The organism is Streptomyces sp. AC512_CC834, assembly GCF_019049325.1.
Classification (GTDB): Bacteria; Actinomycetota; Actinomycetes; order Streptomycetales; family Streptomycetaceae; genus Streptomyces.
This window is the reverse complement of record NZ_JAGMUO010000120.1, coordinates 170,161-225,070: the sequence shown is the minus strand read 5'-3', so window position 1 is coordinate 225,070 and position 54,910 is coordinate 170,161. Positions and strand designations below refer to the sequence as shown.

53 protein-coding genes and 1 pseudogene (1 of these 54 cut by a window edge) are annotated in these 54,910 nt (G+C 72.8%); 25 read left to right on the top strand and 29 right to left on the bottom strand.

Features of this window, described 5'->3' with window-relative positions; genetic code table 11:
- The first annotated feature begins 113 nt into the window (after positions 1 to 113).
- A pseudogene (locus KUM40_RS37815) lies at positions 114 to 642 on the top strand (class I SAM-dependent methyltransferase).
- Between the two features lie 13 nt (positions 643 to 655).
- Here the strand turns inward: KUM40_RS37815 and KUM40_RS37810 are convergent.
- Together KUM40_RS37810 and KUM40_RS37805 are read right to left on the bottom strand one after the other, a co-directional pair.
- Positions 656 to 1,159: a DUF402 domain-containing protein gene (locus KUM40_RS37810; RefSeq protein ID WP_217170844.1), complete on the bottom strand. Its 504-nt coding sequence runs from the start codon at positions 1,157 to 1,159 to the stop codon at positions 656 to 658.
- Positions 1,140 to 2,066, bottom strand: coding sequence for a GNAT family N-acetyltransferase (locus tag KUM40_RS37805; RefSeq protein ID WP_217170843.1), 927 nt, complete (start codon positions 2,064 to 2,066; stop codon positions 1,140 to 1,142). Before KUM40_RS37805 ends, KUM40_RS37810 begins: the two co-directional genes overlap by 20 nt.
- 71 nt (positions 2,067 to 2,137) lie before the next feature.
- Between KUM40_RS37805 and KUM40_RS37800 the strand changes: the two genes are divergently transcribed.
- Entirely contained in the window at positions 2,138 to 2,506 is a 369-nt protein-coding gene (locus KUM40_RS37800) for a GntR family transcriptional regulator (RefSeq protein ID WP_217170842.1), read from the top strand.
- Positions 2,507 to 2,587: 81 nt separating this feature from the next.
- Here KUM40_RS37800 and KUM40_RS37795 read toward each other — a convergent pair whose 3' ends face one another.
- The 5 genes from KUM40_RS37795 to KUM40_RS37775 all read right to left on the bottom strand — a co-directional run bounded on the left by KUM40_RS37795 (position 2,588) and on the right by KUM40_RS37775 (position 7,253).
- A complete protein-coding gene (locus KUM40_RS37795; protein WP_217170841.1) occupies positions 2,588 to 3,358 on the bottom strand; it encodes a DUF72 domain-containing protein in 771 nt (256 codons plus the stop codon).
- A 20-nt stretch (positions 3,359 to 3,378) separates the two neighbouring features.
- The gene (locus KUM40_RS37790) at positions 3,379 to 4,473 is read right to left on the bottom strand and encodes a DUF5925 domain-containing protein (RefSeq protein WP_217170840.1); all 1,095 of its coding nucleotides are present in this window, start codon (positions 4,471 to 4,473) and stop codon (positions 3,379 to 3,381) included.
- 68 nt (positions 4,474 to 4,541) lie between these two features.
- Positions 4,542 to 5,384: a polysaccharide deacetylase family protein gene (locus tag KUM40_RS37785; RefSeq protein WP_217170839.1), complete on the bottom strand. Its 843-nt coding sequence runs from the start codon at positions 5,382 to 5,384 to the stop codon at positions 4,542 to 4,544.
- Positions 5,377 to 6,426 carry a glycosyltransferase family 2 protein gene (locus KUM40_RS37780; RefSeq protein ID WP_217170838.1) on the bottom strand — a complete coding sequence of 350 codons (1,050 nt, stop codon included), beginning with the start codon at positions 6,424 to 6,426 and terminating at the stop codon, positions 5,377 to 5,379. Before KUM40_RS37780 ends, KUM40_RS37785 begins: the two co-directional genes overlap by 8 nt.
- Positions 6,423 to 7,253, bottom strand: a complete 831-nt coding sequence (locus tag KUM40_RS37775; RefSeq protein ID WP_217170837.1) for a glycosyltransferase family 2 protein — start codon at positions 7,251 to 7,253, stop codon at positions 6,423 to 6,425. The genes KUM40_RS37780 and KUM40_RS37775 overlap by 4 nt, the downstream gene beginning before the upstream one ends.
- A gap of 535 nt (positions 7,254 to 7,788) precedes the next feature.
- Here KUM40_RS37775 and KUM40_RS37770 point away from each other — a divergent pair.
- A complete protein-coding gene (locus KUM40_RS37770; RefSeq protein WP_217170836.1) occupies positions 7,789 to 8,595 on the top strand; it encodes an SGNH/GDSL hydrolase family protein in 807 nt (268 codons plus the stop codon).
- Here KUM40_RS37770 and KUM40_RS37765 read toward each other — a convergent pair.
- The 4 genes from KUM40_RS37765 to KUM40_RS37750 form a co-directional block, all read right to left on the bottom strand.
- The gene (locus KUM40_RS37765; RefSeq protein ID WP_217170835.1) at positions 8,565 to 10,256 is read right to left on the bottom strand and encodes a serine/threonine-protein kinase; all 1,692 of its coding nucleotides are present in this window, start codon (positions 10,254 to 10,256) and stop codon (positions 8,565 to 8,567) included. The two genes, KUM40_RS37770 and KUM40_RS37765, sit on opposite strands and share 31 nt — an antisense overlap.
- Before the next feature lie 79 nt (positions 10,257 to 10,335).
- Positions 10,336 to 11,814 (bottom strand): sulfite exporter TauE/SafE family protein, encoded by a 1,479-nt coding sequence (locus tag KUM40_RS37760; protein ID WP_217170915.1) that lies wholly within the window; start codon positions 11,812 to 11,814, stop codon positions 10,336 to 10,338.
- Between the two features lie 23 nt (positions 11,815 to 11,837).
- Positions 11,838 to 13,244 carry a tetratricopeptide repeat protein gene (locus KUM40_RS37755; RefSeq protein ID WP_217170834.1) on the bottom strand — a complete coding sequence of 469 codons (1,407 nt, stop codon included), beginning with the start codon at positions 13,242 to 13,244 and terminating at the stop codon, positions 11,838 to 11,840.
- A 101-nt stretch (positions 13,245 to 13,345) separates the two neighbouring features.
- Positions 13,346 to 14,905: a DUF4331 domain-containing protein gene (locus KUM40_RS37750; protein ID WP_217170916.1), complete on the bottom strand. Its 1,560-nt coding sequence runs from the start codon at positions 14,903 to 14,905 to the stop codon at positions 13,346 to 13,348.
- A 181-nt stretch (positions 14,906 to 15,086) separates the two neighbouring features.
- Here KUM40_RS37750 and KUM40_RS37745 point away from each other — a divergent pair, with 181 nt between their 5' ends.
- The 3 genes from KUM40_RS37745 to KUM40_RS37735 all read left to right on the top strand — a co-directional run bounded on the left by KUM40_RS37745 (position 15,087) and on the right by KUM40_RS37735 (position 16,877).
- On the top strand, positions 15,087 to 15,683 hold the full coding sequence (locus tag KUM40_RS37745) for a sigma-70 family RNA polymerase sigma factor (RefSeq protein WP_308401323.1): 597 nt from the start codon (positions 15,087 to 15,089) through the stop codon (positions 15,681 to 15,683).
- Positions 15,680 to 16,492, top strand: a complete 813-nt coding sequence (locus KUM40_RS37740) for an anti-sigma factor domain-containing protein (protein ID WP_217170832.1) — start codon at positions 15,680 to 15,682, stop codon at positions 16,490 to 16,492. The genes KUM40_RS37745 and KUM40_RS37740 overlap by 4 nt, the downstream gene beginning before the upstream one ends.
- Positions 16,493 to 16,607: 115 nt before the next feature.
- On the top strand, positions 16,608 to 16,877 hold the full coding sequence (locus tag KUM40_RS37735; RefSeq protein WP_217170831.1) for a hypothetical protein: 270 nt from the start codon (positions 16,608 to 16,610) through the stop codon (positions 16,875 to 16,877).
- Positions 16,878 to 17,098: 221 nt separating this feature from the next.
- Here the strand turns inward: KUM40_RS37735 and KUM40_RS37730 are convergent, their stop codons facing one another.
- Positions 17,099 to 17,893 carry an ABC transporter permease gene (locus KUM40_RS37730; protein ID WP_217170830.1) on the bottom strand — a complete coding sequence of 265 codons (795 nt, stop codon included), beginning with the start codon at positions 17,891 to 17,893 and terminating at the stop codon, positions 17,099 to 17,101.
- On the bottom strand, positions 17,890 to 18,876 hold the full coding sequence (locus KUM40_RS37725; protein WP_217170829.1) for an ATP-binding cassette domain-containing protein: 987 nt from the start codon (positions 18,874 to 18,876) through the stop codon (positions 17,890 to 17,892). The genes KUM40_RS37730 and KUM40_RS37725 overlap by 4 nt, the downstream gene beginning before the upstream one ends.
- A 63-nt stretch (positions 18,877 to 18,939) precedes the next feature.
- Between KUM40_RS37725 and KUM40_RS37720 the strand changes: the two genes are divergently transcribed.
- Positions 18,940 to 19,644, top strand: coding sequence for a TetR/AcrR family transcriptional regulator C-terminal domain-containing protein (locus KUM40_RS37720; RefSeq protein ID WP_217170828.1), 705 nt, complete (start codon positions 18,940 to 18,942; stop codon positions 19,642 to 19,644).
- Between the two features lie 97 nt (positions 19,645 to 19,741).
- Here the strand turns inward: KUM40_RS37720 and KUM40_RS37715 are convergent, their stop codons facing one another.
- Genes KUM40_RS37715 through hmgA form a run of 3 tightly spaced genes read right to left on the bottom strand, consistent with a single transcriptional unit; the run spans position 19,742 to position 23,026 of the window.
- The gene (locus tag KUM40_RS37715) at positions 19,742 to 20,902 is read right to left on the bottom strand and encodes a type ISP restriction/modification enzyme (protein ID WP_217170827.1); all 1,161 of its coding nucleotides are present in this window, start codon (positions 20,900 to 20,902) and stop codon (positions 19,742 to 19,744) included.
- Between the two features lie 22 nt (positions 20,903 to 20,924).
- Positions 20,925 to 21,674, bottom strand: coding sequence for a GntR family transcriptional regulator (locus KUM40_RS37710; protein WP_217170826.1), 750 nt, complete (start codon positions 21,672 to 21,674; stop codon positions 20,925 to 20,927).
- Positions 21,675 to 21,700: 26 nt separating this feature from the next.
- On the bottom strand, positions 21,701 to 23,026 hold the full coding sequence (gene hmgA, locus KUM40_RS37705) for a homogentisate 1,2-dioxygenase (protein ID WP_217170825.1): 1,326 nt from the start codon (positions 23,024 to 23,026) through the stop codon (positions 21,701 to 21,703).
- Between the two features lie 202 nt (positions 23,027 to 23,228).
- On the opposite strand from hmgA, the gene KUM40_RS37700 reads away from it, so the two are divergent.
- The 10 genes from KUM40_RS37700 to KUM40_RS37655 all read left to right on the top strand — a co-directional run bounded on the left by KUM40_RS37700 (position 23,229) and on the right by KUM40_RS37655 (position 34,798).
- A complete protein-coding gene (locus tag KUM40_RS37700; RefSeq protein WP_217170824.1) occupies positions 23,229 to 23,798 on the top strand; it encodes a hypothetical protein in 570 nt (189 codons plus the stop codon).
- A 103-nt stretch (positions 23,799 to 23,901) separates the two neighbouring features.
- Positions 23,902 to 24,582, top strand: a complete 681-nt coding sequence (locus tag KUM40_RS37695; RefSeq protein WP_217170823.1) for a TetR/AcrR family transcriptional regulator — start codon at positions 23,902 to 23,904, stop codon at positions 24,580 to 24,582.
- Between the two features lie 138 nt (positions 24,583 to 24,720).
- Positions 24,721 to 26,991: a molybdopterin oxidoreductase family protein gene (locus KUM40_RS37690; RefSeq protein WP_217170822.1), complete on the top strand. Its 2,271-nt coding sequence runs from the start codon at positions 24,721 to 24,723 to the stop codon at positions 26,989 to 26,991.
- 123 nt (positions 26,992 to 27,114) lie between these two features.
- Entirely contained in the window at positions 27,115 to 28,530 is a 1,416-nt protein-coding gene (locus KUM40_RS37685; protein WP_217170821.1) for a CitMHS family transporter, read from the top strand.
- A 50-nt stretch (positions 28,531 to 28,580) separates the two neighbouring features.
- Positions 28,581 to 29,870 (top strand): MFS transporter, encoded by a 1,290-nt coding sequence (locus KUM40_RS37680; protein ID WP_217170820.1) that lies wholly within the window; start codon positions 28,581 to 28,583, stop codon positions 29,868 to 29,870.
- 2 nt (positions 29,871 to 29,872) lie between these two features.
- Positions 29,873 to 30,076, top strand: coding sequence for a hypothetical protein (locus KUM40_RS37675; protein ID WP_217170819.1), 204 nt, complete (start codon positions 29,873 to 29,875; stop codon positions 30,074 to 30,076).
- Positions 30,077 to 30,257: 181 nt separating this feature from the next.
- Positions 30,258 to 31,601 carry an ABC transporter ATP-binding protein gene (locus KUM40_RS37670; RefSeq protein ID WP_217170818.1) on the top strand — a complete coding sequence of 448 codons (1,344 nt, stop codon included), beginning with the start codon at positions 30,258 to 30,260 and terminating at the stop codon, positions 31,599 to 31,601.
- A 122-nt stretch (positions 31,602 to 31,723) separates the two neighbouring features.
- Positions 31,724 to 33,112, top strand: coding sequence for an aldehyde dehydrogenase family protein (locus KUM40_RS37665; protein ID WP_217170817.1), 1,389 nt, complete (start codon positions 31,724 to 31,726; stop codon positions 33,110 to 33,112).
- Between the two features lie 20 nt (positions 33,113 to 33,132).
- Positions 33,133 to 34,230 carry a Zn-dependent alcohol dehydrogenase gene (locus tag KUM40_RS37660; RefSeq protein ID WP_217170816.1) on the top strand — a complete coding sequence of 366 codons (1,098 nt, stop codon included), beginning with the start codon at positions 33,133 to 33,135 and terminating at the stop codon, positions 34,228 to 34,230.
- 97 nt (positions 34,231 to 34,327) lie between these two features.
- Positions 34,328 to 34,798, top strand: coding sequence for a pyridoxamine 5'-phosphate oxidase family protein (locus KUM40_RS37655; RefSeq protein ID WP_217170815.1), 471 nt, complete (start codon positions 34,328 to 34,330; stop codon positions 34,796 to 34,798).
- Here the strand turns inward: KUM40_RS37655 and KUM40_RS37650 are convergent.
- The 3 genes from KUM40_RS37650 to KUM40_RS37640 all read right to left on the bottom strand — a co-directional run bounded on the left by KUM40_RS37650 (position 34,795) and on the right by KUM40_RS37640 (position 37,329).
- Positions 34,795 to 35,805, bottom strand: a complete 1,011-nt coding sequence (locus KUM40_RS37650) for a DMT family transporter (RefSeq protein WP_254396245.1) — start codon at positions 35,803 to 35,805, stop codon at positions 34,795 to 34,797. The genes KUM40_RS37655 and KUM40_RS37650 overlap by 4 nt on opposite strands.
- A 102-nt stretch (positions 35,806 to 35,907) precedes the next feature.
- The gene (locus tag KUM40_RS37645) at positions 35,908 to 36,621 is read right to left on the bottom strand and encodes a helix-turn-helix transcriptional regulator (protein ID WP_217170814.1); all 714 of its coding nucleotides are present in this window, start codon (positions 36,619 to 36,621) and stop codon (positions 35,908 to 35,910) included.
- Positions 36,622 to 36,687: 66 nt separating this feature from the next.
- Positions 36,688 to 37,329, bottom strand: coding sequence for a TetR/AcrR family transcriptional regulator (locus KUM40_RS37640; RefSeq protein WP_217170813.1), 642 nt, complete (start codon positions 37,327 to 37,329; stop codon positions 36,688 to 36,690).
- 106 nt (positions 37,330 to 37,435) lie between these two features.
- Between KUM40_RS37640 and KUM40_RS37635 the strand changes: the two genes are divergently transcribed.
- From KUM40_RS37635 to KUM40_RS37625, 3 genes are all read left to right on the top strand, one after another.
- Positions 37,436 to 38,587, top strand: coding sequence for an acyl-CoA dehydrogenase family protein (locus KUM40_RS37635; RefSeq protein ID WP_217170812.1), 1,152 nt, complete (start codon positions 37,436 to 37,438; stop codon positions 38,585 to 38,587).
- Positions 38,588 to 38,648: 61 nt separating this feature from the next.
- Positions 38,649 to 38,963 (top strand): YiaA/YiaB family inner membrane protein, encoded by a 315-nt coding sequence (locus KUM40_RS37630; RefSeq protein WP_217170811.1) that lies wholly within the window; start codon positions 38,649 to 38,651, stop codon positions 38,961 to 38,963.
- A gap of 275 nt (positions 38,964 to 39,238) precedes the next feature.
- Positions 39,239 to 39,892, top strand: coding sequence for a TetR/AcrR family transcriptional regulator (locus KUM40_RS37625; protein ID WP_217170810.1), 654 nt, complete (start codon positions 39,239 to 39,241; stop codon positions 39,890 to 39,892).
- On the opposite strand, the gene KUM40_RS37620 is transcribed toward KUM40_RS37625, so the two are convergent.
- Positions 39,883 to 40,344: a MaoC family dehydratase gene (locus tag KUM40_RS37620; protein WP_217170809.1), complete on the bottom strand. Its 462-nt coding sequence runs from the start codon at positions 40,342 to 40,344 to the stop codon at positions 39,883 to 39,885. The genes KUM40_RS37625 and KUM40_RS37620 overlap by 10 nt on opposite strands.
- Before the next feature lie 112 nt (positions 40,345 to 40,456).
- Here KUM40_RS37620 and soxR point away from each other — a divergent pair, with 112 nt between their 5' ends.
- Positions 40,457 to 40,978 (top strand): redox-sensitive transcriptional activator SoxR, encoded by a 522-nt coding sequence (gene soxR / locus KUM40_RS37615; RefSeq protein WP_217170808.1) that lies wholly within the window; start codon positions 40,457 to 40,459, stop codon positions 40,976 to 40,978.
- A 353-nt stretch (positions 40,979 to 41,331) separates the two neighbouring features.
- Here the strand turns inward: soxR and KUM40_RS37610 are convergent, their stop codons facing one another.
- Positions 41,332 to 42,087 carry a 3-keto-5-aminohexanoate cleavage protein gene (locus tag KUM40_RS37610; protein ID WP_217170807.1) on the bottom strand — a complete coding sequence of 252 codons (756 nt, stop codon included), beginning with the start codon at positions 42,085 to 42,087 and terminating at the stop codon, positions 41,332 to 41,334.
- A gap of 60 nt (positions 42,088 to 42,147) precedes the next feature.
- Positions 42,148 to 42,750 (bottom strand): hypothetical protein, encoded by a 603-nt coding sequence (locus tag KUM40_RS37605; RefSeq protein ID WP_217170806.1) that lies wholly within the window; start codon positions 42,748 to 42,750, stop codon positions 42,148 to 42,150.
- Positions 42,751 to 42,971: 221 nt separating this feature from the next.
- Here KUM40_RS37605 and KUM40_RS37600 point away from each other — a divergent pair, with 221 nt between their 5' ends.
- Positions 42,972 to 45,791, top strand: coding sequence for a penicillin acylase family protein (locus KUM40_RS37600; RefSeq protein ID WP_217170805.1), 2,820 nt, complete (start codon positions 42,972 to 42,974; stop codon positions 45,789 to 45,791).
- Between the two features lie 16 nt (positions 45,792 to 45,807).
- On the opposite strand, the gene KUM40_RS37595 is transcribed toward KUM40_RS37600, so the two are convergent.
- On the bottom strand, positions 45,808 to 47,079 hold the full coding sequence (locus KUM40_RS37595) for an exo-beta-N-acetylmuramidase NamZ domain-containing protein (protein ID WP_217170804.1): 1,272 nt from the start codon (positions 47,077 to 47,079) through the stop codon (positions 45,808 to 45,810).
- A gap of 194 nt (positions 47,080 to 47,273) precedes the next feature.
- Here KUM40_RS37595 and KUM40_RS37590 point away from each other — a divergent pair, with 194 nt between their 5' ends.
- Genes KUM40_RS37590 through KUM40_RS37580 form a run of 3 tightly spaced genes read left to right on the top strand, consistent with a single transcriptional unit; the run spans position 47,274 to position 50,341 of the window.
- Positions 47,274 to 48,044 carry an SDR family oxidoreductase gene (locus tag KUM40_RS37590; protein WP_217170803.1) on the top strand — a complete coding sequence of 257 codons (771 nt, stop codon included), beginning with the start codon at positions 47,274 to 47,276 and terminating at the stop codon, positions 48,042 to 48,044.
- Complete coding sequence (locus KUM40_RS37585) at positions 48,041 to 49,714, top strand: class I adenylate-forming enzyme family protein (RefSeq protein WP_217170802.1); 1,674 nt, start codon at positions 48,041 to 48,043, stop codon at positions 49,712 to 49,714. Before KUM40_RS37590 ends, KUM40_RS37585 begins: the two co-directional genes overlap by 4 nt.
- A gap of 33 nt (positions 49,715 to 49,747) precedes the next feature.
- On the top strand, positions 49,748 to 50,341 hold the full coding sequence (locus KUM40_RS37580; protein WP_217170801.1) for a TetR/AcrR family transcriptional regulator: 594 nt from the start codon (positions 49,748 to 49,750) through the stop codon (positions 50,339 to 50,341).
- Between the two features lie 83 nt (positions 50,342 to 50,424).
- Here the strand turns inward: KUM40_RS37580 and KUM40_RS37575 are convergent, their stop codons facing one another.
- From KUM40_RS37575 to KUM40_RS37550, 6 genes are all read right to left on the bottom strand, one after another.
- Positions 50,425 to 51,639, bottom strand: a complete 1,215-nt coding sequence (locus tag KUM40_RS37575) for an acyl-CoA dehydrogenase family protein (RefSeq protein WP_217170800.1) — start codon at positions 51,637 to 51,639, stop codon at positions 50,425 to 50,427.
- A 6-nt stretch (positions 51,640 to 51,645) separates the two neighbouring features.
- Positions 51,646 to 52,671 (bottom strand): phosphotransferase family protein, encoded by a 1,026-nt coding sequence (locus tag KUM40_RS37570; RefSeq protein WP_217170799.1) that lies wholly within the window; start codon positions 52,669 to 52,671, stop codon positions 51,646 to 51,648.
- Positions 52,672 to 52,814: 143 nt separating this feature from the next.
- Entirely contained in the window at positions 52,815 to 53,147 is a 333-nt protein-coding gene (locus KUM40_RS37565; protein ID WP_217170798.1) for a DUF202 domain-containing protein, read from the bottom strand.
- A 2-nt stretch (positions 53,148 to 53,149) separates the two neighbouring features.
- A complete protein-coding gene (locus tag KUM40_RS37560) occupies positions 53,150 to 53,542 on the bottom strand; it encodes a DUF202 domain-containing protein (RefSeq protein WP_217170797.1) in 393 nt (130 codons plus the stop codon).
- 219 nt (positions 53,543 to 53,761) lie between these two features.
- On the bottom strand, positions 53,762 to 54,271 hold the full coding sequence (locus tag KUM40_RS37555) for an NUDIX hydrolase (RefSeq protein WP_217170796.1): 510 nt from the start codon (positions 54,269 to 54,271) through the stop codon (positions 53,762 to 53,764).
- A 26-nt stretch (positions 54,272 to 54,297) separates the two neighbouring features.
- A protein-coding gene (locus KUM40_RS37550; RefSeq protein WP_217170795.1) for a DMT family transporter crosses the window boundary here: on the bottom strand, positions 54,298 to 54,910 show its 3' portion. 281 nt of this gene lie beyond the right edge of the window; only the last 613 of its 894 coding nucleotides appear in the window; its start codon lies off the right edge, out of view; its stop codon occupies positions 54,298 to 54,300.

Below are 54,910 nucleotides of genomic sequence, written 5' to 3'. Positions count from 1 at the left end.
ACGGAGGTAGACCCTTTCCCCGAGAGTTGCCCATCGATGCATTCCTGTCAGTGGCGGTTGTCACGTTCCGGCGCCACGACTCCGTTGTCAGTGGCGGGTGTCACTCTTGGCGCATGAGCGAAGACAGTGATCGGACGACCGCACCGCGTGTCGACTGGGACGCGGAGGCCGCCGCCTTCGACGACGAGCCCGACCACGGCCTGCGCGACGCCGGCGTACGCCGGGCCTGGGCCGCCCGGTTGGGCTCCTGGCTGCCTGCCCGGCCCGGAGACGTCCTCGACCTGGGCTGCGGCACCGGCAGCCTGTCGCTCCTCGTGGCCGAGCGGGGACACCACGTCACCGGAGTCGACCTGTCCCCGGCCATGGTGGAGCTGGCCAGGACCAAACTCGCCGGTCGTGACGCGGTGTTCCTCACCGGTGACGCCGCGGCACCGCCCGTGGGCGAGCAGCGCTTCGACACCGTGCTGGTCCGGCACGTGCTGTGGACGCTGCCCGACCCCGGCCGGGCCCTGCGGCACTGGCGGGAGTTGCTGCGCCCCGCACGCCGGGCAGGTGCGCGTGGAACGGCTGTCCGACGACCCGGCGCTGTGGGGGAGGGAGGTGACCGACGAGCGGTACGCGGTGGTGGCGACGTACGGATGAGCCGGGCGGCGCGCTATCGCAGCAGGTCGGTGAAGGCGTCCCCGTGGGCGGCCAGTCGCTCCAGCTCGTCCAGTGCGGCCACGGCTGCGGCAGCGGCCTGCGGGTCCCGCTCCGCCAGCCCGCTCTCGGCGAACTCGTCCTCGTCCAGCCGCCGTACGTCGGCGCCGTCAGCGGAGCGCCACAGGTCCAGGTCGAGGTCCTCGACGACCAGTTGGGTGCCGGTCAGGACGGCGGGGCGGGTGATGTCGCAGTACCAGCCCTTCAGCACACCGGCGGCCGTGCGGACCTCCTTCACGGAGTACCAGCGGTCGCGCCAGTAGTACTCGGTGAAGACGTCGCCGGCCTCGAAGCGCACGAAGCCGAAGTCGCGGACGCCGTCACCGGCCCAGGGGGCGCGGACGGCAAGGCGGGTGCCGTCGTCGTGCAGCAGCTCGCTCGCGTACCGGATCTTCGTACGGCCCGCCTTGACAAGTGCGACGCTCACCTCGGCCGGCACCTCAGCCGAGTTCACGGACATGGCGCACCTCCGTCGCGCAGACCTCGTAGCCGAGCCACTTGTTGATGGCGAGCATCGGACCGTTGTCCGTGTCGTTGCCCGTGAACGCGTCCGTGTACCCCGCCGCGCGGGCCCGGTGCAGGGAGTCGGTCTTGGCGAGTTTGGCCAGGCCCCGGCCGCGCTGGGCGCGGACCGTGCCCGTCATGGCGGTCGAGTACCGGGTGCCGTCGGTGTAGGCGACGCTGAAGGCGGCCGGGCGGCCGTCGACGACCGCGACCGTGGTCAGTTCACGGTTCAGCAGCGGGTGCCGCCAGGTCTCCGCGAGCCAGGCCTCGTAGTCCGTGAACTCGACGTCGACGTCGCTCGGTTCGTCCGCCATCGTCTCCGCGTCCAGCTCGAACAGGGGTCGGGGGTCGTCCGCGTAGTCGGCCGCGGTGCGCAGTTCCACACCGGGAGGCGGGGACGCCCGCGGTGGCAGCGTGCCGTTCGCCAGGTCCAGCCGCAGGAAGTGGGCGGCGCGCCGCCGCTCGTAGCCGTGCCGCTCGGCGAAGGCCAGGTTGGCGGGCCCGTCCAGCACCCAGGAGTACAGCTTCGTCGCGCCCTCGCCGGCCAGGTACTCCTCGGACGTGCGCACCAGCAGCCCGCCGGCTCCGCGCCGCAGCCTGTCGGGGTGGACGTAGATGTTGAGGTACGCCTGGCCGGGCTCGGTGCTGTCGTGGGCCAGCCCGATCTGGGCGGTGCCGATCACCTCCCCGTCCTCCTCCGCGACGAGGGACCGGCTCCGGGCGTCCGGGTGGGTGTGGACGAGGCGGTGGACGACGGCCTCGGGCGTCCACAGGATGAACGGCACGGAGAGATGCCGGACATGGGCGAAGGCCGCGACGTCGGCCGGATCGTCGGAACGCAGGTCGCGTACAAGAACGGTCATGTGGGCGCACGCTACGGCGGGCGGGTGGTCGGATGCCTCTCATTTTCCTCGGGATACGGGACAATCGCCGCGTGACCTTGAAGATCCATATTGACGACGGCGCGCCGCCCTACGAGCAGGTGCGCGCGCAGATCTCCGAACAGGCGCGGTCGGGTGTCCTGCCGGTCGGCTACCGGCTGCCTACCGTGCGCGGACTGGCCGAGTCGCTGGGGCTCGCCGCGAACACGGTCGCCAAGGCGTACCGGGCGCTGGAGGGAGACGGGGTGATCGAGACGCGGGGGCGCAACGGAACGTTTGTCGCTGCCGCGGGCTCTGCGGCGGAGCGGGAGGTTGCGGCCGGGGCGCAGGAGTTCGCCTCGCGGGCGCGGCGGCTCGGGGTCGGCGAGGCCGATGCGCTGCGGGCCGTACGGGATGCCCTGCGGGCGGCTTACGGGGACTGAGCGCCGTTTTGGTTCGGGCCGCCGCTCGGCTGCGGGTGCGTCGTGGCTTGTCGCGCCCACGCGGCGGAGCCGCACAATGTCTCAGCCCCGCGCCCCTTCGGGGCGCGTTCGTGTCACCGTCAGATGTGCCCTTCGCGCCAGTCGGGCCAAAATCACCGCGTCGCCCACCGCTGCCCCGTTCGGGTCGTTGTTGAAGTAGGTGTAGACGTCGCTCGTGTTCGGCCAGGTGGTTGCGATGCGGTCGAGCCAGGTTGCCAAGGATCGGCGGCCGTAATGCGGCCCGGGGGTGGCTCGGCCCTCGTGGAAGCGGACGTAGCCCCAGTCGGTGGTGCGCCACAGGGGGGTGACCGGGCGGGCACGGACGTCTGCCCAGCAGAGGGCCGCGCCGCGGGCGGCAAGGACCTCGCGCACCTCGGGCGTCCACCAGGACTCGTGGCGGGGTTCCACTGCGACCCGGGTGCCCGGCGGGAAGCAGGCGAGGCAGGTGTCCAGGAGGGCCGGGTCGGCGCGCAGCGTCGGTGGCAGTTGCAGCAGGACCGGGCCGAGGCGGTCGCCGAGGCCCGCCGCGTGGGTCATCAGACGGTCGACCGGCTCCGCCGGGTCGCGGAGGCGTTTGATGTGCGTCAGGTAGCGGCTCGCCTTGACGGCGACCACGAAGTCCGGCGGCACCCGCTCGCGCCACGCCGCGAAGGTCTCCCGGGCGGGCAGGCGGTAGAAGGCGTTGTTGATCTCGACCGTCGCGAATGCGTCCGCGTACCGCTCCAGCCACAGCCGGACGGGCAGCCCGGGTGGGTAGAGGGCCTCCCGCCAGTCCCGGTACTGCCAGCCCGACGTGCCGACGAACAGGGTCATACTCCCATCAAAGCACCGGGCTACAGGTACAGCCCGGCCTCCGTGCCCGCCCGCGGCTCCGGCAGCGCGGTCGGTGAGGTACCCCGGCGCAGCGCGTACAGCTCCGCCAGCGAGGCGCCCTCGCGGCCCACGCCCTCCTCCGTGCCCAGCCAGTCCACCGCCTCCCGGCGGGTCAGCGTGCCGACCTCGATGCGGGCCAGGCAGCGGCCGGGGCGGACGACGGCGGGGTGGAGGCGTTCGAGGTCCTCGTTGGTCGTGACGCCCACCAGGACGTTGCGGCCCTGGCCGAGGAGTCCGTCCGTGAGGTTCAGCAGCCGGGAGAGCGCCTGCCCCGCCGTGTGCTTGGCCTCGCCGCGGATCAGTTCGTCGCAGTCCTCCAGCAACAGCAGCCGCCAGCGGCCCTTGCCCGCCGCGTCCTCCTCGCCGATGGCGATGTCCATCAGATAGCCGACGTCGGAGAAGAGCCGCTCCGGGTCCAGCACGCAGTCCACCTGGCACCAGTCCCGCCAGGACCGGGCCAGCGTCCGCAGCGCCGAGGTCTTGCCGGTGCCCGGCGGGCCGTGCAGGAGCAGCAGCCGGCCCGCGATGTCCTCGGGGGTCGTCTTCATCAGGCCGTCCATCGCGTCCGCGACCGGCGCCGTGTAGTTGCCCCGGACCTCGTCCCAGGTGCCCGCGGAGATCTGCCGGGTGGTGCGGTGCGGGCCGCGCCGCGGGGAGACGTACCAGAAGCCCATCGTCACGTTCTCCGGCTGCGGCTCGGGCTCGTCGGCCGCGCCGTCCGTCGCGTCGCCGAGCACCTTCTCGGCGAGGTCGGCGCTGGTCGCCGTCACCGTGACGTCGGCGCCCCGGTTCCAGCGCGAGATCAGCAGGGTCCAGCCGTCGCCCTCGGCCAGCGTCGCGCTGCGGTCGTCGTCGCGGGCGATCCGCAGCACGCGCGCGCCGGGCGGCAGCAGCGTGGCTCCGGACCGTACGCGGTCGATGTTCGCCGCGTGCGAGTACGGCTGCTCGCCCGTGGCGAAACGGCCGAGGAACAGCGCGTCGAGGACATCGGACGGGGAGTCGCTGTCGTCGACGTTGAGCCGGATCGGCAGGGCTTCGTGCGGGTTCACGGACATGCCGCCATGATCCGGCACCCGGCCGCCGCGTGCACCCGCTTTCCCGGGCACACGCGGCGGTCGGCGGTTCAGGCGCCGACCCCCGGCACCTGTCCCGGCACCTGTCCCCGTACCCGGCCTCGCGCCTGCCGGGCCCTGCGGAGTACGGCGTACCCCTTGGTGAGGGCCCGGTCCCGGGCGAAGGTGCGGGCGATCGCGCGGCCTTCCACCAGCCGGGCGAACTCGTCGAGCCCCGTACTCCGGCGCACTGTGACCCGCCGCAGGGCGTACGGGCCCTGGGCGCGGCGTGCCAGGCCGTTGCCGACGGCGAGCGCCTGCGTGTACCCCGTCTCGCGCACCGCCCGCCGCACCCGGCGGTCGGAGTATCCGTAGGGATACGCGAACGAGGCGGGTACGGCGCCCAGTTGGTCGGCGACGATCTCCTTGCAGTGGATCAGCTCGAACCGCAGCCGCTCCTCCCCGAGCCGGTCGAGCTGTGGATGGGTGTGACTGTGCCCGCCGATCTCCACGCCCGCGGCGGCCAGTTCGCGCACCTGGTCCCAGTCGAGCATGGTGTCCAGGGCGCCCCCGGTGTCGTACGGGCCGCGCAGCCAGCCGGTCGAGACGAACAGGGTGGCCGGGAAGCCGTGCTTGCTGAGGGCGGGCAGGGCGTGGCGGTGCACGCCCTCGTAGCCGTCGTCGAAGGTGACGAGGGCGGGCCGCCCGGGCAGCGGGCGGCCCGAGCGCCAGGCCGCGGCCAGTTCCGCCGTACCGATCGGGGTGTGGCCCAGGTCGGCGATCGCCGCCATCTGCCCGGCGAACGCCTCCGGGGTCACCGACAGGGCACGGGTCGCGTCGTTCGGGTCGGCGGCGACCGCGTGGTACATGAGGATCGGCACACGTGCGTCGGCCTCGTGGGCCTCCTCAGCCATGCGCCCCCTCCTCGACGGGTGCCCCGGAGACGGGCGTCGTCGAGACGGGCGCCACCGAGAACGTGGCCCCGCCGCGCCGCGCCCGTACGCTCCCCACCGCATAGCCGCCCGCCGCCGTGAGCACCCCGGCGACGATCGCACCCGCCCGGCCCGCGCCGCCCGGCCGGGCCAGCACGGCGTCGCGCAGCCCGCGCACCACACCGGACGGCAGCACGCGGGTGGCGTACCGGCGTTCGGACTCGAGCCCCTTCCCGGCGCCGACGCTGCGTGCCACCAGGGCTTTGGACAGGCCCTCGGCGTAGGCGCGGGTGCGGAAGTAGCCGAAGTGCTCGCGCGCCGCGGGCACCCGGTGGTGGATCACCGCGCGGTCGTCGATCAGCAGTACGGCGTCGGGCCGGGCGCGGGAGAGCCGGATGCACAGCTCGGTCTCCTCGCAGCCCAGCGGGCGCCTGTCGCCGTCGCGCCCGATGCCGGTGGCGAAGCCGCCCGCCGCGTCGAACGCCTCGCGCCGGAAGGAGGCGTTGCCGCCGAGTACGTTGCGCACCCGGACCCGGCCGGGCGGCAGGCCGCGGTACGTGCAGCCCACCACCCAGTCGAACTCCTCCGGGAACCAGCGGGGCCGGCGCCCCGACGCCCAGACGGGCACCGTGCGCCCGCCGACGGCGACGACCGCCGGATCGGCGTACCCCTCGGCGAAGTGCCGCAGCCAGTCGCGCTCGGCCACGGCGTCGTCGTCGAGGAAGGCGATCACGTCGCCGCGCGAGGCGGCGATGCCGGTGTTGCGGCCGGCGGACAGGCCGCGGGGGCCCGCGTTGGCGAGCACCCGCACGTACCGCCCGTCCCGGTTCTCCTTGTACTCCGTCAGCAGCCGTTCCCGCAGCGCGTCGTTGTGGTCGACGACCAGCAGCGTCTCCCGGGCCGGGTGGGACTGCGCCCGCACCGAGGAGACCGCCGCGAGGATGTCCTCCCAGCGGTCCTCGGTGTAGACGCAGATCACGACGGAGACCGTGAGCGCGGCGCCGGCAGCTTCGGCACCGCTCAAGACGCCGCCTTTCCCCGGGCCGAGCCGGCCGGGACCAGCGTCGGGGAGTGCGTACGGCTGCGCAGGGCACGCCGGTTGGAGCGCTCGTCGAGGATGACTCTGAGCACCCGCAGTCCGTCCCGTACGGCGCGCAGGTTGCTGACGCCGTGGATGCGCAGGTACTCGTGGCTGGGAATCTCCTGGACCTTCAGCCCGGCCTTCACGACCCGGATGTTCATCAGGGTCTCCACCTCGAAGCCGGTGCAGTCGAGGTCGATCTTGTCCAGGCAGTGCCGCCAGAACGCGTTGTAGCCGTAGCACAGGTCGGTGTAGCGGGCGCCGAACTTCCGGTTGACCACCGCGCACAGGGCGCGGTTGCCGAGCTTGCGGATGAAGGTCATGTCGTCGGTGCCGCCCCCGTTGGCGAAGCGGGAGCCCTTGGCGAAGTCCGCGCCCGAGACGAGGGCGGAGACGTACGACACGATCTCCTGGCCGTCCGCCGAGCCGTCGGCGTCCACCATCACGATGATGTCCCCGGTGCACGCCTCGAAGCCGGTGATCAGGGCGTCCCCCTTGCCCTTGCCGCGCTGCTCGACCACCTTGACGTCCGGCCACAGTGCCCGGGCGACCTCGACGGTGTCGTCGGTGGAGTCGCCGTCCACGAGAACGACCTCGTGGATCCAGTCGGGCAGCGTCTTGAAGACGTAGGGAAGGTTCTCCGCCTCGTTCATGGCGGGTATCACCACGCTCACCGGCGGTGCTATCGCCAGGTGAGAGGAGACGGGCCGGTATGTGCCGGTGGGTGACGGATCGTTGCCCGTCGACGCCGGCTGCAGGACTGAGCTCATGAGTTGGTCCCTCTCGTCCGGCGGACCGCCCGCCCCAGGGGCGGTCCGGCTCTGTATCCGGTTCGAAAGGGGGGTTCTCACCCACGGCATGACGCGACGAACCTCCGTGCGTGCCAGGTGAGCTGGCAAAGCCTGTCGACGCCGGAAAGAAACGGCAGCCGACCGCGCGGCACGGCCCGGTCACCGCATGCGGTCACCGAGCACGGCACCCCCCTACCGCGCGTCCCGCCCCGGTGCGCCGCGGCCTCGAGCCCTCCCCTGAGCCGCTTGCCGACGTACCAATGCGGGAGATGTATGACGGTATTGACGATTGAACCCGTATGGCAAGACCTGGAAGCAGGTCTCACCTTTTTGTGGGTTTGACCGGGCATCAATGTGGCGCAGCCCGCATCGGAGCGTCAAGGGCGCACTGACGTTCCCACTGACTTTCGTCCGAATTTGAACGAGTGTCAGCCATTCATTGGCATGGACACTTTCAGTCAACGCGCGTAGCTGCTACCAAGGTTGTGGCAGAGATCCTGCTAAAGGAGGTTCCATGAGACGTTTCAGACTTGTCGGCTTCCTGAGTTCAGTCCTCCTCGCCGCCGGCGCCGCCCTCACCGGGGCCGCGACCGCCCAGGCGGCCCAACCCGCCGCAGCCGACGGCTATGTGGCCCTCGGCGACTCCTACTCCTCCGGGGTCGGAGCGGGCAGCTACATCAGCTCGAGCGGCGACTGCAAGCGCAGCACGAAGTCCCACCCGTACCTGTGGGCGGCCGCCCATTCACCCTCCACGTTCGACTTCACCGCCTGCTCCGGCGCCCGTACGGGTGATGTTCTCGCCGGACAGCTCGGCCCGCTCGGCTCCGCCACCGGCCTCGTCTCCATCAGTATCGGCGGCAACGACGCGGGCTTCGCCGACGTCATGACGACCTGTGTGCTCCAGTCCGACAGCTCCTGCCTGTCGCGGATCGCCACCGCTGAGGCATACGTCGACTCGACGCTCCCCGGCAACCTCGACGGCGTCTACTCGTCGATCCGCAGCAAGGCCCCGAACGCCCACGTCGTCGTCATCGGCTACCCGCGCTTCTACAAGCTCGGCACCACCTGCATCGGCCTGTCCGAGACCAAGCGGAAGGCGATCAACAACGCCTCCGACCACCTCAACACCGTGATCGCCCAGCGCGCCGCCGCCCACGGCTTCACCTTCGGCGACGTGCGCACCACGTTCACCGGCCACGAGCTGTGCTCCGGCGACTCCTGGCTGCACAGCGTCAACTGGCTGAACATCGGCGAGTCGTACCACCCCACCGCGGCGGGCCAGTCCGGCGGCTACCTGCCGGTCCTCAACGGCGCCGCCTGACCCGAAGCGGAAGGAGAAGAGTAAGAAGAAGAGGAGTAAGAGGAAGAGGAGGGGGAGGCCCCGCCCGTCGGGGTCTCCGTCTCCGTTCCGGTCTCACAGGTCACCGAGAACGCCACCGCGTTCGACGTGGCCTCCACCGGAGCCCGCACCTCCACACGGACGGCGCTCTCGAACGCGCCACTGTCGTCGTGCGTCGTCACCACCACGCTGTCCTGGCGCGAGCGGTCACCGCCCGACGGGAAGGACAGCGTCCGCCACCCCGGGTCGGAGACCGATCCGTCCGCCGTCGCCCAGCGGTAGCCGACCTCCGCCGGCAGCCGCCCCACCGTGAACGTCGCCGTGAAGGCGGGTGCCTCGTCGTGCGGCGGGGGACAGGCCCCCGAGTAGTCGGTGTGCGAGCCCACCACGGACACCCGCACCGACTGCGGCCCAGGACTGCTCTGCCCGCTGTGGCTCCCGGACGGGGCCGACGGGCTCGACTCCGTCCCGCTTCCGGTCCGGCCCGGCGCCGTGGAACCGGCCCCCGGGTCCCGGCTCCCGCCCGACCCCGCCGTCCCGCCACCGCCGTCCGAGCGGTTCAGCAGCGCGTACGTCAGTCCTGCCAGCGCCAGTACGAGCACGGCCAGACCCAGGATCAGCACGGCACGCGCCCGCCGGTCCCGGCCCTCGGGCGCGCGGGACGCGGACGTGCCCGCGGTCGCCGGTACCGGCATCGGCGGCGTCGGTTCGGTGGCAGGGCCCGGGTGGCCCGCGACCGTCGGGTCGTACGCGCCGTACGCGCCGTACGCGCCCGACGGTGCCGCGTGCGTGGTCGGGTCTCCCGCGAAGAGGCTGCCCCCGGCGCCCACGAGCCGTAAATCCCGCTCCGCCTGCTCAGCCGGAGTCCGCTCGGCCGGGTCCTTGCGCAGCAGGCCCGCCACGACAGGAGTCAGCGCACCGGACCGGTACGGCGGTGGCAACTCCTCGTCGACGATCGCCCGCAGGGTGCTCAACGGCGTGTCCTGGCGAAACGGCGAGACGCCCTCGACCGCCGCGTACAGCAGCACGCCCAGCGACCACAGGTCAGACTCGGGACCGGGCGTACGGCCCAGCGCCCGCTCCGGAGCGAGGAACTCGGGCGAGCCGATCACCTCACCGGTCATGGTCAGCGCCTCGCTGCCCTCGACCCGGGCGATCCCGAAGTCGGTGAGCACCACCCGCCCGTCGTTCGCCAGCAGCACGTTGGCCGGCTTCACGTCCCGGTGCAGCACCCCCGCCGCGTGGGCCGCCCGCAGTGCCGCCAGCACCTCGACGCCGATCAGCGCGGCGCGCCTCGGCTCCAACGGGCCCTCCGCGTCCAGCAGATCGGCCAGGGACAGCCCGCGGACCAGCTCCATCACGATCCAGGGCCGGTCGCCGTCGGTGGCCACGTCGTACACCGTGACCACGTTGTGGTGGGAGATCCGGGCGGCGGCCCACGCCTCGCGCTCCAGGCGGGCGTACATCCGCCGGACGTCGGCCTGAGGCAGCCCGGCGGGGGCGCGCACCTCCTTGACGGCCACCTCGCGGTGCAGCACCTCGTCGTGGGCGCGCCACACGGTGCCCATGCCGCCCTCACCGAGCGGGGACAGCAGACGGTAACGGTCGGCGATCACGCGCGCACCGTCGGGTTCTCCGGACACCGGCGCCCCCTATGACGTCTCGCGCGGACATTCCACGGGAACGGGCCCGTATCGCTCCCGCATTCCTCCCAAAAGTAGCTCAGCCGAGTGCGGATGCGGCCCCCCTGAACACCAATCCGGCCCCGAGGACCACGACCGCGAACGCCGACCCGAGCGGAGTGGCGCGGCGCACCAGACCGGCCAGCGGGCCGGACGTCCACCGGGGGCGCCGCCGGAGCAGCCGGCTCACACCGCCGCCGAGCCGGACGACCGCGACGCCGGCGGCGGTGAGGGTGAGGGCGAGCCCGACGCCGTACGCGACCACGAGGAGCAGTCCGAACCAGGCCTGCCCGAGGGCCGCCGCGCCGACGAGCACCACGACGGCGGACGGACTGGGAACGAGCCCGCCGGCGAAGCCGAGGAGGATCGTGCCGCGGAGGGTGGGGGCGGTGGGGTGGGTGTGAGTGTGCGGGCCGTGGCTGTGGCTGTGGCTGTGATGATGGCCATGCTTGTGGTCGTGGTCGTGGTCGTGGTCGTGGGCGCGGCCCCGGTTGCGGAGTGCGCGGCGTACGAGGCTCGCGCCGGCCAGTGTCACGAGGATGCCGCTGGCGACGCCGAGCCAGGCGACGACCGAGGGCGCGGCCGCCGAACCCGCGGTGACCAGGAGGCCGAGGGCTACCACGCCCAGGGTGTGCGTGACCGTCACCGAGGCCGCCAGCGGCAGGACGTCCGTCAGCCCGGCCCTGCCGCCCCGGGCGGCCGCCGTCGCTGCCATCAGCGTCTTGCCGTGGCCCGGCGCGAGCGCGTGCATCGCGCCGAGGGCGACCGCGACGACGAGGGCCAGACCGGCGAAGCCGAGGGTGAGGTCGTGCCGGGCCACCAGGGAGTCCAGGGCACGCGTCCAGCGGTCCGCGCCGCGGGGCAGGACGGAGGCGGCGGGAGCCTCCTGCCGCTCCTGCCCCAGGGCGGGACCGCCGGGCCGCACCCGCAGGGCCGCGCTCGCCGTGTCGGCCGGGGAGGAGAGCAACTCCTCCGGGTAGCGGGTCAGTTCGCGCGAGGCCGATTCCGTCGGCACGTCCGAAGCGGTGAGCGTCGTACGGTCGCCGCGCGCGGTGATCTCCCGCCAGCCGGGACCGGACGAGGCACCGGCGGCCCGGAAACCGACCGTCGCTCGGCCCGACTCGGGCAGCGGCGCCCTGAGCCGGCACTCCAGGCGCAGGGTGTCGAGCCCCGCCTGCCCGGGCCGCACGCGCGCGTGTGCGCGCACCGCGGTGAGGGCGACCGTACGGCCGTCGACGGTGAGACTGCTCTCCCGCGCGGCCTTCTCGCAGCGCTGCCGGGCCCACCGCGCCATGCCCAGCCGTTCGACGTCGGGACCGGCCTGGGTCGCCGGGATCTCGGCGAGGTCCTCGACGTGGTCGACGCGCAGTTCGCCGGGGGCGGCGACCAGACCGTCGTAGCGGTTGACCGTGAAGTTGCCGAGCGGATGCGCGCTCGCGCCGGCCGAGGGCAGCAGGGCGAGGGCGCAGGCGGCCGTGAGGACGGCGGCGCCCCGCGCGAAGAGACGGCGCGGGCTCAGCGGACTCACCGGGCTCACCGGGCTCACCGGGACGCCTCCAGTTCCTTCAGCGCCGTACGGGCCTCGCGGGCGCCGACGGGGGAGAAGCCGGGGTTGAGGTCCAGCGCCGCCGAGAGGTGGCGGCGGGCGTCCGGGCCCCGTCCCACGGCCCGCTCGATCATGCCCAGGTGGTGGAGGAACACGGCGTCGCGGTACCCCGTGGCCGTGGCCCGGCGGGCGTACGGCAGGGCCTCCTCGTCGCGGCCGTTGACGTGCAGCGCCCAGGCGAGCGCGTCCGCGGTGTGCACCGTACGGCGACGGTTCCACTCGGCGCGGGCCGCACGCAGCGCCGCCTCCTTGTCGCCGTGGTCGGCGGCGGCGCGGGCGGTGTCCAGGTCGACGTTGACGCCGTCGGCCCGGGCGAGCGCCGTCCACGCGTCCACGAGGGCGTACTGCTCGCGGGCCTTCGCCTCCTCGCCCCCCGCCTCGTACAGCTCGCCGAGCGCGACGAGTGGGCCGGGCAGCGGGGCGCGGGCGACGACCTCCTCCAGGTCCCTGACCGCACCGCTCCGGTCGCCGCTCGCCGCCCTGGCCCGGCCGCGGCCCTCCAGGGCGGGCAGATACGCGTCGTCGGCGGCGAGGGCCCGGGCGTAGTGGCGCAGGGCGGCCGGGTAGTCCCCCTGGTTCCAGGCGAGCCGGCCGAGCTGGGTGGCGACGTACGCCACGTCGCCGGGGGAAGAGGCGCCGGCGAGCGCCTGCTCGAGCACCCGGCGCGCGGTGTCCACCTCGCCGCGCAGCTCCCGGACGTACGCGAACCGCGTGAAGACCGGAACGCCGGGACGCCGGCTGTCGGCGGTGTCGGCGGCCCGTGCCGCGTCGTCGTAGCGGCCGAGTTCGACGAGGGCGTCGACACGGGAGCACAGGGCGCGCTCGTTGTACGGGTTCACATCGAGGGCGCGGTCGGCGTACGTCAGGGCGTGCGCGAAGTCGTGCCGGGCGGCGGCGAGGGCGGCGCGGCCGGCGAGCGCCTGGTCGTTGCCGGGTTTCAGGTCGAGGGAGCGTTCCAGCGCGCGCTCGGCCCGCGGGTAGCGCGAGGGGTCGCCGTCGGTGCGGGCCTGTTCGACGTAGGCCAGTCCGAGGGTCGCCCAGCCGCCGAAGTCCCGGGGCTGGGCCTTGAGCCGGGCCTGCAATGCCGGTATCCCCGCGTCCGGACGGGCGCCGCCCGGCATGCCCGTCATCCCCGGACGGCCCTGCGGCGCATCCGCCACCGGGATGCCACCGCCCTCCCGCGCCCCGTCGACCGCGACGGCCCCCGCGCTGACGGCCACGGCCAGCAGTACGGCACATCCGACCACGTGCGGCCACCGCCGGCGCCCCGCGGCGGACGGTGGTGTTCCGGCCGGGGCGGGTGGCTCGTGCCGCGACCTGTTGTCGTTGCTGCGCGCGAACATGCCTCTCCTCAAACGGGTGTCGATCGGCGTACGGGAAACGTGCGCGCGGGCGGCGCGGCCCGCCGTGGGGGGCTGGTGGGGCTGGAGGGCTGGGGGGGCCGTCAGTACGCGCGGCCCCGCGCCCGCCGCCACCACGCGACCGCGCCGCCGATCAGCAGGATGCCGACCGCCCCGGCGCCGACGGAGGCGGCGACGAGCGTCGTGTCGTCGGAGCCCGCCGGGCGCAGCGCGTCGCCCAGTTGGTTGCGTACGTCGTTGTCGTCACCGGTGCCGTCGGCGAGCGGGCCGCGCGAGCCCTCCGTCGGGTTCGCCACGTACGGGAAGGCGTGCCCGAACTCCTTGTCGTTGGCGTCGACCGCGTCGCCCAGGTCGTTCGCGGCACCGACCAGTTCGCCCTCGACGACCTGGAGCGCGGCGTCGATCACGTCGTCGGTCAGCCTGCGCCCGTTGGGGAAGCCCGCGTTGTCGCCGTCGAGGACACCGAGGCGCTTGGGCTCGGCGGCCGGTTCGATCGAGGTGTTCAGGCGCAACTGTTCCGAGGGCGTCACATGGGGCGGCTGGTTGAGATCCTTGACGCCCTTGAGGAACACGTCGACCAGGTCGTCGCGCGGCTCGGCGGGCGCCTTGATCTTGTAGATCGCCTCGATGAGCTTCGGCAGCTCCGGGTTGGTGACGTTCTGCAGGAACTGCGCGTCGTCCGCCGGCTGCGACGCGTTGAACGTGTCTTTGTCCTTGAGCGGGTTGACGACCTCGTTCACCAGCGGGTTGCCGAGCCGCGACACCTGCGAGAACTCCCCCTGCGCGTTCTCGCGCTGCGTCGTCGACCAGATGCCGACGACCGGCTGCTCGGCCGACTCCACGATCATGTCGGTGGGGACCTGGAGGGCGATCGAGTTGACGTTGTAGCCCTTGAGGGTGTCGTTGCCGACCTCGGACAGGTTCCCGCCGTACAGCAGGTCGAAGACGCGCAGGTCCAGGAAGAACGGGTCGTCGGCCTGCCCGGCGAACGTCTGCGCCCCACCCTCCAGTTCGTGGACCGCCTGGTCGCGCAGCGCGCCGTAGTCGGGCATCGACGCCTTGCCGACGTTCGACGGCGCCACCGGCACGTCGTGGGCGATCGTCGTCCGGGACGACTCCTTGCCCTCGTGCAGCTCGATCTGCTCGAGGTCGTAGGTCTGGGTGATGTTGAGGTCCGGGTCGTCGAGGCTGGTGACGGGGCCCGTGTTGTAGAGGAACGTCTTGTCGTTCTTCGTGTGCGTGGTGAACGTGTACCGGAACAGCAGGTCGCCCTGCGCGTCGCCGTCGTTGTCGATGTGCAGGTCGTACTGGGCGTCCTCGGCGAACGTGAAGAAGTTCGGCCCGCCGGCCGGCTCCTCGAACGGGATCCAGTTGGCGACCAGCGTGGTCGTGTCCGGCCGGTCCGGGCTCACGAAGGCGTACAGATCCGTGTTGTCGTACTGCGGGGTCCCCGATATCAGCGGGGCCTCCCGGTGGCTGGAGGCGGACGCCGTCCCCGGTTCCAGCGCGGTCACGCCGGCGGCCGCGAGGCCCCCGGCGGCCAGCGCGCCGCAGACCAGTGTGGCGACGCGCCGGCGCCCCGCGCCTCCGTTTCCGCCTCCGCCTCCGCCTCCGCCTCCGCCTCCGGAGATGGGTGGTGTCATGCCGTCCGTCATGGCGTCCGTCCTCTGGGCCGATGTGCCGACTTCCCTGACGCACCGGCATTCGGAGCGCTCCCGGGCCCGGATTGGTCGGACCCGGAATCCGATTTGGTGCCCGGCCGACTGGCGTTTTCGGGCCGCCCATCCGTAACCCCTGCGGAGGGTGTGCCTCGCGCGCCCGGCGGTGACGTCGACGGGCCGTGCGCGGCCCGCGAGAAGAAGGAAGAGGGGGGACCGGGTGGAGGCGGACGAGCTGCTGATGCTCGTGGCGGACGGGGACCAGAAGGCCTTCGAGCAGTTGTACGGGCTGGTGTCGGGGCCGGTGTTCGGACTCGTACGGCGCGTGGTGCGCGACCCCGCCCAGTCGGAGGAGGTGGCGCAGGAGGTGCTGCTCGAACTCTGGCGGTCCGCGGCGCGGTTCGACCCGCGCCGGGGGAGCGCCCTGTCGTGGATCCTCACCGTCGCCCACCGCCGTGCCGTCGACCGGGTGCGCAGCGCCCGCGCGGCCGGCGAACGCGAACAGCGCGAGGCCCGCCGCTCCCACCACCCCGCCTTCGACCAGGTCTCGGAGGAGGTCGAGGCGGGACTCGAACGCGAGTGGGTGCGCCGCTGCCTGGACCGCCTGACCGCCCTGCAACGCCAGTCGGTCACCCTCGCCTACTACGACGGCTACACCTACCGGGAGGTGGCCGAGCGCCTCGCCCTCCCGCTGGGCACGGTGAAGACGAGGATGAGAGACGGACTCAACCGCCTGCGCGACTGCCTGGGAGGTGTCGCATGAGCTTCTTCGGCCGGCTGCCGCGCCGCGGCGCCCTGCACTCGCTCGCCGCCCCCTACGCCCTGGACGCTCTCGAAGGCGCCGAACGGGTCCGCTTCGAACGGCATCTGGAGGGCTGCGCCCGCTGCGCCGCCGAGGTGCGGGCGCTGTCCGAGGACGCCGTCCGGCTGGCCTGGTCCACGGCCGCCCCGCCGCCGCCCGCCCTGCGCGAGCGGGTGCTGGCCGCCGTACGCACCACCGCGCAGGAGCCCGCGCCCGGCAGCGGGCCCGCTCTTCGGCTGCCCGCCCACGTGTGGGGCGGCCGGCCGCCGGCCGAGCGCTCCCGGGCCTCCCGGCCGCGCCCCCTGCTCGTGCCCTTCGCCACGCTGACGGCCGCCGCGGCGCTCGTGGTGGCCTCCCTCTTCGCCGTGCAGGCCAACCGCACCCAGGACGAGTTGGACACCGCACGGGACCGGGCACGTGAGATCGCCCACGTTCTCGCTGCTCCGGACGCCCGCGCGACGAGCGGCGAGGACGAGCGGGGCCGCAGTATCGGAGTGGTCGCTTCCGCTTCCGAGGGGCGTGCGGTGGTCACCCTGAGCGGGTACCGCGAGCCCTCCGGCGACCGCGTGCGCCAACTGTGGCTGATGCGCCCCGGCGCCGCGCCGCGCTCCCTCGGGCTCTTCGACGGCGACACGCCCCTGATCGCGTCCGGCCTGAACCGCTCCGCCACCTCACTGGCGGTGACGGTCGAGCCCGACGGGGGGTCGGTCCGGCCGACCAGCAGGCCCGTTGTCCAACTCACCCTGGAATCTGTCGGATTCGGAGAGTAATCGTCAACCCCCTTACGGGGAAGGTGAATCCTGTGACCGCGATACACGCATGCCGTACCGGGGCGATAGGGTTACCCTGCCCGGGCCGGGTGGACTCGTACGGGTGGGGAGTGACATGGAACAGATAACAGTGCGCAGCAGGGCAAGGGTCCCTGCGATCACCTGCGGAAGCAGCGCGAGCAGCTCGCGCCTCGACCGTCATCTCGCGGTGCTCGGAGGGCCTGCCCTCCCGCAGCGGGAGACCGTGGAGGCGACGTCGCTGATGCGTGAGCTGACCGCGCGTGAGCCCGCGCACAAGCGCAGCAGCAGGGGCGTCCGGATGCGCCGGGTCTCGCTGTTCGCGCCACTGCGCCGACTGCGCCGCTCGCTGTTCGGCGGTAACTGAGGCCCGCGCTCCGGCGGTCACACCGACCCGGCGCGGCGCCGCGGCACTCGTCCGTCGTCCCCACGGCACGCAGCGGCGCCCCGGTGTGCTCCCGAGCGCGGGTAATCCCCGTACGCCCGACCCTCGTACGCCAGACTTCCGTATGCCCGACCCCGTACGCCCCTCCGGCACTCCCGTCCCGTCGTCTCCCCGTCCGGCGGTGACGCGCCCCGGCCGTCCGCTCAGCGGTCCCCGTGCGCGTACCGGCGTACGGCGAGCGGGACGAACACCGCCAGCAGCACCGCGCACCAGGCCAGCGACCCGGCGACGGGATGCGCGACCGGCCAGGCGGCACCGGCGGGCACCGGCGCGTTGCCGAAGAGGTCCCGCAGCGCCGTGGTCACCGCGCTGATCGGGTTCCACTCCGCGACCGTGCGCAGCCAGCCCGGCAGTCCCCCGGTCGGGATGTACGCGTTGGACAGCAGCGGGAGGATGAAGGTCGCGCCGCCCAGTTGACCGGCGGCCTCCTCGTTCCGGGTGAGCAGCCCCAGGAAGATCCCGACCCAGGTCGTCGCGAACCGGAACAGCAGCAACAGCGCCACGGCACCCACCGCGCCGAGCGCGCCGCCTTCCACCCGCCAGCCCACCGCGAGCCCGACGAGCAGCAGCGGCACCGTCCCGGCGGCGGTGACGAGCACGTCCGCGACCGACTGCCCGAGTGGTACCGCGGCCCGGCTCACCGGCAGCGTACGCAGGCGGTCCGTCACGCCCCGGTGGGTGTCCTGGGCGGCCTGGAACATGCCCGTCATGATGCCGTTCGCGGCGGTCGCGACCAGCAGGCCGGGCACCAGGAACGCCCGGTACTCCTCGCCCGGCATCGCGAGGGCGCTGCCGAAGACGTAGCCGAAGAACAGCAGCATCGTGATCGGCATCGTCTGGGTGAGGATCAGCAGGCCCGGATTGTTCCGCAGCCGCCGTAGCTGCCGTCCCAGCATCGCCGTGCCGTCGTACGCGAGGTCATGGACCATCGTGCTCATGCCACAAGCTCCTTGCTGTCACCCGTGTTGTCGCCGGTGTCGTCGTCGCCGGTGTCGTCGTCGGTCAGGCGGAGGAAGACGTCGTCGAGGGTCGGTGGCCGCAGGCTCGCGTCCGCCAGGGGCACGCCCGCCGCGTCGAGTTCACGGACCAGGCGCGGCAGGGTCAGCGTCTGGTCCGTGCTGACCGCGCCGACCGTGCGCCGGTCGTGGTCCAGAGCGGGCTCCGTCCCCGTGAGACGGTCCAGGACGCCCGCCGCCCGCGCCAGGGCGTCCGCGTCCGTGACGACCGCCTCCGCGTACGAGCCCACCAGCGCCTTGAGTTCGGCCGGCGACCCGGTGTGCGCGACCCGGCCGCGGTCCACGAGGGCGATGTCGTCGGCCAGCCGGTCGGCTTCCTCCAGGTACTGCGTGGTGAGCAGCACGGTCGTGCCCTCCGCCTTCAGGGCGCGCACGGCGTCCCAGATGCGGTTGCGGCTAGCGGGGTCGAGCCCGGTCGTCGGCTCGTCGAGGAACAGCACGTCGGGGCGGCGCACGAGGCTCGCGGCAAGGTCGAGACGGCGTCGCATGCCGCCGGACAGGGTGGACGCGGGCCGGTCGGCGGCCTCGGCCAGACCGAAGCGGTCGAGCAGGTCATCGGTCCGCGCCGAAGCGTCCCGCACCCGGTGCAGCCGGGCGAACAACCGCAGGTTCTGGCGTCCGGTGAGGTCCCCGTCCACCGACGCGGACTGCCCGGTCACCCCGATCCGGCGGCGGACCGCGGCCGCCTCGCGCACCAGGTCGTGCCCGGCGATCCGCGCCGATCCCGCGTCCGGCCGCAGCAGCGTCGTCAGCAGCCGCACCGCCGTGGTCTTGCCCGCCCCGTTCGGCCCGAGCAGCCCGCACACGGTGCCTTCGGCCACCGCGAGATCCAGGCCGCGCAGCGCGTGCACGGCGCCGAAGCGCTTCTCCAGACCCTCACTAAGTACAGCGTACGTAGTAGTCATGGGTCGACCATAACGCACTACGTACGCTGTACGTAACTAGGATGGTGGCCGAGGTGATGCACGATGGCGGGCCGAGCGGCCGTACCCGAAGTGATCTGGTCGCGCCCCGAGCGCACCGGCCGCGGTCCGAGGCCGGCGTACACCCGCGCCGACATCGCCGCCGCCGCGGTGCGGATCGCCGACGCCGAGGGGCTGGACGCGGTCTCGATGCGCCGCGTCGCCGGTGAGCTGGGCTGCGGCACCATGTCGCTCTACAACTACGTCCCCCGCAAGGAGGACCTGTACGAGCTGATGATGGACGCGGTCAGCGGCGAGCACGAGCTGTGGGACCCGAGCGGCGACTGGCGCGCCGACATGATCCGGGTGGCCCGTCAGACCCGGGCGCTGATGCACCGCCACACCTGGCTGCCCCGCCTGATGTCCCCGGTCTACGGCTTCAGCCCCAACGCCCTGCGCTACCTGGAGCACTGCCTGGCCTGCCTCGACCCCTTCGAGGCGCCCCACGGCACGAAGATGGAGCTGATCGCGATGGTGAACGGCGTCGTGACGACGTACGTCACCAACGAGATCTCCACCGTCGAGCGCACCCGCTCGCTGCCCTGGTCCGAGGAGCAGGAGAATGCGACGCGCATCGCCTACCTCGGGCGGCAACTCGCGAGCGGCGCCTATCCGCGGCTGGCGGCGGCCTTCGCCGAGGACGCCGGACCGATCGACCTGGAGGGGGTCTTCGAGCGGGCGCTGACGCGGGTGCTGGACGGGTTCGCCTGAGTCTGGGCCCGAGTCTGTGTCCGGGCTTGAGTCTGTGCCCGGGTTTGAGTCCGAGCCTGGGCCGGTGCCCGCGCTCGGAGGGCGGCCCCCCACCGGGTCACAGCAGCGCCAACTGCCCCTCCGGCCCCTCCTCCCGGTCGTCCAGGACGGAGGCCGGCCGGCGGGCCGAGGAGGACACCGGCAGTACGCCCGCCTCCCGCAGCTCGGCCGCGGTGATCCCGGTCGTGACCGTCAACTCCCGGCACCGGTCCCGCACTTCGGCGAGCAGCGCGAGGACCGTGATCAGCTCCAGCAGCTCGGACGTCCAGGTCTGCGGCCAGCCGGCCGGACGGATCGCCGTCAGCGTGCCCGCCTCGCCCTCGGCGGTGCGGGCCGCGAACCACTGCTCGAGGACCCGGACCCCGCCCACCTCGAAGTCCCAGGCGCCCGGCGGCACGGGGGAGACCCGGCCCTCGTCCAGGTGCAGCGCCTCCTCGTCCCGGTCGTAGCGAACGGCCAGCGGACGCGGGGGCAGCGGGGCGCGGACGTACGGCCGCCGGCCGCCGGGCAGCTTGGGACGCTCACCGTCGCGGCGCATCAGCCACAGCGCGCGCCGGCCCAGCTCGACCCCGCGCTCCCACAGTGCGGGGTCCGCCGTGAGCGGGACCAGCGAGCCGGGCCGCACCGCCGCCACCGCCCAGGCGAGCACGTCCACCGCCTCGGGACGCCGGCCGAGCCGGACGGCCAGGTGGTCCAGGAGGCCGGGGGCGAGATTGGGCTCCGCGCCACCGGGGCGGCGGTGGAGCGGGCGGACCCGGGCGGGGCCGAACAGCGGCAGCCGCGAGGTCGCGAGGAGCAGCGGAGGGCCCGCGGCGTCGGGTGCTTCCACGACGAACACCTGCCGCTCGTCGGCCACCCGCCACAGCTCCGGCCGGGCCGCGTCGATCAGCCGGTGGTCGGGAATCAGCCATTGCTCGTCGAACGGTGCCCGCAGCACCCGGACCGGCTCCGGACACGGCCCCGAGGCGCGCGCCAGCCGCTCGGTGCCCCCGCCGCCGCCCGGCAGCCGCCCGACCGCCGAGTGCGGCGTGCGCGAGCGGGTCGGCTCGAACAGGGCCTCGCGGTCGGGCCCCTCGGCCTTGACCAGGGCGTCCCAGCGGGCCTTCAGGGACGCCGCGTCGGGAGCCGCCGGCCACCCCCGGCCGAGCCGCGGCGGTGCGACGGACCACGGCATGAGGTCCGCCAGCGGCGGAGCGTCGTCGTGCGTCACGCTGGGCATCGTACGACGGGACACCACGGCCTCACGTGGCGTCCAGGGTGACGGTGAAGGAGAAGCGGTCGCCCCGGTAGTGGATGACCGCCACGTCGAGGACCCGGCCCGCGGTGTCGTAGGTGATGCCCGTGTAGTGCAGGATCGGGCTCAGCAGCGGGACTTCGAGCAGCCGCGACGTCTCCGGGTCCGCGAGCCGGGCCTCGACGGTGTCCGTGATCCGCGCGATGTCCATGCCCACCACGTCCCGCAGCACCTTCGTCATCGGCCACCGCGCGAGGTCGTCCACGTCGATGCGCTCGGCCAGTTCGGGACGGACGTAGTTGCGGGCGTGGTTGGTCGGCTCACCCGTCTTCTCGTCGCAGCGCAGCCGGTGATACGTCCCCACTTCCGGCACGTGCGGGAAGTACTCGGCGAGTTCGGACGGCACCGCGACCCTGCCGTGGCCCAGCAGCTCCGCCTTCATGCCGGACTGCTGCGCCACGATCGCGTCCACCGAGCCAAGGAGCCGCACCGGGGCGCCCCGCCGGGCGTGCGGCTCGATGAACGTGCCGCGCCGCCGGTGCCGGGTGATCAGCCCCTCGTCCTCCAGCTCCTTCAGCGCCTGCCGCATCGTCAGCACGCTCACCCCGTAGTGGCCGGCCAACTGCTCCTCCGTGGGCAGGCGCAGCGGGTCCCGGGGCGAGCGGCCGAGTATCGAGGCGCGCAGCGACTGCGACACCTGGTACCACAGCGGCAGCTTGCGGTTCAGGACGATGGAGTCCGGGGCGAAGGAGGTCACGGGCCATCCGTACCGGTAGGGAATCCTCAGTGCAAGGGGCGGAAGTGACGCTCCATGCCCTGCCAGACGTCGTCGTAGCCCGGCTGCAGGTGTTCCGCGCGGGCCGCCTGGGGGGTGAGGGTCACCGGCCACCGCGTCTCGAACATGAACGCCAGCCCGTCGTCGATCCGCTGCGGCTTCAGCTCGGCCGCGCTCGCCCGGTCGAAGGTCTCCCGGTCCGGACCGTGCGCCGACATCATGTTGTGCAGCGAGCCGCCGCCCGGCACGAAACCCTCCGCCTTGGCGTCGTAGGCGCCCTCGATCAGGCCCATGTACTCGCTCATCACGTTCCGGTGGAAGTACGGCGGCCGGAAGGTGTCCTCGCCCACCAGCCAGCGCGGCGCGAAGACCACGAAGTCCACGCCGGCGAGGCCCGGGGTGTCCGAAGGCGAGGTCAGCACCGTGAAGATCGACGGGTCCGGGTGGTCGTAGGAGATGGTGCCGATGACGTTGAAACGGCGCAGGTCGTAGACGTACGGCACATGGTTGCCGTGCCAGGCGACCACATCCAGCGGGGAGTGGTCGTAGACGGCCGTCCAGAGGTTGCCGCAGAACTTGTTGACCACCTCCACGCGGCCCTCGCCCGCCTCGTCCGCTTCGTACGCCGCGACCGGTGCCCGGAAGTCACGGGCGTTGGCCAGGCCGTTGGCGCCGATCGGGCCGAGGTCGGGGAGCCGGAAGGGAGCCCCGTAGTTCTCGCAGACGTACCCGCGGGCGTCCTCGTCGAGCAGTTCCACACGGAAGCGGACCCCGCGCGGGATCAGCGCCACATGACCGGGCTCGGCGTGCAGCAGCCCGAACTCGGTGCGCAGCAGCAGACCGCCGCGCTCCGGCACGATCAGCAGCTCGCCGTCGGCGTCGCTGAAGACCCGCTCCATGGAGGCCGTCGCGTGATACACGTGCACGGCCATGCCGGTGCGCTGCGTGACGTCGCCGTTGCCGCCGAGCGTCCACAGGCCCGCGACGAAGTCCGTGCCGGGCTCCGGCTCCGGCAGCGGGTTCCACCGCAGCCGGTTCGGGTCGGGCACGGCCTGGGTGAAGGGCGCCGTGCGGATCGCGCCGTTGCCCGTGCGGGTGAACGCCGGGTGCGCGGCCGACGGGTGGATCCGGTACAGCCACGAGCGCCGGTTGTGCGCCCTCGGCTCAGTGAAGGCCGTGCCGCTGAGCTGCTCCGCGTACAGGCCCAGTGGCGCCCGCTGCGGCGAGTTCCGGCCCTCCGGCAGTGCCCCCGCGACGGCCTCCGAGCTGTGCTCGTTGCCGAAGCCGGACAGGTAGGCCAGCCCCTCCGCGGTCTTCCGCGCGTCCCCGCTCATTGATCGCTCCCTCGCAACCCGATTCCTATGGCACACCGTAGGATTGCGGTTTCCCGTGCGCAAGAGCCGTAAGAGGACTTCCCCGCTCCGCCCCGGTTCTCCCTGTTCGCCGCGTTCCCTTCTTGGTCATCCCCCGGGAGGATGACCGGAACCAGACCCCCGGGGGATCCGGACTGTCGGACCGGTGTTCTACTCTCGCGTCATGTCGTGGACGCGGAGAGGGCTCGCCGCGCTCGCGGTCTGTGTCCTGTTGTTGACCGGATCCGCGGGCTGTGGCTCCGGTGGCGGTGGTGAACCGGAGGCCGGGGACTCGGCCACGCCGGTCGGCAGACTGATCGACGCCACCGACGACGAGGGCCGGCGCTACCGGGAGGTGGACGCCGAGCACGCGCCCGAGGTGGAAATCGAGGTGCAGCCCGAGGGCGGCGACAGTTGGGACGTACGCCTGACCGTCCGCGACTTCAGGTTCTCGCCGGCCGGTACGGACGCGAAGGCGGTGGCCGGCCGCGGCGTCGCGCACCTCTTCCTCGACGGCGACCTCCTCACCCGCCTGCGCGGCCCCGAGTACCACATCGCCGCCGACCTGGTCCCGCGCGGCACGCACCAGGTCACCGTCCGTCTGTACGCCGACGACGACACCGTCTGGGCCGTCGACGGCGAGCCCGTCGAGAGCACGGCGGACATCACGGCATCGGACGCGGAACCGACCGGGGCGACGCGGCCGGAGCAGATCGAGGGCCGGACGGTCACCGAGACCCCGGCGGACCGGTGAGGACCGCCCACTCCCCGTACCGCAGTGCCCGTGCCGCGGGCCAGGGAGGCGCCCACGGCCGTACCGGAGGTCACGGTTCACCCGGCCGGGGCAAGAGGGCATCATGAGGACCGTGTCCCACGCGACCCCGCTCCGCCGTGCCCCCGTGCAGCGGCGCAGCGCCGAACGGCTGACCCGGATCCTCGACGCCTGCGCCGACCTCCTCGACGAGGTCGGCTACGACGCTCTGAGCACCCGGGCCGTGGCGCTGCGCGCGGACGTCCCCATCGGGTCGGTGTACCGCTTCTTCGGCAACAAGCGGCAGATGGCCGACGCCCTGGCCCAGCGCAACCTGGAGCGCTACGCGGAGCGCGTGACCGAACGGCTGACGGAGACGGACGCGGGGCCGGACGCGGGGCCGGACGCGGGGCCGGACGCGCGGCCGGGCGCGGGACCGGACGGAGGTGGCGGCTGGCGCGGCGCGCTGGACGCGGTGCTCGACGAGTACCTGACGATGAAGCGGACCGCGCCCGGCTTCTCCCTGATCGACTTCGGCAACCAGATCCCGGTCGGCGACCGCCACGCCGTCCCCAACCACCGCGTCGCCGAGCGGCTCACCGAGCTGCTCTCCGGCTACCTCGGCCGCCGCCCCGACGACGATCTCCGACGCGTGTTCCTGGTCGCCGTGGAAACCGCCGACACCCTCGTGCAGCTCGCCTTCCGGGTCGCGCCGAACGGGGACGAGAAGATCATCGAGGAGGCCCGGGAACTGCTGCGGGCCTACCTGGGGCGCGTGCTCGACTGACCGCCCGCCTCGACTGACCGGCTGCCTCGACTGACCCGCCGCCGTCGTACGGCCCTCCGTGGAAACCCTCCCCAACATGCCTACCGGTCGGTATGCTCACCGGGCAGAGAGCGCCACCGCCGCCTTCCGGGAGGACCCGTGTCCCGCACCGCCCTGCGTATCTGCCCCCTGTGCGAGGCCACCTGCGGCCTGGCCCTCACCATCGACGGCACCACGGTCACCGCCGCCCGGGGTGACCGCGACGACGTCTTCAGCCGCGGTTTCATCTGCCCCAAGGGCGCCTCCTTCGGGGCCGTCGACTCCGACCCCGACCGGCTGCGCACGCCGCTCGTGCGCAGGGACGGCGCACTGCGCGAGGCCACCTGGGAGGAGGCCTTCGACGCGGTCGCCGCCGGCGTCCGGACCGTCGTCGAACGGCACGGGCCGCACGCGGTCGGCATCGTCCTCGGCAACCCGAACGTGCACACCATGGCCGGCGCCCTCTACCCGAACGTCCTGCTCGGCGCCCTCGGCACCCGCAGCCTCTTCACCGCGTCCACGCTCGACCAGATGCCCAAGCACGTCTCCAGCGGACTGCTCTTCGGCGACGCGAACGCCATCCCGGTGCCCGACCTCGACCGCACCGACCATCTCCTCCTCATCGGCGCCAACCCGCTGGAGTCCAACGGCAGTCTGTGCACCGCCCCCGACTTCCCCGGCCGGCTCAAGGCGCTCAGGGCCCGCGGCGGCACCCTCACCGTCATCGACCCGCGCCGCACCCGCACCGCCAAGCTCGCCGACCGCCACGTGCCGATCCGCCCCGGCACGGACGCGCTCCTGCTGGCCGCGATGGTCCACGTGCTGTACGAAGAGGACCTGGTGGACCTCGGCGCGCTCGCCCCGCACGTCGAGGGGGTCGAGGAACTCGTCGCGTCCGTGAGGGACTTCACGCCGGAGTCCGTCGCCGCCGCCTGCGACGTGGACGCCGGTGTGACCCGCGCCCTCGCCCGCGAACTCGCCGCCGCCCCCACCGCCGCCGTCTACGGCCGCATCGGTAGCTGCACCGTCCCGCACGGCACCCTCGCGAGCTGGCTCGTGGACGTCCTCAACACCCTCACCGGCAACCTCGACCGGCCCGGCGGCGCGCTCTTCCCGCAGGCCGCCACCGACCGGACCCCGCGCCCCGCAGGACCCGGCCGCGGATTCGCGCTCGGGCGCTGGCACTCCCGGGTGGCCGGACACCCCGAGGCCAAGGGCGAACTGCCCCTGTCCGCCCTCGCCGAGGAGATCGACACCGCCACCGACGCGGGCGAGCCCGTCCGCGCGCTGCTCACCGTCGCCGCCAACCCCGTGCTGTCCGCACCCGACGGCGACCGGCTCGACAAGGCGCTGGGCTCACTCGACTTCATGGTGAGCGTCGACCCCTACCTCAACGAGACCTCCCGCCACGCCCACGTCGTGCTGCCGCCGCCCCCGCCGGCCCAGAGCCCGCACCACGACTTCGCCTTCAACACCCTCGCCGTGCGCAACCAGGTCCGCTACACCCGTCCCGCCGTCCCGCTGGAGCCCGGCCGGATGGCCGAGACGGAGATCCTCGCCCGGCTGACCCTGGCCGTCACGGGCACGCACGGCGCCGACCCGGCCGCCGTGGACGCCATGGTGATCGAGCAGACGCTCGCCAAGGCCGTACGGGAGCCGCACTCACCCGTGCGCGGCCGCGACCCCGCCGGACTGGCCGCCCTGCTCACCGGCGAGAACGGTCCCGAGCGGCGGCTCGACCTGATGCTGCGCCTCGGCCCCTACGGCGACGGCTTCGGCGTCCGGCCCGACGGGCTGACCCTCGAGCGGCTCCTCGCCCACCCGCACGGCATCGATCTCGGCCCGCTGCGCCCGCGCCTGCCGCAGCCGCTGAAGACCCGCAGCGGCAAGGTCGAGCTGCTGCCGGGGCCGATCGCCGACGACCTGCCGCGCCTCGGGCAGGCCCTGGCGCAGCGCCCAGCCGGGCTCGTCCTCGTCGGGCGCCGTCATCTGCGGTCCAACAACAGTTGGATGCACAACGTCCCGGCCCTCACCGGCGGCTCCAACCGCTGCACCCTGCACGTCCACCCCGACGACGCCGAGCGGCTGGGCGTGCGCAGCGCACAGCCCGTGCGCGTCAAGGGGCCCGGGGGAGAGGTGACCGTCCCGGCCGAGGTCACCGACACCGTCCGGCCCGGCGTGGTCAGCCTCCCGCACGGCTGGGGCCACGACCGGCCCGGCACCCGCATGAGCCACGCCGCCACCGATCCCGGCGTCAACGTCAACCAGCTCCTCGACGGCAGCATGCTCGACCCGCTCTCGGGCAACGCCGTCCTCAACGGCGTACCCGTCGAGCTGACCCCGCTGACTGCGCTGGCTCCACTGACCCCGCTCACCGACGCAAAGCTGTGACCTGGAGTTTTGCGCTTATTGCTCGCATGTCAACGTCTTGTTAACGCGGCTTCGAGGCCCCTAACGTCGCTCGCACCGCCTGCCCCGGTGGGATGTTCAAGGGCGAACGTTAGGTACTCATTCATGCTGACCATCCTCGGCTTCGCCATGATCGCGACCTTCCTGGTCCTGATCATGATGAAGAAGATGTCGCCGATCGCGGCGCTCGTGCTGATTCCCGCATTGTTCTGCGTGATCGTCGGCAAGGGCGCCCATCTCGGCGACTACGTCATCGACGGCGTGTCCAGCCTCGCCCCCACCGCGGCGATGCTCATGTTCGCGATCGTCTACTTCGGAGTGATGATCGACGTCGGGCTCTTCGACCCGATCGTCCGGGCCATCCTGAAGTTCTGCAAGGCCGACCCGATGCGCATCGTCGTCGGTACGGCGCTGCTCGCCGCGATCGTCTCACTGGACGGCGACGGCTCCACCACCTTCATGATCACGGTCTCGGCCATGTACCCGCTGTACAAGCGGCTGAAGATGAGCCTGGTCATGATGACAGGCGTCGCCGCGATGGCCAACGGCGTGATGAACACGCTGCCCTGGGGCGGCCCCACCGCCCGCGCCGCCACCGCGCTGAAGGTCGACGCCACCGACATCTTCGTCCCGATGATCCCGGCCCTGGCCGTCGGTCTGCTCGCGGTCGTCGTCCTGGCCTACGTGCTCGGTCTGCGTGAGCGCAGGCGGCTGGGCACGCTGTCGCTGGACGAGACCCTGGTGCGGGAGCCGGAGAGCGAGACGGTGCTGGTCGGTGCGGGTGCGGGCACTGGCGGCGCTTCCGCGCCCGGTGCGGGTGCCGGTGCCGGCGCAGGCAGCGCGTCCGCGGACGATCACGATGACGATGACGACGACGACTTCAAGGGCCTCGACCCGAACCGGCCCACCCTGCGCCCCAAGCTGTACTGGTTCAACGCGCTGCTCACGGTCGCGCTGCTCACCTCCATGATCATGGAGGTGCTGCCGATCCCGGTGCTCTTCCTGATCGGTGCCGCGCTCGCGCTCAGCGTGAACTTCCCGCACATCCCCGACCAGAAGGCCCGCATCGCGGCCCACGCCGACAACGTCCTCAACGTCTCCGGCATGGTCTTCGCCGCCGCGGTCTTCACCGGTGTGCTCACCGGCACCGGCATGGTCGACCACATGGCCAACTGGCTCGTGGACACCATCCCCGAAGGCATGGGTCCGCAGATGGGCCTGGTCACCGGCCTGCTCAGCCTGCCGCTCACCTACTTCATGTCCAACGACGGTTTCTACTTCGGCGTCCTGCCGGTCCTCGCCGAGGCCGGTCAGGCGCATGGTGTGTCGTCGCTGGAGATCGCCCGCGCCTCGATCGTCGGGCAGCCGCTGCACATGTCCAGCCCGCTCGTCCCGGCCGTGTACGTCCTGGTCGGCATGGCCAGGGTCGAGTTCGGCGACCACACGCGGTTCGTGGTGAAGTGGGCCGTCCTGACGAGCCTGGTGATTCTCGCCGCGGGCATCGTGTTCGGCATCATCTGATCAACAGATGAGCATGGGGGATCGTGAGATCGTCAGGAAGGGACACGACCATGACGCCCGGTGGGAACCGCGGCTGGCTGCTCCGCCTCGTCATCGCCTTCGGCTTCGCGCAGGCGGCGGTGTCGATGGCCAGGCCCGCCGTCTCCTACCGGGCCCTCGCGCTCGGCGCCGACGAACGGGCGGTCGGCGTCATCGCCGGTGTGTACGCCCTGCTGCCGCTGTTCGCCGCCGTTCCGCTGGGCCGCCGTACCGACCACGGCCGCTGTGCGCCGCTGCTGCCCGTCGGCGTGGTGCTGATCGCCGGGGGCTGCGCGCTGAGCGGCCTCGCCGGGTCCCTGTGGACGATGGCCCTGTGGAGCGGCGTCATGGGCCTCGGGCACCTCTGCTTCGTCATCGGCGCCCAGTCACTGGTCGCCCGCCAGTCCGCGCCGCACGAACAGGACCGCAACTTCGGCCACTTCACCATCGGCGCCTCGCTCGGCCAGTTGATCGGCCCCATCGCGGCGGGCGCGCTGATCGGCGGGCCCGACATGGCCGGCAGCAGCGCGCTCGCCCTGGTGGTGGCGGGCGCGGGCGCCGCGGTCGCCTTCAGCTCCCTGTGGCGCATAGAGCACCCGGCGGCGGCCAGGTCCGGCAAGGAGCAGGGTCCGCGCGTTGCCGTGGGGAGGATCCTGCGGGCCCGGGGCGTGCCCGGGGGCATCCTGATCAGCCTGTCCGTGCTGTCCGCGACCGACATCCTCACCGCCTACCTGCCGGTGGTCGGCGAGCACCGGGGGATCTCCCCGGCCGTGATCGGCGTACTGCTCAGCCTGCGGGCCGCCGCCACGATCGCCTGCCGGCTCGTGCTGACGCCGCTGTTGCGGCTGCTCGGCCGTACGGCCCTGCTCACGGTCACGTGTCTGCTGGCCGCCCTGCTGTGCGCCGGTGTCGCGCTGCCGGTGCCGGTGTGGGCGCTCGCCCTGATGCTGGTCGTCCTCGGCTTCTGTCTCGGCGTCGGCCAGCCGCTGTCCATGACGACCGTCGTGCGGGCGGCCCCCGACGAGGCGCGCTCCACCGCTCTCGCCCTGCGCCTGACCGGCAACCGCCTCGGCCAGGTCGCCGCACCCGCCGCCGCGGGCCTGATCGCGGGGGTCGCGGGCGTGGCCGCGCCGTTCGTGATGCTCGGGGCGCTGCTCCTGCTCTCGTCGGGCGTCGCCCTGCGCTCCCCGGCGGCCGGGGCGGCCGGGGCAGCCGGTGCCGCCGGTGCGTCCGGGCCGGCCGGCCGGGGGCGTGCGGCGGTCGGGCAGGATGTCACCGACCGGGCCGGCAACGGCCGGCCGTGTCGGGAACCGAAGGGATGAGCATGATTCTCATCGTTCTGTCCGCAGTCCTGGTCCTCGCCCTCGGCGGCTGCGCGTGCGTCGTGTGGGCGGCCCGTGGCGGCCCGCGCTGGACGCGGGGGGTGTCGAGGGCGACCCTGCTGGCGGGTGAACTGGTGCGCGCGTCCGGCCGTTCCCGCGGGGACCGGAACCGGGGCAGCAGCGGCAGCAGCGACGGCGGCGACTGACTGAGGGAATCCGGCCGTCCGCTTTCTCACCAGTTGGACGGTCGCGTCGAGTTGTGGTCCAGCGTCTTCCCCCGGCCGGGCACGGTCCGTTAACTTCCGTGACTCACACGCCTCGTACGACCCGCACGACGGCGTCCGACCGCGGAGCACCATCGCTCAGTGAGCCCCCGGGGGCACCTCCATGACACGCGCCATCTCCCTGCACGACGTGAGCAAGACCTACGCGCGAGGCGTCCGCGTGGTGGACCGGCTGTCGCTGGACATCGCGCCGGGCGAGTTCCTCGTCCTGCTCGGCCCCTCCGGCTGCGGCAAGTCGACCGTGCTGCGCATGATCGCCGGTCTGGAGGAGATCACCGAGGGCGAACTGACGCTGGACGGCGCGTACGCCAACGATCTGCTCCCCGCCGAGCGGCGGATGGCGATGGTCTTCCAGAACTTCGCCCTGTACCCCAACATGACGACCCGCGGGAACATCGGCTTCCCGCTGCGCGTCGAGGACCCGCAGGCCGACCACACCCCCCGTGTGGACGCCACCGCCCGCATGCTGGGCATTGAGGACCTGCTCGACCGCCTCCCCGCCCAGCTCTCCGGCGGCGAACGCCAGCGCGTCGCCATGGGGCGGGCCATCGCCCGTCACCCGACCGCCTTCCTGATGGACGAGCCGCTGTCCAACCTCGACGCCAAGCTCCGCAACCATCTGCGCGCCGAGATCACCAGACTCACCCGGGAACTGGGCGTCACCACGATCTACGTCACCCACGACCAGTCCGAGGCCATGTCCCTCGGGGACCGCGTCGCCGTCCTGCGCGGCGGGGTGCTCCAGCAGGTGGACACCCCGCGCGCCGTGTACGCCCTGCCGCGCAACGTGTTCGTCGCCGCTTTCATCGGCACCCCGCGCATCAACCTGCTGCGCGGCCTCGTGCGCGCCCCGCTGGACGGGGCGATGACCATCAGCCTGGGCAAGCAGTTCCTGCGGCTGCCCGAACCGCTGTCCCTGGACCACCAGTTGCTCCGCGTGCAGCAGGGCCGCGAGGTGATCGTGGGCCTGCGCTCGGAGGCCGTCAGGATCGCGAAGCCCGCCTCCGCCCGCCCCGGCGAGGTGCTGCTCACCGGCCTCGTGGAGCACGTCGAGTTCCAGGGCCACGAGGTGCTCGTGCACTTCAACACCGGTTCCCGGTCGGCCGTCGTGCCCGACCTGGAGGCGCCGCGCCCCGTCACCCGCCCGGTCCGGCGGCGCCGCCGCGACGGCACGGTCCTGGACCGGCTGAAGGAGCGGGCGGGCGCCCTGCGCGCCGGACCGGTCGTGGTCATGGACGAACCGGAGGAGCCCGGGCCCGGGTCCGTGGTGGCCGCCCCCGACGGCCGCCTCCCCGGCGACCTGATCGTTCGGACCACCCCCGACATCGACCTCCGCCACGGCATGCAGGTGCCCCTCCTCGTCGACCTCGCCCACCTGTTCGTCTTCGACCAGCAGGGTGACCGCATCTGCCCCGCCCCGGCACGGCTGCCCGACCTGGAGGAGTGATCCCGCCGCGATCTCGCACTCCGGGAGGGTGAGCCGCGCCACCATCGTGGGATGCCCTGGTGCCGTAAAACTATCGGCGCTAGTTTGGGGCCGGACGACGAGGCCCGCCCGGAAGGAACGCGATGAAGGCACACGACGGCATGTACATCGACGGAGCCTGGCGCCCCGCCGACGGCCGGGACACGATCGACGTCGTGAACCCGGCCGACGAGCAGGTGATCGGCAAGGTCCCCGCGGGCAACGCCCTGGACGTCGACACCGCCGTACGGGCCGCCCGCGCCGCCCTGCCGGACTGGGCCGCCACCCCGCCCGCCGAGCGCGCCGCACGGCTGGCCGCCCTGCGGGACGTACTGATCGCCCGCAAGGAGGAGATCGCCGAGACGGTCACCGCCGAACTGGGCTCCCCGCTGAAGTTCTCGCAGGCCGTGCACGCCGCCGCCCCCATCGCGGTCGCCGGCTCCTACGCCGACCTGGCGGCGACGTACGCCTTCGAGGAGAAGGTCGGCAACTCCGTCGTCCACCACGAGCCGGTCGGCGTGGTCGGCGCCATCACTCCCTGGAACTACCCGCTGCACCAGATCGTCGCCAAGGTCGCCCCGGCGCTCGCGGCCGGCTGCACGATCGTGCTCAAGCCCGCCGAGGACACCCCGCTCACCGCCCAGCTCTTCGCCGAGGCGGTGCACGAGGCAGGCGTCCCCGCGGGCGTCTTCAACCTGGTCACCGGTCTCGGACCGGTCGCGGGACAGGCCCTCGCCGAACACCCCGGCACCGACCTGGTCTCCTTCACCGGCTCCACCGCCGTGGGCCGCCGGATCGGCGCCGCCGCGGGCGCGGCCGTCAAGAAGGTCGCCCTCGAACTCGGCGGCAAGTCCGCCAACGTGATCCTCCCGAGCGCCGACCTCGCCAAGGCGGTCAACGTCGGCGTCGCCAACGTCATGTCCAACTCCGGCCAGACGTGCAGCGCCTGGACCCGCATGCTCGTCCACCGCGACCAGTACGACGCGGCGGTCGAGCTGGCCGCCGAGGCCGCCGCCAAGTACGGCGACCGGATCGGCCCCGTCGTCAACGCCAAGCAGCGGGAGCGGGTGCGCGGGTACATCGAGAAGGGCGTCGCCGAGGGCGCGCGCCTCGTCGCGGGCGGTCCCCAGGCCCCGCGCGAGCAGGGCTGGTTCGTCAGCCCCACGGTCCTCGCCGACGTGCGCGAGGACATGACCGTCGCCCAGGAGGAGATCTTCGGCCCCGTCCTGTCGATCCTGCGCTACGAGGACGAGGACGACGCCCTGCGGATCGCCAACGGCACGGTCTACGGTCTCGCCGGCGCCGTCTGGGCCGGCGAGGAGGCCGAGGCGGTCGCCTTCGCCCGCCGGATGGACACCGGACAGGTCGACATCAACGGGGGCCGCTTCAACCCGCTGGCGCCCTTCGGCGGCTACAAGCAGTCGGGCGTGGGCCGCGAACTGGGCGCGCACGGCCTCGCCGAGTACCTCCAGACCAAGTCCCTCCAGTTCTAGCCACGGGAGTTGCCCACGTCATGGCCGTCCGTACCGCTGTCCGAGCCGCCGTCGTACCCGCCGTAGGCGCCCCGCTGGAGATCACCGGGATCGAGCTGCCCGAGCCCGGCCCCGGCCAGGTCCGGGTGAAGCTCACGGCCGCCGGGGTCTGCCACTCCGACCTGTCCCTGTCCAACGGCACCATGCGCGTGCCGCTCCCCGCCGTCCTCGGCCACGAGGGCGCCGGGACCGTCGTCGCCGTCGGCGAGGACGTCACCCACGTCGCGCCCGGCGCCGACGTCGTCCTCAACTGGGCCCCGTCCTGCGGCGCCTGCCACGCCTGCTCGCTCGGCGAGGTGTGGCTGTGCGCGAACGCCCTGTCCGGCGCCGCCAACGTGCACGCCCGCCGCGCCGACGACGGCACCGACCTGCACCCCGGCCTGAACGTCGCCGCGTTCGCCGAGGAGACGGTCGTGAACGCCGACTGCGTCCTGCCCGTCCCCGACGGCATCCCGCTCACCGACGCGGCACTGCTCGGCTGCGCCGTCCTCACCGGCTACGGCGCCGTCCACCACTCGGCGAAGGTCCGCGAGGGCGAGACGGTCGCGGTCTTCGGCGTCGGGGGAGTGGGCCTCGCCACCCTCCAGGCGGCCCGGATCGCGGGCGCCTCGAAGATCGTCGCGGTCGACGTGTCCCCCGAGAAGGAGGAACTGGCCCGGGCCGCGGGCGCCACCGACTACCTCCTCGCCTCCGACACCACCGCCCGCGAGATCCGCGCCCTCACCGGCAAACAGGGCGTCGACGTCGCCGTGGAGTGCGTCGGCCGCGCGGTCACCATCCGCACGGCCTGGGAGTCCACCCGGCGCGGCGGCCGCACCACGGTCGTCGGCATCGGCGGCAAGGACCAGCAGGTCACCTTCAACGCCCTGGAGATCTTCCACTGGGGCCGCACCCTGACCGGCTGCGTCTACGGCAACGCCGACCCCGCCCGCGACCTCCCGGTGCTGGCCGAACACGTACGCGCCGGGCGCCTCGACCTCGGCGCCCTGGTGACCGAGCGCATCGCCCTGGACGGCATCCCGGCGGCCTTCGAGAACATGCTGGCGGGCAAGGGCGGGCGAGCACTGGTGGTGTTCTAGTGGTGTTCTAGGGGCGCGTATCGAAACCCTGTCTCCGCCGTGCGACGTAGGTCCCCCGCCTGATGTGGCGGGGGGCCGCACGCCGTAATCTCCCCGCATGACGGCAGTCGACTCTCCTCCCAGCGGTCCCCGTAGCCCGGAGCAGCGCAAGCGCGAGGCGCTTGAACGGCTCCTGCGAGACAACGACGCATGGGTCGCCACGGCCGACGCCACCGGCGAGCCGTGCCTCGTTCCGCTGGCCTTCTGGTGGGACGGCGAGGCGGTGTGGCTGTCCACCCGCGACACCAACCCGACGGGGCGCAACCTGTGCTCCTCGGGCCGGGTCCGGCTCAGCGTCGGCCACAGCCGGGACGTGGTCCTGATCCACGGCACCGCCCGCATGCTGACCCGCGAGGAGCTTCCGGCCGAGGTCGGCGACGCCTTCGCCGCCAAGGACGGCTGGGACCCTCGCGAGGACCACCCCTCGTACGTCTTCTTCCAGGTCGCTCCGCAGTTGCTGCAGGCGTGGGGAACGGTTGCCGAGATGGCCGGACGGACCCTGATGCGCGACGGGAAGTGGCTGGTCTAGACGGACCTCGAACGGGTGGGCTCGGCTCGACCCGGGGACCCGGCACGTTCCGGGGCCGCGGCCATCTGCCTGCGCGAGCGGGACACCGCCACGCCCGCCAGGCACAGCAGGCCGCCCGCCAGGGTGAGCAGCCCCGGCACCTCGCCCAGCGCCAGCCACGACATCAGCACGACCAGCGCGGGCACGGCGTACGTCGTCGCGCCCATGCGGCCGGCGGTCGTACGCGCCAGGGCGTACGCCCACGTCGTGAAGGCCAGCGCGGTCGGGAACACGCCCAGGTACACCATGTTGAGCGTGGCCGAGGCGGGCGCCCCGGCCGCCTCGTGCACCAACTGCCCCGTGAACGGCAGACAGAGCACCGCCCCGACCAGGCACCCGAACGTCGTCACCTGAAGGGCGCTCGCGTGCCCCAGCGCGGGCTTCTGCGCGACCACGCCGCCCGCGTACGCCACGGCGGCCAGCAGACACAGCGCCACCCCGAACAGCGAGGACCCGCCCTCGCCGGACATCGACAGACCCACGGTCACCGCACCGGCGAACGACACCGCCATCCCGGCCAGCAGCCTGGGCGGCAGCGCGTCCCCCAGCAGCCGGGCGCCGAGGAGCGCGATGAGGATCGGGCCGACGTTCACCACCAGGGCGGCCGTGCCGGCGTCCACCTGCTGCTCGCCCCAGTTCAGGACGACCATGTACAAGCCGAACCACAGCAGCCCCGATATCGCGATCCCCCGCCAGGCCGGCCGCGGTGGCAGTCCCTCCCGGCGCAGCAGGCAGATCACCCCGAGCGTCAGGGCGCCCGACAGAAGTCGCCCGAGCGCCAGCGCGCCGGGTGAGTACGCCTCGCCCGCACTGCGGATGGACACGAAGGCGGACGCCCACAGGACGACGGTGACGGTGGCCGCGCCGGCGGCGAGCAGTTCCGGACGGCGGTGCGAGAGGGCTGGACGGGGCGTGCGGGCTGGACGGGGCGTGCGGGCTGGACGGGGCGTGCGGGCGGCGCTCATCATGCTCCAGAGGCTAGGCAGTGGGAAGGCGCTCCCGCTGGCGGGTTTCGGACGCGGGTTTCGGACGCGGGTTTCGGACGCGGGCTTCGGGCCGGGACCCGGTGCTCAGCGCAGCACCGCCGGGTCGATGCCCAGCAGTTCGGACAGCGCGGCCTCGCCCACCGGCGTCATCTTCACCGCCCGCTCCGAGCCGATGCGCACGCACCAGCCCGTGTCCAGGGCGTGCGCGCACAGGGCCGCGCCCGCGACGCCCGCGAGATGGGGGCGGCGTTCCGTCCAGTCGAGGCAGGCCCGGGCCAGCGGCCGGCGACGGGTGGGTTTCAGTGGGATTCCGGCGGCGTCGAACCAGCCGAGACCCGCGTCCGTGAGCGCGAAGCCGGTGTCCTGGCGCAGCAGCCCGCGCCCGGTCAGCGCGTCGGTGACCGCGATGCCGAGCCGCCCGGCCAGATGGTCGTAGCAGGTACGCCCCCGGGCCATCGCGGACCCGGCGCTGGACGCCCGCAGCGTACGCGGACGCCGTGCCGCGGCCTCGGGCGCGACCTGGGCGGCCAGGTCCTCGACCAACTGCGCGACCCGCTCGTCGGCCAGCCGCACGTACCGGTGCCGCCCCTGCCGTTCCTCCGCGAGCAGCCCGCCCGCGACGAGCTTGCCCAGGTGCTCGCTCAGCGTCGACGCGGCGACCCCGGCGTGCCGGGCCAGCTCACCGGCGGTCCACGCCCGCCCGTCCAGCAGGGCCAGCAGGCAGGCGGCGCGCGTCTCGTCCGCGAGCAGCCCGGCCAGCCGTGCGAGGCCGGTCGCTTCGGCGTCCCTGTCGGTCATGCCTCCCAGGATGCGGCACGTACGGTTCGGCGGGCGCCGAAGTGTCCCTGGAGCCCGCAGCCTGTCTCAGGCATCCTGCGCCACCTGCGCGTACTGCTGCGCCAGCCCGTCCAGCAGCGCCGTCAGGCCGGTCTCGAAGGCCCGCTCGTCGATCTTCTCCTGCTGTTCGGCCAGGAGGTGCGCCTGCTGGAGGTGCGGGTAGTCGGCGGGGTCGTAGGCGCCCGCGTCGTCCACGAAGCCCCCGGCGAAGGAACCGAGCGCCGAGCCCATGATGAAGTACCGCATCAGCGCGCCGATGGACGTGGCCTGGGCCGCCGGCCAGCCCGCCGCGACCATCGCGCCGTAGACGGCGTCCGCGAGGTGCAGCGCGGCCGGGCGGCGGCCGGGGCCGTGGGCCAGCACCGGGACGATGTTGGGGTGGTCGCGCAGGGCCGCGCGGTAGGAGACGGCCCAGTCGTGCAGCGCGGTCCGCCACTCCCGGCCGTCCTCGAACATCGACAGGTCGACCTGCGCGCTCACCGAATCGGCGACCGCCTCCAGGATCTCGTCCTTGGTGCGGAAGTGGTTGTAGAGCGAGGGCCCGCTGACCCCCAGCTCCGCGGCGAGCCGGCGCGTGGAGACGGCCGCGAGGCCCTCCGCGTCCACCAGCGCGCGTGCCGTCTCGACGATCCGGTCGGTGCTGAGCAGGGGCTTGCGCGGTCGGGCCATGGCGCACATAGTAGGGCTGCGCCTTTTAACTAGCACTGCTAATTTAAAAGTACGCCATTCAAGGTCCGTCTTCGTTCAAGGTCCGTCTTCTGTGGGGTGACTCGGCATGAATCTGGAGCTCAGCGAGGAGCAGAGCGCCGTACGGCGGCTCGCGCGGGACTTCGTGGCGCGCGAGATCACCCCGCACGTGGTCGCCTGGGACCGCGCCGAGGAGGTGGACCGCTCCCTCGTGAAGAAGCTCGGCGAGGTCGGCTTCCTCGGGCTCACCGTCGACGAGGAGTACGGCGGCAGTGGCGGCGACCATCTCGCGTACTGCCTGGTCACCGAGGAGCTGGGGCGCGGCGACAGCTCCGTGCGAGGGATCGTGTCCGTCTCCCTCGGCCTGGTCGCCAAGACCGTCGCCGCGTGGGGCGACGAGGAGCAGAAGCGGCGCTGGCTGCCGGGGCTCACCTCGGGCGAGTACGTCGGCTGCTTCGGCCTCACCGAGCCCGGCACCGGATCGGACGCGGGGAACCTCTCCACCCGAGCGGTCCGTGACGGCGCCGACTATGTCATCAACGGCACCAAGACGTTCATCACCAACGGCACCTGGGCCGACGTCGTGCTGCTCTTCGCCCGCTCCACCGACGCCCCCGGCCACAAGGGCGTCTCCGCCTTCCTCGTGCCCACCGACACCCCCGGCCTCACCCGCCGCACCATCCACGGCAAGCTCGGGCTGCGCGGCCAGGCCACCGCGGAACTGGTCATGGAGGACGTCCGCGTCCCGGCCTCCGCGATGCTGGCCCCCGAGGGCAAGGGCTTCTCGGTCGCCATGTCGGCCCTCGCCAAGGGGCGGATGTCGGTCGCGGCGGGCTGTGTCGGCATCGCCCAGGCTGCACTGGACGCCGCCGTGAAGTACGCGGGCGAGCGCGAGCAGTTCGGGAAGACCATCGCCCACCACCAGCTAGTGCAGGAGCTGATCAGCGACATCGCCCTCGACGTGGACGCGGCCCGGCTGCTCACCTGGCGGGTCGCCGACCTGATCGACCGCGGGCAGCCCTTCACCGTCGAGTCCTCCAAGGCCAAGCTGTTCGCCTCGGAGGCCGCCGTCCGCGCCGCCAACAACGCCCTCCAGGTCTTCGGCGGCTACGGCTACATCGACGAGTACCCGGCCGGAAAACTGCTGCGCGACGCCCGCGTGATGACCCTCTACGAGGGCACCAGCCAGATTCAGAAGCTGGTCATCGGGCGTGCGCTGACCGGGGTTTCGGCGTTCTGAGTACCCCAACTGAGTATCTCGGCGGATGTGGTCCCGGCCACATCCGCCGACCCTTGTCCCCATGAGTGACACACCGGTCAAGCAGCAGAACACGGCGGCCTTCTACGGGCAGGCCGTCGCGTCGTTCGCGGTGGCCATGGCCGCCACCGCCATCGGCATCTACCAGCTCCAGGCCGACGCCTGGGTGCGCGCCTTCCTCGCGATCGCCGTCCTGTACCTCGTCACCTCGGCCTTCACGCTGGCCAAGATCATCCGGGACCGTCAGGAGGTGGTGCAGATCGTGAGCAGAGTGGACCAGGCGCGCCTGGACAAGATCCTGGTCGAGCACGACCCCTTCCAGCAGCCGGGCGGCACCCCTGCCGGACAGCGCCCTTAGGGCCTGCCCGGCGGATCCTGTCGCAGACGCGGGGTCTGGCGCGCACTCCCCCACTGCCTTAAGGGCGTGGGAGGGGCCCCAGGCGTTGTCGTCGGTTGCCAACGCTCTGCGTTGTCGCCCTCCTCCGCCTTGCATCTGCACGCACCAGACCCCGCTCAGCAGCGTCGATGGGGCGCCGTGTCTTTCCTGCGACCTGATCGCCGGACAGGCCCTAAGCGCCCGCTCAGCTTCGGCGGTATGGTGGTGCTCCTGTCACCGAGAGGGGCGAACAAGCGATGAGTACGGCGGCCGAGACGACGGGCGGCGACATCGAGCCGTGGGAAGAGGTCACGCCTGACGCGGCCCGGCGACTCCTGGTCGCCGCCGTGGAGGCGTTCGCCGAGCGCGGGTACCACGCGACCACGACCCGCGACATCGCCGGACGGGCCGGCATGAGCCCGGCCGCGCTCTACATCCACTACAAGACCAAGGAAGAGCTGCTCCACCGCATCAGCCGCATCGGCCACGACCGGGCGCTCGCCATCCTGCGGACGGCGGCCCGGGGCGAGGGCGGCGCCGCGGAGCGGCTCGCCGACGCGGTGAGTTCCTTCGTACGGTGGCACGCCGGACGGCGCACCACCGCGCGCGTGGTGCAGTACGAGCTGGACGCGCTCGGGCCCGACGCCCGTGCCGAGATCGTCGCGCTGCGCCGGCAGTGCGACGCCGAGGTGCGCGGCATCATCGAGGACGGCGTGGCCGCGGGCGAGTTCGAGGTCGTGGACCTCCAGGGCACCACGCTCGCCGTGCTGTCGCTCTGCATCGACGTGGCCCGCTGGTTCAACGTGAACGGCCCCCGGACGCCCGACGAGGTCGGCGCGCTCTACGCCGACCTCGTGCTGAGGATGGTGGGGGTGCGGGACCCGTCCGGGTCCGGCGCCGCTCAGACGTAGTAGCGCGAGACGGACTCGGCGACGCAGACCGGCTTGTCGCCGCCCTCGCGTTCCACGACGAAGGCGATGCTCACCTGGATGCCTCCCGTGACGTCCTCGACGCCGGTGATCGCCGCCGTGGCGCGCAGCCGCGAGCCGACCGGGACGGGGGCGGGGAAACGGACCTTGTTGGTCCCGTAGTTGACGCCCATCTTCACGCCCTCGACCCGGATCAGTTGCGGTCCGAAGAGCGGGAGCAGCGACAGGGTCAGATAGCCGTGCGCGATCGTGGTGCCGAACGGGCCCGCGGCGGCCTTCTCCGGGTCCACGTGGATCCACTGGTGGTCGCCGGTCGCCTCGGCGAACAGGTCGATCCGCTTCTGGTCGACCTCCAGCCAGTCGGTGTACCCCAGTTGCTCGCCCACCGCCGCCTTCACCTCGTCGGCGGACGCGAAGATCCTCGGCTCTGCCATGTCCCGGCCTCCCATGCTGAACTAGTCTAAGCGACTGCTTAGCATGGTGGCCCGCGAAGCCCATGTCAACGGACCGGGCGAGTGGCCGGGCCGGGTCGGTAGGGTTCGAGAGGTGCCTCAGATTCCCGAGAAGATCCAAGAGCTCACGGTCGGCCAGCTCGCCGCCCGCAGCGGCGCCGCCGTCTCCGCCCTGCACTTCTACGAGGCCAAGGGCCTGATCAGCAGTCGACGCACCTCGGGCAACCAGCGCCGCTTCGGCCGCGACGCGCTGCGCCGGGTCGCCTTCGTGCGGGCGGCGCAGCGGGTCGGCATCCCGCTGGCCACGATCCGCGAAGCCCTCGCCGAACTGCCGGAGGGGCGCACGCCCACCCGGGACGACTGGGCCCGGCTCTCCGAGTCCTGGCGCTCCGAACTGGACGAGCGCATCAAGCAACTGAACCGGCTGCGCGACCACCTCACCGACTGCATCGGCTGCGGCTGCCTGTCCCTGGACACCTGCGTCCTGTCCAACCCCGACGACGCCTTCGGCGAACGCCGCGCGGGCTCGCGCCTGATGGTGGAGCATCGTGAGCCCACCAACCACCGACAGCGCCCGAGCCGCCCCCGCGACCGCGACACGGAGTGCTGCGACTGACGACCCGACACCCAGACCCAGCCCCAGACCCAGACGCCGCTCCGTCCCGCCGCGCCGGGTCACCCGTCGTGCTGTTGCCGGGTCTCGGCCAGGTCGTGTGTCTGCCGGGTCTCGGGCACACACCCGTGGTGCACGCGCCGGGTCCCGGTCCGTTGCGCCCCCGCCGGGTCGCACCCGTCGGGCCCTGCCGGGTCTCGCTTCGTCGTGCCCGCGCCGGGCCAGGCGCCGTCCTGCCCTGCCCTGCCGGGTCTCGCCCGGTCGTGGCCCCGCCCGAGCGCGCCCCGTCGCGTCCCGCCCCGCCGAGTCATCTCCCGTCCCGTCTCGTCCCGTTTTGTCGGGTCGAGGTCACTCGTTCACCCCCCCACCGGACCACGCCCCGTCTCCCGCCGCGCCGAGGTCCACTCCCGTATGCCCGCGTCGACCAGTTCGGCGTTGGAGGTGGCGTGGCGGTCGTCCGGCAGGAGCAGGGTGTCCTCCAGGCCGATGCGGGTCGGCAGGCCCAGCCGGCCGGCCAGGCGCAGGACCGGCCAGGTGCCGGCGTCCTCGCCGTGGAGCAGGACAGGGCGGCCGTGGGCTGTGCCGAGAGCGGTGAGCAGGGTGCGCGCCGAGTCGGGAGCGGACGCCGGGGTGGTGTCCGTGACCTCCGCCAGAACCCGCAGCACCCGGGGCCCGAGCGGTGAGCGCAGGAACAGGTCCGCCCCGTCCGTGCCGGACCAGACGCCGGCCTCGACACCCACTCCGCGCTCCATCAGTGCGGCGGCGAGCTGCTCGGCGCCCGGCTCGTGCCAGTTGACCGACGCGTGGTCGGGCAGCACCGACCAGCTCCGTACCCGGGCCATCCGGGCGGCCGGGTCGGGCTCGGCCCAGGCGCCCGTCGTGACGCCGACCGGCACCGACGTCGGCACCCGTGCCCGTATCGCCTCCAGCGTGGCGGCGAGCACGCGCGGCGACAACGTGTCCTGTCCGCACGGTGTCTTCGGGTGGACGTGGACGTCCGTGGCCCCGGCGGCGACCGCTGCGGCCACTGAGTCGGCGAGCGCCTCCGGCGACAGCGGCACCACCGCACCGTCGACGGCCCCGCGGGCCCCGTTCACACACAGTTGCACCATCCCCCCATGGTGCCGGGCCCCACTGACAACACCCGCCGGCTCATGGCACCCCGCGGTGCGCTACGCCGTCATCAGCAACCGGCTCCGCCGGGCGTCCACCGGCGCGTCGGGGGTGAGAACGGGCCGCGGCACGAGGATTCCGCAGTCCGCGCAGACGGGGCCCGTCGAGGGTTCGTGGTCCAGGTCGTACGTCCAGACGAGGCGCTCCCCGTCGCACACCGGGCACACGGACCCCGGTTCACGCTCGAGCGCCGAGATCAGCCGGCGCAGCACCTCCGCCAGCGGTCCGTCGGGATGGACCCGGGGGTCGTCGCACCAGGCCACACCGAAACCGCCCCAGGTCAGCCGGTGCCAGTCGTCCACACTGCCCGGACTGCGCAGCCCGTCGTGCTTCTCCTTCCTGCGCCGCTCGGCGAACTCGACCTCGTAGGCCAGCCACACCGAACGCGCCTCCTCCAGCTCCTCCAGTGCGGCCACGAGCCGCGCTGGGTCGGGGGAGCGGTCCTCGGGACCGAACCCGGCCCGGGAGCAGAGATGGTCCCAGGTCGCCCTGTGCCCATAAGGGGCAAAACGCTCAAGGCACTTGCGCAGCGAATAGCGCCGCAGCGCCAGGTCGCACCGTGGATCGCGGACCTGTCTCGCCAGACTTCGGAAACCGGCCATCGCCCTGCACCTCCGTCACACCTGCACCTGTACTCGGGTCACTTCGGCGTCGTCGTACAGACGTCGCCGAATAGACGTATCGACAGGCGATTCGGCTCCATCCGATTTCCGATGCCCGCCATAAGCCGATCCACCCGTTCCAAAAAGTGACGCATGTTCATCTTCCAACTCGGGGATACCGGCGGTAACGTCCCGCCACACCCCCGTCGGGAGGAGCTGCCATGCAACGGCGCACCCCACGCAACGCCCTCGACAGACTGAGAACTCCCCGCGGCTTCCACGGGTTCCTGAAGTCCGCATCCGTATGCGCCCTCATTGCCGGCCTTTTGTCACCGCTTTCCCCGGCGATGGCCGCCGGCGAAGACACCGCCGAAGACACCGCCGAGGTCACGGCCACCGCGGCGGCGGCCAACGACCACTGCGGAGGGCAGTGTTCCGACATCCTGCCGCCCGGCCAGAACGGCAACGCCACCCTCGCCCAGATCCTGCTCAACCAGGCCTTCGGCACCCAGCCCGCGCACGCCGAGGACCAGCTCGGCCCCTACGCGGACCTCGCCACCGGCTACTCCACCCTCACCAACGACAAGATCAACGACTTCTTCAACGACGCCTCCTTCGGCGTCCCCGACGGACAGGTCGCCTCCACCGTCCGCCCCGCCGGCCGCGACGACGTGACCATCGTCCGCGACAAGAAGACCGGTGTGCCGCACATCACCGGCACCACCCGCTACGGCACCGAGTTCGGCGCCGGCTACGCGGCGGCCCGGGACCGGCTGTGGCTGATGGACCTCTTCCGGCACGTCGGACGGGGTCAGTTGACCCCCTTCGCCGGCGGCGCCCCCGCAAACCAGGGACTGGAACAGCAGTTCTGGCGCAGTGCCCCGTACACCGAGGCCGACCTCGAGGCGCAGATAGAGAGCGCCGCCGCCAAGGCAGGTGAGCGCGGCGAGCTGGCCCTGGCCGACGTGGACGCCTACGTCGCCGGCGTCAACGCCTACATCGACGCCTCCGACAAGGGCCGCTACTTCCCCGGCGAGTACGTCCTGACCGGCCACAAGGACGCCATCACCAACGCCGGCACCATCGAGCACTTCAAGCGCACCGACCTGATCGCGCTGGCCTCCGTCATCGGCTCCCTCTTCGGCGCCGGGGGCGGCGGCGAGGTCAACAACGCGCTCTCCCTCCTCGCCGCCCAGGAGAAGTACGGCGTCGCCGAGGGCACCAAGGTCTGGGAGTCCTTCCGCCAGCGCAACGACCCCGAGGCCGTCCTCACCCAGCACGACGGCAGCTTCCCGTACCTGCCCACGCCGGACGACCCGCAGGGCCGCGCCCTGCCCGACGCCGGGTCCCTCGAGGCGGAGCCGCTGGTGTACGACCGTACGGGCAGCGCCGCCGCGGCGAGCGCGACCGGCGCCTCCACCACCGCCGCGAAGACGGCCATGACATCGGCCCGGCGAGGCATGTCCAACGCCCTCGTCGTCAGCGGGGAGCACACCGCGAGCGGCCACCCGGTCGCCGTATTCGGACCGCAGACCGGCTACTTCGCGCCGCAGCTCCTCATGCTCCAGGAGATCCAGGGCCCCGGCATCAGCGCCCGCGGCGCCTCCTTCGCGGGCCTGAGCATGTACGTCGAACTCGGCCGCGGCCAGGACTACGCCTGGAGCGCCACCACCTCCGGCCAGGACATCATCGACACCTACGCGGTCGAGCTGTGCCAGGACGACCACCACTACCTCTACCGCGGCACCTGCACGCCGATGGAGAAGGTCGAACGCCACAACGCCTGGAAGCCGACCGTCGCCGACTCCACCGCGGCCGGCTCCTACACGATGCGCGTCTGGCGCACCAAGTACGGCCCGGTCGAGTACCGCGCCACGGTCGGCGGCAAGAAGGTCGCCTACACCACCCTGCGCTCCTCGTACCTCCACGAGGCCGACTCCATCATCGGCTTCCAGATGCTGAACGATCCGGACTACGTCAACGGCCCCGAGCGCTTCCAGAGCGCCGTCCAGCACATCAACTACACGTTCAACTGGTTCTACGCCGACTCCGAACACACCGCGTACTACAACAGCGGCGACAACCCGGTGCGCGCGGACGACGTCGACGCCGAGTTCCCGGTCTGGGCCCGGCAGGCATACGAGTGGCAGGGCTGGGACCCGGCCGACAACACCGCCCGGTACACCGCCGCGTCCGCCCACCCGCAGTCGGTCGACCAGGGCTACTACGTCTCCTGGAACAACAAGCAGGCCAAGGACTACCCGGCCGCGTCCTGGGGCAACGGCTCCGTCCACCGCGGCAACCTCCTCGACGACCGCGTGAAGAGGCTGGTCGCCGACGGCGGCGTCACCCGCACCGCGCTGGTCAAGGCCATGGCCGAGGCGGGCCTCGCCGACCTGCGGGCCGAGGACGTCGTGCCCGACCTGCTGAAGGTGATCGACTCCGCGCCGGTGACCGACCCGGCGGCCATGACGGCCGTGGACCGGCTCAAGGCGTGGCTGTCCGCGGGCGGCCTGCGCACGGAGACCTCGGCGGGCTCCAAGAAGTACGCCCACGCCGACGCGATCCGCACCCTGGACGCCTGGTGGCCGCTGCTGGTGAAGGCCGAGTTCGAACCCGGCCTCGGCAGCGACCTGTACACCGCCTTCACCCGCAACCTGCCCGTCGACGAGTCCCCGTCCGCCGCCCACGGCCCGACCGGCGCCCACGCCGGCAGCGCCTTCCAGTACGGCTGGTGGAGCTATGTCGACAAGGACATCCGGGCCGTGCTCGGCGAGCCCGTCAAGGGCCCGCTGGCGCGCGCGTACTGCGGCGACGGCGACCTCGCCGCCTGCCGGGACACCCTGGTCTCCACCCTCAAGGAGGCGGCGGGCCGCACGGCCGCCCAGGTCTATCCCGGCGACGACAGTTGCTCGGCCGGGGACCAGTGGTGCGCCGACTCGGTGATCCACCGCACCCTCGGCGGCATCAAGCACGGCGGCATTAGCTGGCAGAACCGGCCGACCTATCAGCAGGTCGTGGAGTTCACGTCCCACAGGTGACCCACCGACAGCGGGATCAGCGGTAGAGCAGGTACTGGCGGCGCGTCCTTCGGAACGCCGCCAGTTCCCTCTCCCAGCCGTCCACCACCGCGTCGGTGTCCGCGCCCGCGTCGATCATCGTGCGCACCTGCGTGGAGCCGGTGAGCTTGTCGATCCAGTTGTCCGACCGCCAGGCGAAGCCGTCCCAGGTCCGCCGCGCGGTCACCAGGAGGGCGATGCCGGTGCGCACCGGATCGAAGGCGGCCCGGTCGTGCACGTGGAGCTGCACACCGCCGACGGTCTTGCCCTGGAACTTGGAGAAGGTGGGCGCGAAGTACGCCTCCCTGAAGCGCACGCCAGGCAGGCGGAGCTCGTTCGCGGCGGCGGCCCAGCTCCCGTCGATGCCCTCGGCGCCGAGCAGTTCGAACGGGCGGGTGGTGCCACGGCCCTCGGAGAGGTTCGTGCCCTCGAAGAGGCAGGTCCCCGAGTACACCAGCGCGCACTCCGGCGTCGGCATGTTCGGGCTCGGCGGCACCCAGGGCAGTCCCGAGGCGTCGTAGAACTCCGAGCGCCTCCAGCCCGTCATCGTCACTGTCTCCAGCGGCACCGGCGACTGAAGGAACTCGCCGTTGAAGAGCAGCGCCAGCTCGGCGACCGTCATGCCGTGCGCCTGCGCGATCGGCTGCCGGCCGACGAAGGTCGCGAACTCCTTGTGCAGGATCGGACCGAGTGACGCCCGCCCGGTCACCGGGTTCGGCCGGTCCAGGACCACGAAGCGCTTGCCCGCGAGCGAGGCCGCCTCCATGCAGTCGAACAGCGTCCAGATGTACGTGTAGAAGCGCGCTCCGACGTCCTGGATGTCGAAGACGACGGTGTCCACGCCGGACGCCGTGAACACGTCCGCGAGCGGCTGCCCGCTCTTCAGGTACGTGTCGTAGACCGGCAGCCCGGTCGCGGGGTCGTCGTAGCGGCCCTCGGAGCCGCCCGCCTGCGCGGTGCCGCGGAAGCCGTGCTCGGGGCCGAAGACGGCGGTCAGGTCCACGCGGTCGTCGGCGTGCATGACGTCGACGATGTGGCGTACGTCGCGGGTGATGCCGGTCGGATTGGTGACGACGCCGACCTTCTGCCCGTCGAGCGGGGCGTAGCCGCCGTCGGCGAGACGCTCGAAGCCGGTGCGCAGCCGGTGGCGGCCCCCGTGGCCCCCGTGCCCCGCGGGTGCCGCCTGTGCCGTGCCCGCCGATGCGGCGGCGGTGGTGCCGGCCGCCACCGCGGCCGTCGTGGCGAGCAGGTTCCGTCTGGACAGCGTCATGCGGTGACCTCCGTGATCGCGGCGGGTGTCATGCGCACGCACGCTAACCCGCGCCCCGGGCCGGGCGGAATGGAGTAGACCGCGGTTCGCCTCTTCCGTCGCACATACCGACTGGTTAGTCTGGCGCTTGCAACGGGGAGCGAGCCTTGCCCGCGCCGTGCCCGAGCCGTGCCGAACCGTGTCGAAGGAGACCGATGGTGGAAGCCGTGCAGGATGCCGGAGTCGTCGTCACCGGGGCGGGAGGCGGCATCGGCGCCGCGCTGGCCCGCCGCTTCGCCGCCGAGGGCGCCCGGGTCGTCGTCAACGACCTGGACGCCGGCCGGGCCGAGGCCGTCGCCGACGAGATCGGCGGCATCGCGGTCCCCGGCGACGCCTCGACGATCGTCACCGAGGCCCGCGAAGCGCTCGGCGGCACGGTCGACGTGTACTGCGCCAACGCGGGCGTCGGCTCCGGGGGCTCGCAGGCCGCGGAGGAATCCGTCTGGGCGCTGGCCTGGGACGTCAACGTCATGGCCCACGTGCGGGCGGCCCACGAACTGATCCCCGACTGGCTGGAGCGCGGCAGCGGACGCTTCGTCTCCACCGTCTCGGCCGCCGGACTGCTCACCATGATCGGCGCCGCGCCCTACAGCGTGACCAAGCACGGCGCGTACGCCTTCGCCGAGTGGCTGTCCCTGACGTACCGCCACCGCGGGATCAAGGTCCACGCCATCTGCCCGCAGGGCGTGCGCACCGACATGCTGGCCGCCACCGGCAGCGCCGGCGACCTGGTGCTCCGGCCCACCGCGATCGAGCCGGGGGACGTCGCGGACGCCCTCTTCAAGGGCATCGAGGAGGACCGCTTCCTGATCCTGCCGCACCCCGAGGTCGCCGAGTACTACCAGGCGCGGGCCGCCGAGCCCGACCGCTGGCTGCACGGCATGAACCGGCTCCAGCGGCAGTGGGAGGAGGCGACGGCCCGGTGACCGGCTCCCCTTACGCGGCCAAGCCCTGGCTGGGCCTGCTGACCGACGTCCAGAAGGCCCCGCTCGACCCGGACGCCTCCCTGGTGCACGCGCTGCGCCGGGCCGCCGCCGAGGCCCCCGACCGCGCCTTCCTCGCCTACTTCGACGGCCGCCTCACCTACCGCGAGGTGGACGAGCTGAGCGACTCCGTCGCGGGGCACCTCGCCGCGCGCGGACTGGAGCGCGGCGAGCGGGTCGCGGTCCTGCTGCAGAACTCCCCGCACTTCGTGCTCGCGCTGCTGGGCGCCTGGAAGGCGGGCGCGGTCGTCGTGCCCGTCAACCCCATGTACAAATCGGGCGAGGTCGGCCACGTCCTGCGGGACGGCGAGGTGGCCGCGCTGATCTGCTCCGACCGGGCCTGGGAGTCGTACCTACGAGAGACGGCCGCGGACTCGCCGGTGCGGATCGCGCTCACGGGATGCGAGTTGGACTTCCAAACCCGCGGGGACGCGCGCGTGCTGGCGTTCGAGCGCGTGGAGCCGGGCGCCACCGACGCCGACGACCTCACGGAGGCGGCCCGCGCCGGTCACAAGGCTCCGCGGGGACGCGATCCGGAACCCGGAGACACCGCGCTCATCAGCTACACCTCGGGCACCAGCGGCACACCCAAGGGCGCCACCAACACCCACCGCAACATCATGTACAACGCGGAGCGCCAGCGCACCGGGCTCGGCCTGCCCGAGGAGCCGGTCTACTTCGCGCTGGCGCCGCTGTTCCACATCACCGGCATGGTCTGCGAGCTGGGCGCCTGCCTGAACAGCGTGGGCACGCTCGTCCTGGCGTACCGCTTCGAGGCGGGCGTGGTCCTGGACGCGTTCGCCGAGCACCGGCCGCACTACACGGTCGGCCCGTCCACCGCCTTCATGGCGCTCGCCGCCCACCCCGCCGTCACCCGCGAGCACTTCGCGTCCTTCGCCAACATCTCCTCCGGCGGCGCCCCGCTGCCGCCCGCCCTGGTGGAGAAGTTCCGCGCGGGCTTCGGCCCGTACATCCGCAACGGCTACGGACTCACCGAGTGCACCGCGCCGTGCGCCTCCGTCCCGCCGCACCTGGAGGCCCCGGTCGACCCCGTCTCCGGGACCCTCGCGGTCGGCGTGCCGGGCCCCGAGACGATCGTCCGCGTCGTCGACGAGCAGGGCGCCGAGGTGCCCTTCGGGGAACAGGGCGAGATCGTCGTGAGCGGCCCGCAGGTCGTCCCCGGCTACTGGCGCCGCCCCGACGCCACCGCCGAGACCTTTCCCGGCGGCGAGCTGCGCACCGGCGACATCGGCTTCATGGACGCCCAGGGGTGGCTCTACGTCGTCGACCGCAAGAAGGACATGATCAACGCCTCCGGCTTCAAGGTCTGGCCGCGCGAGGTCGAGGACGTGCTCTACACCCACCCGGCGGTGCGCGAGGCGGCCGTCGTCGGCGTGCCCGACGGGTACCGCGGGGAGACCGTCAAGGCCTACATCAGCCTCCGGCCGGGCGCCGGGGCGGACCCGGACGCACTCGCCGCGTACTGCGAGGAGAGACTGGCCGCCTACAAATACCCGCGCCAGGTGGAGATCCTGCCCGACCTGCCGAAGACGGCGAGTGGGAAGATCCTCCGTCGGGAACTGCGTTCCCGTACGCACCAGGACGGACAGTGAACGGAAACTGAAACGGAAAGGCAGGTGACGGCAGTGCCCAGGACCACGGACGGGGACGGCACTCCGGTGCCGCAGCGGCTCCTGGCCGCCGCCACCCGGCTCTTCGCCGAGCAGGGCTACGACCGCACCTCGGTACAGGAGATCGTGGAGGCGGCCGGCGTCACCAAGGGGGCGCTGTACCACTACTTCGGCTCCAAGGACGACCTCCTGCACGAGGTGTACGCGCGCGTGCTGCGCCTCCAGCAGGAACGCCTGGACGCCTTCGCGGACTCCGACGAGCCGGTCGAGAAGCGGGTGCGGGACGCGGCGGCCGACGTCGTCGTCACGACCATCGACAACCTCGACGACGCGTCGATCTTCTTCCGCTCCATGCACCAGCTCAGCCCGGAGAAGAACAAGCAGGTGCGCGCGGAGCGCCGGCGCTACCACGAGCGTTTCCGCGCGCTCATCGAGGAGGGCCAGCGGGCCGGCGTCTTCACCAAGGAGACCCCGGCCGACCTGGTGGTGGACTACCACTTCGGTTCCATCCACCACCTGTCGACCTGGTACCGCCCAGACGGCCCGCTCAGCCCGCAGGAGGTCGCCGACCACCTCGCAGACCTGCTGCTGCGCGCACTGCGCCCGTGACGCGTCCGCGAGGTGTCCGTGAGGCGTCCGTGAGGAGGTGACGGGCCCCGGAGCCACGGAGGGCTCCGGGGGCGCCGCCTCGCTCAGCGGTACTTCTTGATCTCCCGGCGGGCCAGCGAGCGCTGGTGGACCTCGTCCGGACCGTCGGCGATCATCAGCGTCCGGGCGCCGGCGTACAGCTCGGCCAGCGGGAAGTCCTGGCTCACGCCGCCCGCGCCGTGCAACTGGATGGCCCGGTCGATGATGTCGACCACCGCGCGGGGCGTGGCGATCTTGATGGCCTGGATCTCGGTGTGCGCGCCCCGGTTGCCGACCGTGTCCATCAGCCACGCGGTCTTCAGCACCAGGAGCCGCAGTTGCTCCACGGTGACCCGGGCGTCCGCGATCCAGTTGTGGACGACGCCCTGCTGGGCCAGCGACTTGCCGAAGGCGTCGCGGGACACCGCCCGGCGGCACATCAGCTCGATCGCCCGCTCCGCCATGCCGATCAGCCGCATGCAGTGGTGGATCCGGCCGGGACCGAGCCGGGCCTGGGCGATGGCGAAGCCGCCGCCCTCCTCGCCGATCAGGTTCGACACCGGCACGCGCGCGTGGTCGAACGTCACCTCGGCGTGGCCGCCGTGGTAGTGGTCCTCGTATCCGAAGACCTGCATCGCCCGGTTCACGGTGACGCCGGGCGTGTCGCGCGGGACCAGCACCATCGACTGCTGGCGGCGGATGTCCTCGCCCTCCGGGTCGGTCTTGCCCATCACGATGAAGATCCGGCAGTCCGGGTTCATCGCCCCGGAGATGTACCACTTGCGGCCCGTGACGACGTACTCGTCGCCGTCGCGCTCGATGTGCGTGGTGATGTTCGTGGCGTCCGAGGAGGCCACGTCCGGCTCGGTCATCGCGAACGCCGAGCGGATCTCCCCGGCGAGCAGCGGCTGCAGCCACTGCTTCTGCTGCGCCTCGTCGGCGAACTGGGCCAGCACCTCCATGTTCCCGGTGTCCGGCGCGGCGCAGTTCGTCGCTGTCGGCGCGAGCTGCGGGCTGCGGCCGGTGATCTCGGCCAGCGGGGCGTACTGGAGGTTGGTGAGGCCCGCGCCGTGGTCGGTGTCGGGCAGGAACAGGTTCCACAGGCCCTGGCGGCGGGCCTCGGCCTTCAGGTCCTCCACGACCTGCGGGGTGTCCCAGGGGGAGGCGAGGAGGGCCCGCTGCTCGTGGGCGACCTGCTCGGCCGGGTGGACGTGCTCGTCCATGAAGGCGAGCAGCCTGGCGCGGAGTTCCTCGGTGCGTGCGTCGTACGCGAAGTCCATGACGGGTCAGCCCTTCTGAAGGGTGGTCAGGCCGTGCTCGATGAAGACGGGGACGAGATCGCCGATGCGGTCGAAGCCGGGGCCGACCGTCTGGCCCAGCGTGTAGCGGTAGTGGATGCCCTCCAGGATCACGGCGAGCTTGAACCACGCGAACGCCGTGTACCAGGCGACGGCGGACACGTCGCGCCCCGAGCGGGCGGCGTACCGCTCGATCAGCTCGGCGGGGGCGGGGTGGCCGGGGGCCCGGGCGGTGGTGGAGACGGGGGAGTCCGGCAGGCCGAGCGGCATGCTGTACATCACCAGCAGGCCGAGGTCGGTCAGCGGGTCGCCGAGCGTGGACATCTCCCAGTCGAGGATCGCCCTGATGTCGTCGTTCTCGCCGCCGATCAGGACGTTGTCGAGGCGGTAGTCACCGTGCACGACCGTCGCGGCGGGGGAGGGGGGCAGCTCACGTCCGAGGGTGGCGTGCAGCTCGTCGATGCCGGCGAGGTCGCGGTTGCGGGACGCGTCGAGCTGCTTGGCCCAGCGGCGCAACTGGCGGTCCAGGAAGCCCTCGGGGCGGCCGAAGTCCGCGAGGCCGACCTCGGCGGGGTCCACCGCGTGCAGGCCGACGAGGGTGTCGACGAGGTTCAGCACGGCGGCGCGGGTGCGCTCGGGGCCGAGGGGGGTGAGCTGTTCGGCGGTGCGGTACGGGGTGCCCTCGACGAACTCCATGACGTAGAAGGGCGCGCCGAGGACCTCGTCGTCCTCGCAGAGGAGCACCGGACGCGGGACCGGTACGTGGGTGGGGTGCAGGGCGCTGATGACCCGGTGCTCGCGCCTCATGTCGTGCGCCGTGGCCAGGACGTGGCCGAGCGGGGGGCGTCGTACGACCCAGCGGGCGGTGCCGTCCGAGACCGCGTAGGTGAGGTTCGACCGGCCACCCTCGATCAGCCGGCCGGACAGCGCGCCGGTCACCAGGCCGGGCCGCTCGCGGTCGAGCAGGCCGCGCAACCGGTCGAGATCGAGTCCGGGCGGGTGGTCGGGGCTCATCGTCGCTCCCTACGGCAGGTGAACAGTACCCGACATATGATGCCGACCAGTCGGTATGTCGTCCAGTGGGTCGGCGGAACGTGATCGGCGTTACGGGCGTGGACACCGGGCTCACCGGCCCGGCCGCACCCGCCTGCCGGGCCTCAGAGGACGAGGAACGCGCCGCAGACCGCGAGGGCCGCGGTGCACAGGGTCGCCGCCGTGGCGTGGGCCGGGGTGAGGGCGCGGGGCCGGTTCGCCGAGGCGAGGGTGCGGATGCGGCCGTGGGCGATGCGCAGGAAGGCCAGCCAGAGGGCGCAGCACAGGGCGGCCGCGAGTACCGAGGCGGCCGTCGCGCCGCCGTGCAGCGCGGCCTTGGCGGCGAGTACGGCGACGACCGTGCCGGACAGAGTGGTACGGCGCCAGGCGAGCCGGGTGCGCTCGGGCTGGAGCCCGGGGTCGCGGCCCGGGGATGCCGCGTCGGCGCCGCCGCTCACGCTCAGCCCTCCCAGCCGGTGAGGACCACGACGACCATGACCACGGCGACCACCGCGACGACCAGACTGAGCAGGGCCGGGAAGCGGGAGACGGGAAGGCTCTCGCCCCGGCGCATGGCGCGTTCGCAGCGCACCCAGTGGTTCACGGCGCGCAGCGAGCACAGCACACCGGCCGCGAGCAACGCCAGCGCGAGCCCCACGCGCCAGCCCCAGCGCAGGTCGGGCAGGAACTGATCCACCGCGAACCCGCCGCCGATCAGGGCGAGGGCGGTGCGCAGCCAGGCCAGGAACGTGCGCTCGTTCGCCAGCGAGAACCGGTAGTCGGGGGTGCCGCCCTCCTGCCGGACCTCCTCGGGCGCAAACCACAGCCGGACGTTCCGCACAAATTCGCTCACCCCCGGACCCTATCCGCCACCACCCACCCCACCCACACCCAGCCGCCGCCCCCGCCACACCCAGCCGCCCGCACGCCTCCCGCCACGGGCGGTCGCCCGCCCGCCCCAACCGCGGGCAATCGTGCCTCCCCCAGTGCCTGAACGGCCTGGGAGGTACCCCCAGGGCGGCACCCGTCCCAAAGAGGGCGGCACCCGGCCAGCGCCGGCCCCAAAACCCCGTCACCCCCGCCAAGCCCGCAGCCGCGCATACGCCGACAAACCGTCCGGCACGAACTCCCACTCGCCGAGCCGTCGCTCCAGCTCCGCCTCCGGCAGGAACCCGTGCCAGGCCACCTCCTCCACCTGCGGAGACACCGGCCCCTCGCAGCGCACCTCGTACACCGCCGACCACCAGGTCCGCCCGGCGCCGTCGTCGTACAGGAACTTGAAGAGGAACTCGGGCCGCGGCAGCCCGCTCACCCCCAGCTCCTCCTCCGCCTCCCGCAGCGCCGCGTCGTCGTAGGACTCGCCCGCGCCCACCACCCCGCCGACGAACATGTCGTACAGGGAGGGAAACACCAGCTTCGTCGCCGTGCGGCGGTGGACGAAGACGCGCCCCTCGGGGTCCCGGGCCCACACGAACGCGCAGCGGTGGCGCAGCCCCCGTGCGTACGCGTCGCCCCGCAGGGCCTGGCCGACGACGCGGTCGTTCTCGTCGACGATGTCGAGGATCTCGTCAGCAGCGCTCATGCCGCCATCCAAGCGCGTCCGGCCCGTCAGCGTCGTTGCAGGGCCCGTTCGTGCCCGCTCTCGCCCGTGCCCTGGGGCATCGCCGGGTGCATGCCCAGCAGGACGATGCCCGCCACGACCGCCGCGAGACCGCCCGCCTCCGCCGCGAGGGCCCCGGTGTCGGTGTGCAGCCGGTCGCCGAGGAAACCGACCCCGCAGGCGATGCCCGCGAGCGGCTGGGCCGCCGTCAGGGCGGGCAGCGACCTGCGCAGGGGCGCCGTCTCGAAGGCGCTCTGGACCAGGACCAGGCCGGTGACGCCGAGCATCACCACGGCGTACGGCTGCCAGCCCGTCAGGAGTTCGGCGAAGCCGCCCGCGGCGAAGCGCCGGCCGCTGACCCGGGTCAACCCGTCCTGCACCCCGTACAGCAGACCGGCGGCCAGGGCCAGCAGCATCGGGCCCCAGGTCAGCCGGAAGCGGCCGGCGCACAGCGTGAGCAGCAGGGCCAGGCCAAGCATCACGCCGACGATCAGCCAGTGCCGCACCGGGTCGGTCACCGCGCTGCCGCCGCGCGGCTCACCGGCCAGGATGAACGCCGTCACGCCGCCCGCGAGCAGCGCGAGTCCGGCCCAGCCCTGGCGGCCCAGCGGCTGCCGGGTC

Excerpts from the sequence above, each read along its gene's own strand:
- KUM40_RS37795 (WP_217170841.1), bottom strand. The coding sequence starts at position 3,358 with ATGACCCTGTTCGTCGGCACGTCGGGCTGGCAGTACCGGGACTGGCGG.
- KUM40_RS37730 (WP_217170830.1), bottom strand. The coding sequence starts at position 17,893 with ATGAGCACGATGGTCCATGACCTCGCGTACGACGGCACGGCGATGCTG.
- KUM40_RS37785 (WP_217170839.1), bottom strand. The coding sequence starts at position 5,384 with ATGGCTGAGGAGGCCCACGAGGCCGACGCACGTGTGCCGATCCTCATG.
- KUM40_RS37605 (WP_217170806.1), bottom strand. The coding sequence starts at position 42,750 with ATGGCCGGTTTCCGAAGTCTGGCGAGACAGGTCCGCGATCCACGGTGC.
- KUM40_RS37680 (WP_217170820.1), top strand. The coding sequence starts at position 28,581 with ATGACGCCCGGTGGGAACCGCGGCTGGCTGCTCCGCCTCGTCATCGCC.
- KUM40_RS37770 (WP_217170836.1), top strand. The coding sequence starts at position 7,789 with ATGAGACGTTTCAGACTTGTCGGCTTCCTGAGTTCAGTCCTCCTCGCC.
- KUM40_RS37775 (WP_217170837.1), bottom strand. The coding sequence starts at position 7,253 with ATGAGCTCAGTCCTGCAGCCGGCGTCGACGGGCAACGATCCGTCACCC.
- KUM40_RS37810 (WP_217170844.1), bottom strand. The coding sequence starts at position 1,159 with ATGTCCGTGAACTCGGCTGAGGTGCCGGCCGAGGTGAGCGTCGCACTT.
- KUM40_RS37655 (WP_217170815.1), top strand. The coding sequence starts at position 34,328 with ATGACGGCAGTCGACTCTCCTCCCAGCGGTCCCCGTAGCCCGGAGCAG.
- KUM40_RS37570 (WP_217170799.1), bottom strand. The coding sequence starts at position 52,671 with ATGAGCCCCGACCACCCGCCCGGACTCGATCTCGACCGGTTGCGCGGC.
- KUM40_RS37645 (WP_217170814.1), bottom strand. The coding sequence starts at position 36,621 with ATGACCGACAGGGACGCCGAAGCGACCGGCCTCGCACGGCTGGCCGGG.
- KUM40_RS37660 (WP_217170816.1), top strand. The coding sequence starts at position 33,133 with ATGGCCGTCCGTACCGCTGTCCGAGCCGCCGTCGTACCCGCCGTAGGC.
- KUM40_RS37555 (WP_217170796.1), bottom strand. The coding sequence starts at position 54,271 with ATGAGCGCTGCTGACGAGATCCTCGACATCGTCGACGAGAACGACCGC.
- KUM40_RS37575 (WP_217170800.1), bottom strand. The coding sequence starts at position 51,639 with ATGGACTTCGCGTACGACGCACGCACCGAGGAACTCCGCGCCAGGCTG.
- hmgA (WP_217170825.1), bottom strand. The coding sequence starts at position 23,026 with ATGAGCGGGGACGCGCGGAAGACCGCGGAGGGGCTGGCCTACCTGTCC.
- KUM40_RS37670 (WP_217170818.1), top strand. The coding sequence starts at position 30,258 with ATGACACGCGCCATCTCCCTGCACGACGTGAGCAAGACCTACGCGCGA.
- KUM40_RS37620 (WP_217170809.1), bottom strand. The coding sequence starts at position 40,344 with ATGGCAGAGCCGAGGATCTTCGCGTCCGCCGACGAGGTGAAGGCGGCG.
- KUM40_RS37650 (WP_254396245.1), bottom strand. The coding sequence starts at position 35,805 with ATGATGAGCGCCGCCCGCACGCCCCGTCCAGCCCGCACGCCCCGTCCA.
- KUM40_RS37635 (WP_217170812.1), top strand. The coding sequence starts at position 37,436 with ATGAATCTGGAGCTCAGCGAGGAGCAGAGCGCCGTACGGCGGCTCGCG.
- KUM40_RS37750 (WP_217170916.1), bottom strand. The coding sequence starts at position 14,905 with ATGACACCACCCATCTCCGGAGGCGGAGGCGGAGGCGGAGGCGGAGGC.
- KUM40_RS37790 (WP_217170840.1), bottom strand. The coding sequence starts at position 4,473 with ATGTCCGTGAACCCGCACGAAGCCCTGCCGATCCGGCTCAACGTCGAC.
- KUM40_RS37695 (WP_217170823.1), top strand. The coding sequence starts at position 23,902 with ATGAGGACCGTGTCCCACGCGACCCCGCTCCGCCGTGCCCCCGTGCAG.
- KUM40_RS37590 (WP_217170803.1), top strand. The coding sequence starts at position 47,274 with ATGGTGGAAGCCGTGCAGGATGCCGGAGTCGTCGTCACCGGGGCGGGA.
- KUM40_RS37675 (WP_217170819.1), top strand. The coding sequence starts at position 29,873 with ATGATTCTCATCGTTCTGTCCGCAGTCCTGGTCCTCGCCCTCGGCGGC.
- KUM40_RS37625 (WP_217170810.1), top strand. The coding sequence starts at position 39,239 with ATGAGTACGGCGGCCGAGACGACGGGCGGCGACATCGAGCCGTGGGAA.
- KUM40_RS37665 (WP_217170817.1), top strand. The coding sequence starts at position 31,724 with ATGAAGGCACACGACGGCATGTACATCGACGGAGCCTGGCGCCCCGCC.
- KUM40_RS37755 (WP_217170834.1), bottom strand. The coding sequence starts at position 13,244 with ATGTTCGCGCGCAGCAACGACAACAGGTCGCGGCACGAGCCACCCGCC.
- KUM40_RS37630 (WP_217170811.1), top strand. The coding sequence starts at position 38,649 with ATGAGTGACACACCGGTCAAGCAGCAGAACACGGCGGCCTTCTACGGG.
- KUM40_RS37715 (WP_217170827.1), bottom strand. The coding sequence starts at position 20,902 with ATGCCCAGCGTGACGCACGACGACGCTCCGCCGCTGGCGGACCTCATG.
- KUM40_RS37805 (WP_217170843.1), bottom strand. The coding sequence starts at position 2,066 with ATGACCGTTCTTGTACGCGACCTGCGTTCCGACGATCCGGCCGACGTC.
- KUM40_RS37610 (WP_217170807.1), bottom strand. The coding sequence starts at position 42,087 with ATGGTGCAACTGTGTGTGAACGGGGCCCGCGGGGCCGTCGACGGTGCG.
- KUM40_RS37700 (WP_217170824.1), top strand. The coding sequence starts at position 23,229 with ATGTCGTGGACGCGGAGAGGGCTCGCCGCGCTCGCGGTCTGTGTCCTG.
- KUM40_RS37600 (WP_217170805.1), top strand. The coding sequence starts at position 42,972 with ATGCAACGGCGCACCCCACGCAACGCCCTCGACAGACTGAGAACTCCC.
- KUM40_RS37720 (WP_217170828.1), top strand. The coding sequence starts at position 18,940 with ATGGCGGGCCGAGCGGCCGTACCCGAAGTGATCTGGTCGCGCCCCGAG.
- KUM40_RS37740 (WP_217170832.1), top strand. The coding sequence starts at position 15,680 with ATGAGCTTCTTCGGCCGGCTGCCGCGCCGCGGCGCCCTGCACTCGCTC.
- KUM40_RS37725 (WP_217170829.1), bottom strand. The coding sequence starts at position 18,876 with ATGACTACTACGTACGCTGTACTTAGTGAGGGTCTGGAGAAGCGCTTC.
- KUM40_RS37735 (WP_217170831.1), top strand. The coding sequence starts at position 16,608 with ATGGAACAGATAACAGTGCGCAGCAGGGCAAGGGTCCCTGCGATCACC.
- KUM40_RS37595 (WP_217170804.1), bottom strand. The coding sequence starts at position 47,079 with ATGACGCTGTCCAGACGGAACCTGCTCGCCACGACGGCCGCGGTGGCG.
- KUM40_RS37640 (WP_217170813.1), bottom strand. The coding sequence starts at position 37,329 with ATGGCCCGACCGCGCAAGCCCCTGCTCAGCACCGACCGGATCGTCGAG.
- KUM40_RS37685 (WP_217170821.1), top strand. The coding sequence starts at position 27,115 with ATGCTGACCATCCTCGGCTTCGCCATGATCGCGACCTTCCTGGTCCTG.